The sequence below is a fragment of the Nocardiopsis synnemataformans genome (assembly GCF_965343085.1).
GTDB lineage: Bacteria > Actinomycetota > Actinomycetes > Streptosporangiales > Streptosporangiaceae > Nocardiopsis > Nocardiopsis alborubida.
On the sequence record NZ_CBDRFA010000047.1, the window covers coordinates 1 to 57,671 of the forward strand.

Below are 57,671 nucleotides of genomic sequence, written 5' to 3' on the forward strand. Positions count from 1 at the left end.
TCCAGATCCTCGTGCGTCGCGAACTCCACGACGATCCTGCCCTTGCGTTTGCCCATGTTGACCTTCACCGTGGTGTCCAGCCGGTCGGAGAGGCGGGACGCCCACTCCTCGACCTGGGGAGGGTTGGCGGTCCGGGTGGGGGCGCGGCGGACCTTCTCCTCCTCGGGCTCCTCCCGCAGGGCGACCATCTCCTCCAGGGAGCGGACCGAGATGCCCTCCTCCACCACCCGGGCGGCCAGCCGGTCCTGGAGGTCGGGGTCCTCGACCTTCAGCAGCGTCCGCGCGTGCCCGGCGCTGAGCACGCCCGCGGCCACGCGCGTCTGCACCTTCGGCGGGAGGGTGAGCAGCCGCAGGGTGTTGGTGATGTGCGAGCGGGACCGGCCGATCCGCTGGGCCAGCTCCCCGTGGGTGGCGCCGAAGTCGTCCAGCAGCTGCTTGTAGGCGGCCGCCTCCTCCAGGGGGGTGAGCTCCTGCCGGTGCAGGTTCTCCAGGAGCGCGTCGCGGAGCAGCTCGTCGTCGTCGGTGCTCCGAACGATGGCGGGGACGCGGGTGAGCCCCGCCTCCTTGCTGGCCCGCATCCGGCGCTCGCCCATGATGAGCTCGTACCGGTGGCCGCCCTCACCCTCCAGCTTGCGCACGACGATGGGCTGGAGCAGGCCGACCTCGCTGATCGAGTCCCGCAGCTCCTCCAGGGCCTGGTCGTCGAAGTACTTCCGCGGCTGCCGGGGGTTGGGGATGATCGAGCTGAGCTCGACCTCCTCCAGATACGTCCCGTCGGGCAGGGCTTCCACCCGTGGCTCGACGGGCTGTGTCTCCTCCTCGGAGACGGGGGCAGGGGCAGGGGCCGCCGGCCCCTGCGGGATGAGTGCCCCCAGTCCCTTGCCCAGTCCGCGCCGCTGCTGGCTCACCGGCACCTCCACACTCCTCTTCCGCTTGTCAGACCTTGGCCCTGTGGGCGATCTCCCGGGCGGCTTCCAGGTAGGCCACCGCGCCGGTGGAAGCCGGGTCGTAGGTCATCACCGACTGGCCGTAACTGGGTGCCTCGGACACCCGGACGCTCCGGGGGATCAGCGTCTCCAGGACGGTGTCCTTGAAGTGCGAGCGCACCTCGTCGGCCACCTGCTGGGAGAGCCGGGTCCGGCCGTCGTACATCGTCAGCAGGATGGTGCTGACCGCCAGCCCCGGGTTCAGGTGGGACTGGACGAGCTCCACGTTGCGCAGCAGCTGACCCAGACCCTCCAGGGCGTAGTACTCGCACTGGATCGGGATCATGACCTCGTCGCACGCCACCATCGCGTTGACCGTCAACAGGCCGAGCGAGGGCGGGCAGTCGATGAGGATGTAGTCCAGGTCCGAGGTGTCGTAGGCGGCGAAGGCCCGCTTGAGCCGGGCCTCGCGCGCGACGAGCGAGACCAGTTCGATCTCGGCGCCCGCCAGGTCGATGGTCGCGGGGGCGCACCACAGGTTGGGGATGTCCGGGACCGGCTGGGCGAGCTTGCGGATCTCCTCGTCCTCCACCAGGCAGTGGTAGATGGACCGGGTCTGGTTGTCGCGCTCCATGCTGAGGGCGGTGGACGCGTTGCCCTGCGGGTCGAGGTCCACCACGAGGACGCGTTGTCCGTGCATCGCCAGGGCGGCCGCGATGTTGACCGTCGTGGTGGTCTTGCCGACGCCGCCCTTCTGGTTGGCCACACTGATCACCCGGCAGTCCTTGGGCCGGGGCCAGATGTCGTCGGGTCCGCGAACCGCCCTGGCCTCGTGGGCCGCACGGGCGAGCGGAGTGTCGGGAACCCCGGACGGTGTTTCACGTGAAACATCGAGCAGGTCTCCGTAGGAGGATGTTTCACGTGAAACACCGGGGTTGTCGGATGGGTTCACGAAGGAGTTCACCTCTTCCGTCCGCGCTTCTTCTTGCCGCCGCGCGCCTTCGACGCCGGCGGACCACCGGTCACCGTGACGCGAACGACCGTGGTAGCGGGATCGACTTTACCCCGCCCCACCCTGATCACATCGCTAACGCTGGGCCGCAGTTTTGAAACGTCTTTCTCCGCGGCGGCCAGTTCGGCCTCCGCCTGCTCCCCCTTGAGCGCCAGCAGGCTGCCGCCCTCACGCAGGAGGGGCAGGGACCACCCGGCGAGTCGGCTCAGGGGGGCGACCGCGCGGGCGGTGACGAAGTCGGTGTGGACCTCTCCGTGCGCCTCCTCGGCGCGACCGCGCCGCACCTCCACGTTGGGCAGCTCCAGGAGTTCCACGGCCTCGTTGAGGAAGACCGTCCGGCGCAGCAGCGGCTCCAGCAGCACCATGCGGATGTCGGGTCGCAGCAGGCCGAGCACCAGGCCGGGCAGCCCGGCGCCCGAGCCGACGTCCACCACCTCCGCGCCCTCGGGAAGCAGCTCCTCCACGACGGCGCAGTTGATGAGGTGCCGCTCCCACAGGCGGGGAACCTCGCGCGGGCCGATCAGCCCCCGGCGTACCCCGTCGTCGGCGAGCAGTTCGGCGTAGCGCCGCGCCGTCGGCAGGGAGGTGCCGAAGACCGCCTCCGCCTCCGCCGGGGGAGCGGGGAGCGCGGCGCCGGGCTCCTCAGTGCCCGAGGTCATCGGTCACCACCTGTGAACTCGTCCATCATCACTTCCATGTCGGTTCGCCACGGCGTCCGCGCACACGGCGGGACCGGTGGGCGAAGGGGGACGCGCAGCGGCGCGGAGAAAAAGGGATCCACCCTGAATCCTACGCGCGGGAGGACACCGCGGTTTCACGTGAAACATCCGCGGTCCCCGCTTCTGCCTTCCCCCTCGGCGGTCCGGCCACACATGGCGAGAAGTCGACAGAGCCACATGCCGACACAGGAAGAGGCCAACACAGGAAAAGGGGGTGGCGATGTTTCACGTGAAACATCGCCACCCCCTCCGGGGTGTCCGTACCTAGGAGGCGGGCTGCACCACCACGTAGCGGTTGGGCTCCTCGCCCTCCGACTCGCTGTGCAGACCGGCTGCGGCCACCGCGTCGTGCACGACCTTGCGCTCGAACGGGGTCATCGGCTCCAGCGGCTGGGTCTCGCCGGTCTCCTTGACCTTGTTGGCGGCGTCCGTCCCGACCTGGAAGAGCACCTTGCGGCGGTCCTCGCGGTACCCGCCGATGTCCAGCATCAGGCGGCTGCGCTCACCGGTGGCCCGGTGCACCGCCAGCCGGGTGAGCTCCTGGAGGGCCTCCAGGACCTCGCCCCGCTCCCCGATCAGTTCGTCGAGGGTGGCTCCGACGACGGAGACCATCGCGCGGTCGCCCTCGACGTCCATGTCGATGTCGCCGTCGAAGTCCGCGATGTCGAGGAGTCCCTCGATGTAGTCCGCCGCGATGTCGCCCTCGTTCTCCAGGGCCTCGACATCGATTCCGGCCTCAGGCGCCTCAGCCACCGCTACGCCACCGCTCTCTTCCTCGCTACTTGCCACAGCGATCCCGTCTCCTCATCCCTCACGCCCTGGCCGCCGTACGCCTCAGGGGCAGTGTCGCCTGCGCACTCGAACGCCTTATCGGCCGGGAGCCGCAGAACCTAGCTCGGACCACCACCGGCCCGCTTGGAACGCGACTGCTTCTTCGGCTGCTTGCGTTCGATCTTAGGCTGTTCCTTCGGCTCAGGAGCGGATTCCGCCGCCTTCTTTCGGCTGAGCATGCCCTTGGCGGAACCGTTGGCGGACGCACCGCTCTTGGCCTTGGCCTCGTCCTGGCCGGGGACCGGCTGCTTGCGGTAGAGGAAGTGCTGCTGCCCCATGGTCCAGACGTTGGAGGTGACCCAGTAGACCAGCACACCCACGGGCATCATGAGACCGAAGAGCCCGAACAGGGGCGCCATGTACATCATGATCTTCTGGGTCTGCATCATGGGGTTGTCGGGCATCTGGGAGACGCTGCGCTTCATGCTCTGGCGCATGGTGAGGAACGTCGTCGTACCCATGATCACGCAGGCGATGGCGATGATGACCTTGGCCATGATCGGGTCGGTCGCACCGAGCGCGGTGAGCTCCGCGGGGGAGCTGTTGAACTGGGCCGCGACGGGCGCCTCGAAGATGAGCGCCGCACGCGCGCTCTCCACCAGCTCCGGGGTGAAGTTGTACTGGGGGTTGCCCTCGGCGACGCTGCGCAGCACGCTGAAGAGCGCGAAGAAGACCGGCATCTGCAGGAGGAGCGGCAGGCAACCCATGATCGGGTTGGTACCGCTCTCCTGGTAGAGCTTCATGGACTCCCGCTGCAAGCGCTCCTTGTCGTGCTTGTAGCGCTCGCGGAGCTTCAGGATCTTGGGCTGGATGTCCTGCATCTTGCGCTGCGTGTTCATCTGCTTGACGAACAGCGGCACCAGAAGGAGCCGCATGAGCACGGTGAGCAGGACGATCGACAGGCCCCAGGCCCAGCCGCTGTCCGTGTCGAGGCCGATGAAGGTCAGGCCCTCGTGGATCCTGACCAGGATCCAACCGACGATGTTGTAAAGCCAGTCCAGCACCGGCCAACTCCTATGTGATTCGCTTCAGCTACTGGTCCCCGGGAGGGGTTCCGGTGTGGCCGGCTCCACCCGCAGACTCCTCGGACTCCCCGTTCCGGCGCCCCCTGGGCGGCGGAACCGGATCAAGCCCCCCCGGGTTGAAGGGGTGGCAACGGGCGATACGCCGGGTTCCCAGCCACAACCCGTACAGGGCTCCGTGCACGCGCAGCGCCTCGACGGCGTACGCGCTGCACGAGGGGTAGAAACGGCAGACCGGGGGGAAGAGCGGGCTGATGAAGCGCTGGTAACCCCGGATGGGCAGGATCAACACGCGCGCGAACACCGTCGGTCTGTGCTCGGTCATCGGCCCCACCGCTCTCCGCCCTCGTCCGGGCGTCGGTTCCCTGCTGTCTCGCGTACCGCGGGATCCGCCTCCGGGGACCGAGGTCGGCCACGGCCGGACCGGCGGCGCGACGACGTCCCGCGGGGGCGCATCGCCGCGGCGATCGCGCTGTCGAGTTGGGCGGCCAGGTCCTCGTGCCGCGCGGTGGCGGCGGCGGGCCGGGCACGCACTACAAGCAGGCTACCGTTTGGCAGAACAGCCAACCGAGACCGCATCAGGTGGCGCAGTCTGCGCTGCACGCGCTTGCGCACCACCGCTCCCCCGACCGCCTTGCTGACCACGAATCCGACCCGCGGGGGGGCGGCGTCCGCGACACCGGAGGGCGGGGGGAGGTAGACGGCGCCCAGGCAGTCCCTGGACGCGCGCCGTCCCGAACGCATGACGGAGCCGAACTCGGCGCTGTGGCGCATCCGGTTCCTCGGCGAGAGCATCGGCTTCCTTCGTGCTTCGGTACTTCTCCCACGACAAAGGGACCGGCCGGCGAGAAGGCCGGACGGTCCCGAAGGGCTTGGTGCTGGGCGTGGCCTAGTGGCTCACGGTCAGCGCCGCGCGCCCCTTACGACGGCGCGAGGCGATGATGGCGCGACCGGCGCGCGTACGCATGCGCAGCCGGAAGCCGTGGACCTTCGCGCGACGCCGGTTGTTCGGCTGGTACGTACGCTTGCTCACTACTGGCTCCAGGGGCGTGTCAGGATAAGTACTACGACGGACCCCCAGGATATGCGGGGCCTACGGGTGCATGAGCCGCGGCCGCGCCTCCGTGCTGACACGGGCGCAGGCAGATCATCGGCATAAGCATAAAGAAGATACGACCTGGTCCGGCCGGGGTCAAATCGGGCCTGTGGACGGCGGGGACGCACGTCCCCGCGGGACCTCTCCCACGTCCTCCCGAGGGCTCTCCCTCCTCCCCCGTCCCGCGCATGTGCGGGCGGCGGGTTCGCGTCCGACCTGCTCGCACCCCCTCGCCTCGCTCCCCTGTGGATCTCCTGTGGACAACTCGTTGTCCACAGGCGTGTGAGACTTCCACACCCTCCGACCCCTGTGGATAACCTCAACCTGTGGATAACTCACCCCTCGCGCCGGGCAGTCCTCCCCCACTGCCGGGAACAGCCTTCTTACACACCTTCTGAGCTGCACATTGTGGATAACCCTGCGCCGCACGCGGAGATCTGCCATCCTGTGGACAAGCCTGTGGAAAACCTGTGGACAACGTCCTGAAGCTGTGGATACCGGGGATGCGGCCATGGACGCGCCGCTCTGTGGGCAGTGAAGTTATCCACAGGCACATACCCGCCCAAACAAGCCGATTTCGCCCCCGGGTCCGACCCGGCACCGCCGCGGGAGGAGGACAATGGGAAGTCGCTCCCTGCGACCCCAGGTCCCCGCGAGCGCCCATCCGACCGACGCGCCACTGGCTCCGCCGTGGCCACCACGTCCCCTCCTGCCCCCCACTTCGCACCGCACAGACCCGTACCGAAGGGACAGCACCCATGGCAGGTCGTCTTGGCTGACGCGCAGGTCAACCTCGCAGTGGTCTGGTCCAGCGTCCTGGACGGGATCGACAACGACTCCCTTCCCGCGCACCAGCGCGCATGGCTGCCGCAGACCCGTCCGCTGGGCCTGATCGAGGACACCGCGCTCATCGCGGCGCCCAACGAGTTCACCAAGAAGGTGCTGGAGACACGCCTGTACCCGGCGATCAGCAAGGCGCTCTCCGCCCACCTGGGCCGGGAGATCCGGGTCGCGGTGACGGTCGACCCCACCGCGGTGCCGACCCCGCCGCCCACCCCTGCGCCCCCGGCCTCCCCGGGGCCGCAGGGCCCGCGGAGCGTGGAGGGGCACACCGCCCCCGCCTTCTCCCCCGTCGTACCGGGCACCGCCCCGGGGCTGACGGGACCGGGGCCGACCGAGCCGCGGGCTCTCCCGGCAACGCCCGCGGACGCCCAGCGGGCCGTGCCCGGCTCCCGGGGACAGCACGCGCGCCCGGCCGCCGGGGAGGCCGAGCCGTCCACCCCGTGGCCCTCGGCCCCGCCGTCGGCGCCGGACCAGGCCGACCTGCTGGGCCCCACGCCCCCGGCGGTCCCCTCGCCCACCGACGAGGAGCCGCACACGGTCCGCGACGCGCCCGCGCCCTGGGTCCAGCAGACCTTCGCCTCCCCCCAGGAGACGCCCACCGCGCCCCCGCTGTGGGAACAGCCCTCGGCCCTGGAGCGGCCGCGGGAGCACGCGCGGTGGCAGCAGCAGGCCTGGGCGGACCCGGAGTGGGACCGGCCCAACCGCTGGGAGACCCCGCGGGAGGAGGCCCCCGCGCCCGCCCCGGGGCCGGAGGCGGCCGAGGAGACCCCGCCCGCTCCGGAGGCCGTGGAGGCCCCCGTGGAGGACGAGGCCCCGCCAAGGACCCTCTCCTCTCCCCCGGGACGCTCGCAGGAGGTCCCACCGGGCGAGCACGCGCGCCTGAACCCGAAGTACACCTTCGACACCTTCGTCATCGGCTCCAGCAACCGCTTCGCGCACGCGGCGTCGGTGGCGGCCGCCGAGGCTCCGGCCAAGGCCTACAACCCGCTGTTCATCCACGGCGGCTCCGGACTGGGCAAGACCCACCTGCTGCACGCCATCGGGCACTACACGCACCGCCTCTACGAGGGTTCGCGGGTGCGGTACGTCAGCTCGGAGGAGTTCACCAACGAGTTCATCAACTCGATCCGGGACGGCAAGGCGGACGGGTTCCGCCGCCGGTACCGCGACATCGACGTGCTCCTGGTGGACGACATCCAGTTCCTGGAGAACAAGGAGCAGACGCAGGAGGAGTTCTTCCACACCTTCAACACGCTGCACAACTCCGACAAGCAGATCGTCATCTCCAGCGACCGGCCGCCCAAGCAGCTGACCACGCTGGAGGACCGGATGCGCAGCCGGTTCGAGTGGGGCCTGCTCACCGACGTCCAGCCTCCCGAACTGGAGACCCGGATCGCCATCCTGCGCAAGAAGGCCGCGCAGGAGGGGCTGGCGGCCCCGCCCGAGGTGCTGGAGTTCATCGCGAGCAAGATCTCCACCAACATCCGGGAGCTGGAGGGCGCGCTGATCCGCGTGACCGCCTTCGCCAGCCTGAACCGGCAGTCGGTGGACCTGGACCTGACCAGCCAGGTGCTGCGGGACCTGGTGCCCAGCACCGAGGTCCCCGAGGTCACGGCGGGGGCGATCATGTCCCAGACGGCCGCCTACTTCGGCCTGACGGTCGAGGACCTGTGCGGGACCTCGCGCTCCCGGGTGCTGGTGACCGCCCGGCAGATCGCCATGTACCTGTGCCGGGAGCTGACCGAGCTGTCCCTGCCCAAGATCGGGCAGCAGTTCGGCCGCGACCACACCACGGTCATGCACGCCGAGCGCAAGGTCCGCGGGCTGATGGCCGAGCGCCGGTCCATCTACAACCAGGTGCACGAGCTCACCAGCCGGATCAAGGACCAGCCCTCGCTGACCTGATCCACGGACTGTGCACGAGCCGCAGGGCGGCCTCCGGGACGGGGGCCGCCCCGCGGCGTGCGGCCCGCGCTCCGCGGCGGTGTGTCGGCCTGTGGACACGGCCACCTGTCGACACGTCCACAAGGCGGCACAGTCACAAAGCGGCACAGTCACGAGGCGACACACGTTATCCACAGGGCTCCGCCACGCCTCCGGCCGAGTTATCCACAGGCTTGTGCGTACGAACGCCCGCCTCTGGAGGGTTTCGCCGCCTCTGCCGACGTCCGGGGCGGTTCGTGCCCGGCACGCCCTGTTCTCCCTGTTTCCCGGGCGTTCCGTGACCGCTGTTGCCCTTCCCACACCTGGTCGGACGTGCTCGTGCCGGTGTTCGGCGCGCAGAACAGGGAGCACCCCTGTGGACAAACCTGTGCACAGACCCTTTGTCCGTGTTCGGGGGATCTGTGGAGGGGCTCAGAAAAAAATTTTGGCGTTCTCTCGCCCAAGTTATCCACAGGAGGGGGGCCAAATCTGTGGACAACCCTGTGGACAACCTGTGGAAAAGTGCGCCGAGCCTGTGGGTAACCACCCCTGTCCCTGTGGACACGGCGGTGGGTCATCCGATGACTGAACCACCGATCCTTGTGGAGAACCTGGGGAAAACCTGTGGACGAAGCTGTGGACAGAGTGTGGAAAACCTGGGGACGGCTTCGTCCGTCCACAGGCGGGCCAAGTTACCCACAGGGTTACCCACAGGGCCTGTGGACAAAAATTCGCGTGTTGACCTGCGAAAACAAGGGTTATCCACACTATCCACAGGCCCTACTACTACTGCGCACCTTCATTAACCAAGATGTGGCTTCACAACCGCTCCGCGGAAAATCTGTGGACAACTCTCCGAGACCGGCGCGACGACAGCCCGGCGCTGGGCTGTCAGCGGCAGCGGGTGAATCCGGGTAACGTGTGGTCTCGCCCCTGTCCTCCGCCGCCCGGATCCGAGCGGTGACCCCATACGGGATCCGAGGCAGCTCCCGGCGCCATCGGCGCGGCCTCCACAACCCTGTGGACGGAGCCCTCGGCAGACCCACAGATCCACGAGCTGCAACGTTGAGGCTTCGACCGGCACCCCCGGTCGTGCGGAAAGTGAGTCGGAAAGTGAAGTTCCGGGTCGAACGCGACGTACTGGCCGAGGCAGTCGCCTGGACCGCGCGCACACTCCCGACGCGCCCCTCGGTCCCGGTGCTCGTCGGCATCCTGCTGGAGGCCGGTGAGTTCGACGGCCGCCAGCAGCTGCGCCTGTCCGGCTTCGACTACGAGGTCTCCACCCAGGCCGCGGTGGACGTCGACGTCGAGGAGCCGGGCACGGTGCTGGTCACCGGCAAGCTCCTGGCCGAGATCACCCGCAACCTCCCCGCACAGCCTGTGGAGATCTCCACCGACGGTCCCAAGGTCGTCGTCACCGGCGGCAGCGCGAAGTTCACCCTGACCACCATGCCGGTGGAGGACTACCCCACGCTCCCGGAGATGCCCGGTGTGAGCGGGACCGTCGGCAGCGACGCCTTCGCCGCCGCGGTCAGCCAGGTGGCCGTGGCCGCCGGGCGCGACGACACCCTGCCGATGCTCACCGGCGTGCGCGTCGAGATCGAGGGCGAGAAGATCACGCTCGCCTCCACCGACCGCTACCGCCTGGCCGTGCGCGAGCTCACCTGGAAGCCGGAGAACCCCGACCTGTCCGCGGTCGCGCTGGTCCCGGCCAAGACCCTCCACGACACCGCCAAGTCGCTCACCTCGGGCGCCGAGGTCTCGATCGCCCTCTCGGACGGCGGCTCCGGCGAGGGCATGATCGGCTTCGAGGGCGGCGGCCGCCGCACCACGACCCGCCTGCTCGACGGCGAGTTCCCCAAGTACCGGGCGCTGTTGCCGGACACCTTCAACTCGGTGGCCGAGGTCAGCCGCTCCGAGTTCGTCGAGGCGGTCAAGCGCGTCTCGCTGGTCGCCGAGCGCAACACCCCGCTGCGGCTGTCCTTCAGCCAGGGCCAGCTGGTCCTGGAGGCGGGCACCGGCGAGGAGGCGCAGGCGGTCGAGGCCCTGGAGGCCGACCTGGACGGCGACGACATCCAGATCGCCTTCAACTCCGGGTTCCTCCTGGACGGGCTCGGCGCCATCGGCACCGACGTCGCCCGCCTGAACTTCACCACCTCGACCAAGCCGTCGATCCTGACCGGCAAGCCCGCGGAGGAGGGTTCCTCCCCCGAGTACCGCTACCTGATCATGCCGGTGCGTCAGCCGGGCTGATCCGCGGCCGGTTCGATTGACTGGCACCTGCCGGATCCGGTCCGCGACCCGGGCCGGACGGCGTCCATCCACAGGCGGCGAAGGGGAGCAGAGCACCATGCAGCTCGGAATGATCGGTCTCGGCAAGATGGGCGGCAACATGGCCGCCCGGCTGCGGGAGAAGGGCCACGAGGTCGTCGGGTACGACGTCGCCTCGCCGGAGCGCGACGTCGACACCCTGGCCGGACTGGTCGAACGCCTGGCCGCCCCCCGGGTGGTCTGGGTGATGGTCCCCGCGGGCGACCCCACGGCCGCGACCATCGCCGAACTGGGCGAGCTCATGGACGAGGGCGACCTCGTCATCGAGGGGGGCAACTCCCACTACGCGGACGACCGCGTCCGCGCCAGGGCACTGGCGGAGAAGGGCGTCGGCTACCTCGACGCCGGTGTGAGCGGCGGTGTCTGGGGCCGCCAGAACGGCTACGGCATCATGGTCGGCGGCCCGGCCGAGGACGTCGAGAAGGCCCGCCCGGTCTTCGACGCCCTCGTGCCCGACGAGGGCGTGGGCTTCGTCCACGCCGGAGCGGTCGGCGCCGGACACTTCGTCAAGATGGTCCACAACGGCATCGAGTACGGCATGATGCAGGCCTTCGGCGAGGGCTACGAGCTCATGGTCGCCTCCGGGCTCGTGGACGACGTCCCCGGCACGTTCGAGAGCTGGCGCGAGGGCACCGTGGTGCGCTCCTGGCTGCTGGACCTGCTCTCGCGTGCCCTGGAGGAGGACCCCGAGCTGGCGCGTCTGCGCGGCTACGCCGAGGACTCCGGCGAGGGCCGCTGGACCGTCCAGGCCGCCGTGGACCTCGCGGTCCCGGCCCCGGCGATCACCTCCTCCCTCTACGCGCGGTTCGCCTCCCGCCAGGACGACAGCCCGGCCATGAAGGTCGTGGCGGCCCTGCGCAACCAGTTCGGCGGGCACGCCGTGCACCGGGCCGAGACCTCGGACGACATCGACGTCTGAGGAGTCGTCAAGCCCCGCACCCCGACCCGGGGACGCAGCCCGCGGGCCGTCCCCGGGAGCACCCTTCCCCCGACCGCCGCCGCCCCAGGAGGAAGGCCGGATGTACGTATCCCACCTGCAACTGGCCGACTTCCGGTCCTACCGTGAGGTCCTCGTCGAGATGGGCCCCGGTGTGAGCGTGTTCGTCGGCGCCAACGGCCAGGGCAAGACCAACCTGGTCGAGGCGATCGGCTACGTGGCCACCCTCGGAAGCCACCGGGTCTCCTCCGACACCCCGCTGGTCCGCCAGGGCGCTCCCCGCGCGATCGTCCGGGCCAAGGTGGTGCGCGACGAGCGGTCCATGGTGGTGGACCTGGAGCTCAACCCCGGCAGGGCCAACCGAGCCCGGATCAACCAGGCGCCCGCGGGCCGCCCGCGCGAGGTCCTGGGGATCCTGCGCACCGTGCTCTTCGCCCCGGAGGACCTGGCCCTGGTCAAGGGCGACCCCGGCGAGCGGCGCCGGTTCCTGGACGATCTGCTGGTGGCGCGCGCGCCCCGGATGGCGGGCGTGCGCTCGGACTACGACCGGGTGCTCAAGCAGCGCAACGCCCTGCTCAGGTCGGCCTCCGGCCGGATGTTCCGCCAGCGCTCGGCGCCCGACCTGAGCACGCTGGAGGTGTGGGACTCCCACCTGGCGGAGACGGGTGCGGAGCTGCTGGCGGCGCGGCTGGAGCTGGTGGAGGAGCTGCGCCCGAGGATCGCCGAGGCCTACGCGGGACTGACCGACTCCGGGGGCCCGGCCGTCCCCGACTACCGCAGCGGCGCGGTCCCCGAGGGGGCCGAGGCGCCGACCGGCCGTCCACAGCTTGTGGAAACCCTGCGCGCGGCCATGGACGAGGCCCGCGACCGTGAGCTCCAGCGCGGGGTCAGCCTGGTGGGCCCGCACCGCGACGACCTGGTCCTGCGGCTGGGCGGGATGCCCGCCAAGGGCTACGCCAGCCAGGGCGAGTCCTGGTCGTACGCGCTCTCACTCAAGCTGGCCGCCTTCGACCTGCTGCGCTCCGACGGCGACGACCCGGTGCTGATCCTGGACGACGTGTTCGCCGAGTTGGACAGCGAGCGCCGCCGCAGGCTGGCCGAGCGCGTCGGCGACGCCGAGCAGGTCCTGGTGACCGCGGCCGTGCCCGAGGACATCCCCAAAGAGCTGGACGGGGCACGGTTCGGCGTGCGCGAGGGAGGCGTCGCGGGTGAGTGAGCGTTATCCACACCCTGTGGACCGGGGTTCGGCTCCCGGAGCGGCCGACCACGGCGGCGGAGGACTCCGTCCACATCCTGTGGGCGACGCGCGGCGGCCGCCCGAGCCGGGACCTTCGGCTCCTCCGGCTCCCCCGGCGCCGTCGGGGGCCGACCTGGCACGCCAGGCGCTCGCACGCGCCCGGGCCGAGGCCAAGGACCGCGGCGCGGTGCCCCGGGGGCTCCAGCGCTCGCGCCGGCGTGGCCGGTTGCGGTCACGCAACGAGCCCCAGATGTTCGGCGAGGCCGTGCGCACGTGGCTGATCGAGCACGGCTGGCAGGAGCAGGTGGCCATCGGCGGCGTGTTCGGCCGTTGGGCGGACATCGTGGGCGATTTCAACGCCGAACACCTTCGTCCGGAGAGTTATTCGGACGGGGAACTCGTCGTGGTGGCCGATTCGCCAACCATGGCGGCCCACGCGCGAGCGATGGTGCGCGATCTCATGCGACGTCTCAACGAGGAGCTGGGCGACGGCACGGTCGTCGCCATCAAGGTCCGCGGGCCCGGTTTCCGACGCCGCTGAGGCGCGTCCTCCCGGGCCGTGGCACCGGGGCGCCTGGTTTCTCCCCTTCCACAGCCTGTGGATAACCCCAGGTGAACGCCGTTCCCACAGGTGTTCGGCGCCGCTGGGGGCGGGGTCCGGACGGCATCGGGGCCGCCGGTCGCCGCAGGCGCCACTCAACCGCACCGGGACTTGCGCGCAGCCCCTCCCGCGTGTAGGGAGTCGTCTCCCTCCCTGAACGTTCGTTGTGAGGCGGCACAGGGCCGCCAATGCCACTTTGTCGCACCGTGCGGGGTATCATGGAGACGGTTCTTCAGACGCCTGTAGCCGGTCCCACGCCCCCAGAAGAGGGTGGGCGGACGGCCCCTGTGGCGAACGGTGATCCCCCAGGTGTCGCGGCATGTCGGCCCTCCCGGTCACCGCGTCACGGGTGACCGTCGCCGCTCGGCCGCGGTCGGCAGGCGTCCCCAGCAGGAGGGTGTTCCCACTTGGCCTACGACGCAGGTTCAATCACGGTTCTGGAGGGGCTTGAGGCAGTACGCAAGCGCCCCGGAATGTACATCGGTTCCACCGGGGAGCGGGGCCTGCACCACCTGGTCTACGAGGTGGTCGACAACTCCGTCGACGAGGCCCTGGCGGGTCACGCCGACGCCATCGAGGTGACCCTGCTGGCCGACGGCGGCGTGTGCGTGGCCGACAACGGCCGCGGCATCCCCACCGGCATCCACCCGGTGGAGAAGCGCCCCGCCGTCGAGGTCGTCCTCACCACGCTGCACGCGGGCGGCAAGTTCGACGGCAAGTCCTACGCGGTCTCCGGCGGCCTGCACGGCGTCGGCGTCTCCGTCGTCAACGCGCTGTCCACCGCGTTGGACGTGGAGATCCGCAACGAAGGGCACGTGTGGCGCCAGCGCTACGAGATGACCGCGCCCACGGGTGAGCTCGTCAAGGGCGAGAGCACCGACGAGACCGGCACCCAGATCACCTTCTGGCCGGACGGCGGCATCTTCGAGACGACCACGTTCTCGTTCGAGACGCTCGCCCGCCGTATGCAGGAGATGGCCTTCCTCAACAAGGGACTGTCCATCACCATCCGCGACGAGCGGCCCGAGCACACCGACGGCGGTCCGACGGTCAACACCTTCCACTACGAGGAGGGGCTGTCGGACTACGTCCGCCACATCAACGCCAAGAAGGAGCCGGCGCACGCGTCGATCATCTCCTTCGAGGAGGACGGCGAGGGCATCTCGGTCGAGGTCGCCATGCAGTGGAACCAGTCCTACACCTCGTCCGTGCACACCTTCGCCAACACCATCAACACGGCTGAGGGCGGCACGCACGAGGAGGGGTTCCGTTCCGCGCTGACCACCCTGGTCAACCGGTACGCCCGCGACCAGAAGCTGCTGCGCGAGAAGGACGACAACCTCACCGGCGACGACATCCGCGAGGGCCTGACCGCCATCATCTCGGTCAAGATGGCCGACCCGCAGTTCGAGGGCCAGACCAAGACCAAGCTGGGCAACACCGAGGCCAAGTCCTTCGTCCAGAAGGTCACCAACGAGCACCTGCGCGACTGGTTCGAGCGCAACCCCGGCGAGGCCAAGGACATCGTGTCCAAGGCCAGCCAGGCCGCCCGCGCGCGCGTGGCCGCCCGCCAGGCCCGCGACCTGACCCGCCGCAAGACGCTGCTGGAGACCACCTCCCTCCCGGGCAAGCTGTCGGACTGCCAGTCCACCAACCCGGAGGAGTGCGAGGTCTACATCGTCGAGGGCGACTCGGCCGGTGGCTCCGCCAAGGGTGGTCGAAACCCGCACAACCAGGCCATCCTGCCCATCCGGGGCAAGATCCTGAACGTGGAGAAGTCCCGGATCGACCGCATCCTCAAGAACACGGAGGTCCAGGCGATCATCACCGCCCTGGGCACCGGCATCCACGAGGACTTCGACGCCGAGAAGCTGCGGTACCACAAGGTCATCCTGATGGCCGACGCCGACGTCGACGGCCAGCACATCCGCACGCTGCTGCTCACCCTGCTGTTCCGCTTCATGAAGCCGCTGGTCGAGGCCGGGAACGTGTACCTGGCCGCGCCGCCGCTGTACAAGGTCAAGTGGGACCAGAAGGGCAGCGACGCGAGCTACGCCTTCTCCGACGCCGAGCGGGACCGGGTCATCGAGGCCGGGATCGCCCAGGGCAAGAGGGACCCGCGCCCGCGCGACATGGTGCAGCGCTTCAAGGGTCTGGGCGAGATGAACGCCAACGAGCTGTGGGACACCACGATGGACCCGGACCGCCGCGTCCTGCACCAGGTCAACCTGGAGGACGCGGCCCAGGCCGACGAACTGTTCAGCGTGCTCATGGGTGAGGACGTCGAGTCGCGGCGCGCCTTCATCCAGCGCAACGCCAAGGACGTCCGGTTCCTGGACATCTAGCGCCTCCGGGATATCCAGGGCCTCCCGGAGGACCCGGGTCCCCGTTCCCACCCGTGCTCAAGCAAGCTTCGTAGAAGGGACCGACATCCGTGACGGATGCGAACAACCCCGACGCCCCTGAGGGCGGGGACTCCAGCGTGGAGGCCCCGCCGCGCGTGACCGACCGGATCGAGCCCGTCGACATCCAGGTCGAGATGCAGCGCAGCTACCTCGACTACGCGATGTCGGTCATCGTCGGCCGCGCCCTGCCCGACGTGCGCGACGGCCTCAAGCCGGTCCACCAGCGCGTGCTCTACGCGATGTACGACGGCGGCTACCGGCCCGACCGCGGCTACTTCAAGTGCGCCCGCGTCGTCGGCGACGTCATGGGCAACTACCACCCGCACGGTGACAGCGCCATCTACGACACCCTGGTGCGCCTGGCCCAGTGGTGGTCCATGCGGATGCCGCTGGTCGACCCCAACGGCAACTTCGGCTCGGCGGGCAACGACCCGGCCGCCGCCATGCGCTACACCGAGTGCAAGCTCGCGCCGCTGGCCATGGAGATGCTCCGGGACATCGACAAGGAAACCGTCGACTTCCGGCCCAACTACGACGGCCGCTCCTCCGAGCCCGTCGTGCTGCCCGCCCGCTTCCCGAACCTGCTGGTCAACGGCTCCTCGGGCATCGCGGTCGGTATGGCCACCAACATCCCGCCGCACAACCTGCGCGAGGTCGCCGACGGCGTCAACTGGTACCTCGACAACCCCGAGGCGCAGGACGAGGAGCTGCTCGACCAGCTCATCGCGCGCGTCAAGGGCCCCGACTTCCCGACCCGCGGGCTCATCGTCGGCAAGCGCGGCATCGAGGAGGCGTACCGGACCGGGCGCGGCTCCATCACCATGCGCGCCGTGGTCGAGGTGGAGGAGGACACGCGGGGCCGCCAGACCCTGGTCATCACCGAGCTGCCCTACCAGGTCAACCCGGACAACCTCGCGCTCAAGATCGCCGACCTGGTCAAGGACGGCAAGGTCACCGGCATCGCCGACGTGCGCGACGAGAGCAGCGGCCGCACCGGACAGCGCCTGGTCATCGTGCTCAAGCGCGACGCCGTCGCCAAGGTCGTGCTGAACAACCTCTACAAGCACACCCAGCTCCAGGAGACCTTCGGCGCGAACATGCTCGCGCTGGTCGACGGGGTGCCGCGCACCCTGCGCCTGGACCAGATGATCCGGCACTGGGTCAAGCACCAGGTCGAGGTCATCGTCCGCCGGACCCGGTACCTGCTGCGCAAGGCCGAGGAGCGGGCGCACATCCTGCGCGCCCTGCTGCGGGCCATGGACCGCATCGACGAGGTCATCAGCCTCATCCGGGCCAGCGCCTCCGCGGACCAGGCCCGTACCGGCCTGATGGACCTGCTGGAGATCGACGACATCCAGGCCCGCGCCATCCTCGACATGCAGCTGCGCAAGCTGGCCGCCCTGGAGCGCAACGCGCTGACGGCCGAGTACGACGAGCTCATGGCGCAGATCGCCGACTACAACGACATCCTCGAATCGGACACGCGCCAGCGGAGCATCATCCGCGAGGAGCTCGGCGAGATCGTGGAGAAGTACGGCGACGAGCGGCGCACGCACATCATCCCCTTCGAGGGCGACATGCGCATGGAGGACTTCATCGCCGAGGAGGACGTGGTCGTCACGATCTCCCGCGGTGGATACGCCAAGCGCACGCGCATCGACAACTACCGCGCCCAGAAGCGCGGCGGCAAGGGTGTGCGCGGGGCCCAGCTCAAGCAGGACGACATCGTCCAGCACTTCTTCGTCACCACCACCCACAACTGGATCCTGTGCTTCACCAACCAGGGCCGGGTGTACCGCACGAAGGCCTACGAGCTGCCCGAGGCCGCCCGCGACGCGCGCGGCCAGCACGTGGCGAACCTGCTCCCGTTCCAGCCGGGCGAGGAGATCGCGCAGATCATGGCGCTGCGCGACTACGAGGCCGCCCCGTACCTGGTGCTCGCCACCCGCGAGGGCCTGGTCAAGAAGTCCCGCCTGGAGGACTTCGACTCGGCGCGTGCGGCGGGCATCATCGCGATCAACCTGCGCGAGGACGACGAGCTGATCGCCGCCCGGCTGGTCTTCCCCGACGACGACCTGCTGCTGATCTCCAGCGACGCCCAGGCGATCCGGTTCCCGGCCTCCGACGAGTCGCTGCGCCCCATGGGCCGCGCCACCAGCGGCGTGATCGGCATGCGGTTCCTGGAGGACGACTACCTGCTGAGCATGGACGTCATCCGGCCCGGCGACGGCTCCACGGACGTCCTGGTCACCACCGAGAACGGCTACGCCAAGCGCACCCCGTCCGACCAGTACCCGGTGCAGAACCGCGGCGGCAAGGGCGTGCTGACGGCCAAGGTGGTGGAGGCCCGCGGCAAGCTGGTCGGCGCCCTGATGGTCGACCCCGAGGTGGACGAGGTCTTCGCGATCACCTCCGTGGGCGGTGTCATCCGCACCGGCGCCGACGAGGTCAAGCGGTCCGGCCGCACGACCATGGGCGTCCGGCTGATGAACCTGGACAAGGGCAACAAGATCGTGGCCGTGGCGCGCAACGCCGAGGCCGCCGAGGAGGAGGCCGTCGAGACGGCCGATGCCGCGGAGGAGGCAGTCGACACGGCCGAGAACGTGAACGCGAACGGCGAAGGCAACCCGGAGGCCTAGACTTCGCGTTAGGCCCCATATGGACCGCGGGGTTCGTTTTGTGCGAACCCCGCGGACACCCTGGTCGCGCCAATCACCCGTTCTCAAGGAAAGTCCAGCGGTAACGTTTCTATGTCTGACAACCAGCGGAACACCACCACGAACGAAACCGACCCGGACACGGCGGAGACCGCCGGGGGCGGGGACGTGGAGACGACCGAGAAGGACACGGCAGAAGCGGGGGCCGCCGTGACCACCGAGGTCGACGACAAGGCCGACCCGGCACAGGACACCGGGGAGGCCGACACGGCCGAGGAGTCCGGCGAGGAGTCGGGGAGGAAGTCCGGCGACGAGGACGGGGGCTCCGCCGACAAGGCGGACACCGCGTCCGAGGCCGCCGCCGGAACGGCCGAGCCCGTGGCGGAGGACCGCGCCGAAGCGGGGGGAACGCCAGTGTCCGAATCGAAGACCTCGGTGCCTGAGGGCCCGAGCGCCGTGAAGGCGAGCCTGTCCAGCCGCAAGGCACACCTGTCGGTCTCCCGCGTGGAGCCGTGGTCGGTGATGAAGTTCAGCTTCGTCGTCTCCCTGGTGTGCTTCATCATCCTGTTCGTGGCGATCGCGGTGATCTACGCGACGCTGTCGATGCTGGGTGTCTTCGACGAGCTGACCAACATGCTCACGGCGCTCCTGGAGGGTGACGGGACCGAGGACGAGCTCGGCCTCGACCCGGCCTCCTGGTTCTCGCCGGGCCGCGTCCTGGGGTACACCGGCGTGGTTGGCGCGCTGAACATCGTGCTGATCACCGCCCTGTCCACGGTGGGCGCCATGCTGTACAACCTCGTCGCCGACCTGGTCGGCGGCGTCGACGTGACGCTGTCCGAGGCCGAGTAGCACCGCCGTGAGGGCCCGGTCCCCGCTGGGGCCGGGCCCTCACGCGTTGGTCCCGAGCACTTCCGCACCCGGGTAAAATGGGAGGTGGAAAGGGACGCGTGAGCCGCGTCCCACCTCGCGTCCGCCCCGGATCACCGGTTCGCCCCGGCCCCACCGATGCGGTAGAGTTCCACACGCAGCAAGGGCGTATAGCTCAGTCGGTTAGAGCGCATCCCTGATAAGGATGAGGCCCCAGGTTCAAGTCCTGGTACGCCCACCCAGTTTCATCTGGTCAGAGCCTTGCTTCTCCACTCGGAGAGCAGGGCTCCTCCTGTTTTGACCGTCATCTGACCGTGGAACCCCACGGCATCCCCTGTCCGAGCCTGCGCTCCCCCGGCACTGGGCGGTACCGACAGGACGCCAAGTCGACAACAGATCGAATCGCTATGTCGACTCGACTCTAGCCGACGCTCCCCGGCGGGAAGAGGCACGCCCAACAGTTCCAGGAGCTCCGCGGTGGCCACCCGGCAGGTTCCGCCACAGCGGAGCAGCCGACAGGGGAACCGGCCGCTTCTGGCGAGTTGTACGCCGTCGTCCTCCCCATGCGCGGGGTGCGTGCGGCCGTCATCAGATCGACGGCGGCTGGTAGGTCGTACAGCTCATGGATCGTGAAAGCACCGCCGTGGGTGCGGGAGGTGACCACCCCCGTCGACATGTACACCGTGGTCCTGGTCGGCAGTTCGGACAGCCGCACCGTGGCCGGGAGGTTCGTCACCCCGCGCGGCTGCACCTGGCGCAGTGCCGCGAAGACCGTGCCGTAGCCCTGCCCGGAAACGCCGTCTCCGTTACTCTGAGAGCTCCGCCCTCGGGCGGCCACAGCCTGCAACACCGTTGGAGGAGAGGCGTCATGGCCACTGCACCCCCCGCCCGCACCACCGACCTGCGCGACGAGATCGCCACCGCGCTCTCCATCGGACGCGAACTCGGCCCGGAGTTCGACGCCGAGGTCGCCGACTCGCTGGCCACGCGCGTGGAATCGGAGACCGCACCGAAGCGCGAGGGGGAGCATGAGCGGTCCGGCTCCGCCACTCGCAGCGCACGGACGCTCAAGGTCGCCGGGTGGGGCACGCTTGGTATCGTCGCCGCCGCCTGGGCGGCCGAGTCCGCCCCTCCCGCCCCCGCGGAAATGGCGTGGGCAGTCCTCGCCGTGGTCGCGATCGTGCTGCACGTGCTGCGGACCTGGCGGACCTGACCCGCCACCCAGCGTGGGCCCCCTTGCGCAATGCACGCCCACCCGCCGAGCCGTCGGGGGTTGGTGCCCCATTCCCGCCTGGGAAACCCACGCGGGTGGGCTGCGGCTATGGGGCGCAACTCGCTCCGCGAGCGCTTCGCGCACCCCAGCCCCGCCGCCGCACTTCTGTGGCGGCGGCTTGCCGGTGGTTCCCTCCTTCTGGGCTTGCCGGACCCAGCTCTGGACGTGCTGGGGCAGGATCTCGTTCATGCGCATCCTGCCGAACTCGGGCACGAAGCGTTTGTGGACTGTGTAGGTGGCGTTCTGGCGGGTGGACTCCTCCATGACGTGGTCGGGCAGCCAGGTTTCGAGGACGAAGTCAGCGAAGCGCTGGCGTCCGTGCCTGGCGCTGGTGACGCGGCCCTCGGCGACCTTGGCCTTTCCTGGTACGCCCACACACGAAAAGGCTCCCCGCGGGGGGCCTTTTTTCGTGCCCGTGCGCCACGCGTGCGTCAGCGCCCGACGCGCGGTCCTGCCCCGCCGCGCGACGTGTCGACAACGGGACGAGTCGACGTGTCGACTCGTGCACCTGTCGACTCGTGGACCTGTCGATCCCCGAGGCCGTCAGCCGCACGTGCTGACCCTCCCGGCGAGCGCGGCGTTGAGCTCGCACACCATGTCCTCGGGGTGCGGGTCGGTCGAGCCCGGGCGGATCTGCGTGTCCACGTGGTCCCGCAGCACCTCGCTCACGTACGGGTAGTAGGGGGTGCGCGGCCGCAGCAGCCCCTCGCCGACGGCGTCGCGCAACTCCTCCCAGTACCGCACGTCCCTGGCCTCGGCGTCGCTCAGCCGGTAGCCGTTGCCGCGAGCGGGGAGCAGACCCGCCTCCCGGAACTCCGTCTGGACGTCCTGCCCGGTCATGGCCGCGACCAGGCTCCAGGCCTCGTCCCGGTGCGGTGACTCCCCGGTGACCGCCAGGCTGTTGCCGCCGAGCACGGCCGCGGGCAGCCGGAGCACCCCGAAGGCGGGGTCGCCGCCCTCGGTCTCCCCCGCCCAGCCGACCCAGCGCAGACCCTCCCGGAGCGTCTCTGCGCTCTCGGAGTCGGCCTGGAGCTGGGGCACGACGCGGGGCCAGTGGCGCATGAACACCACCTCACCGCCGCGGAACCGGTTCAGGCTCTCGGTCTCGGTCTCCTCCAGGGCCGCGCGCGGGATGACGCCCCCGGCCTCGGGGTCCAGCCCCGTCTCCAGCACCTCCAGGCCCTGGAACTCCCCGCTCGCACCGGCGGACGTGACACAGTCCCCCTCCGCCTCACCGCCCTCCACCCCGTCCGCCCCGTGGAAGGTTCCCCGGCTGTCCGCCTCCAGACCGGGGTGCCCGCCGAGCACGAACTCCAGGGCGTTGACTGTCAGGCCCTCGTAGTCGGCGAACTGGCCCGTGTACCCGTGGTCCAGGCCGTGCTCGTCGCGCACCTCGCCCGCGAGGCCGAGAAGCCCGCGCCAGCCGTCCTCCTCGATCCGGGCGGTGACCTCCTCGGGGCCGACCAGGTCAGCGCGGTAGTAGAGCAGGCCCACGTCCATGTGGAACGGCACCGCCCGCGCCCGGCCCTCATAGCACACCGCGTCCCGGGCGCGGCCCAGGAAGCCGTTCCACGCCAGCGGACCGTCGCCCCGGGTGTCCACCTCCGCCAGCCAGCTCCGTTCGTGGAACTCCGGCACCCACTGGTTGTCGAGGAGGAGGACGTCGTAGGCGGCGGGGTCGGCCTGCATCGCCACGACCATCTGCGAGCGCTGCTCGTCCGCCCGGGGGGAGAGCCACCGGACGTCGACCTCCCATCCCTCGTTCTCCGCCTCCCAGCGCTCGATGAGCCGCGTGTACACACCGCCTCCGCCCGCGTCCCCCGTGGCGGTGACGTCCACGGGAAGGGCGACGCGCAGGACCCGCTCGTCCCGCTCGTCCCGCTCGCCTCGCGCGTCACAGGCGGCGGAGCCCAGCAGCAGGAGCGACAGGACCGCGCACGTGACCGGCCGCGGGCGGGCCCTCACGGGGTCGCCGCCCTGGTCCCGGCCACGATGCCGTAGACGACCTGTTCGAGTTCGTCGGCGCGCGGGTGGTGGCACTCGGCCCCCGCGCCCGCCAGCCGACTGAGCAGCGCGTCTCCACCACATCCCTCGTTGCCCACGGACACCACGTGCACCCGCACGCGCTCGTCGAGGCCCTCCAGCACAGCGGCCACGTCGTCCGCCCGCGCGCCGCCGCGCGGCTCGGGGAGGGCGACGCCGTCGGTGAGGACGACGAGCGCGCAGGCACCGGGCTCCCCCAGCCGGTCGGCGCAGGACCCCAGCTCCTCGGCGCCGTCGCGGATCGCGTCGGCCAGCGGGGTGGCCGGGAACTCGGCGGTCAGCGCGTCGATCTTCTCGTACGCCAGCTCCTCCCGGCGCGCGTCCATGCCCGGTTCCGGGGGCAGGACGCGCTCCTGGCCGGTGACGTCGTTGCCCGGCCCGCCCTCGGGAAAGGTCCAGACCCCCACGGTGTCCTGCTCCCCCAGGAGGCCGACGGCGGTCCGCGCCAGCCGCTGCGCGGTCGCCAGCCGGGTGCCGCCCGTGCCGGGGCCGCTCATGGAGTCGGAGCGGTCGACGACGAGCAGGACCTCGACCGGGGCGCGGGAGCGTTCCTGCTGCCGGAGGCTGGACTCCAACCGTTCCCGCCACTCCTCGTCGTCCCGGGCCGAGTCGAGGTGTCTGACCTCCATGAGGGACCGCTCCGCCTCCCCGCCGATCATGTCGCCCTCCACCGTCCGGTAGCCGTGGAAGGCCCTCGTGGCCCGGGGCCGCCGCATCCAGTCCTCGAACTCCGCCACCTCCCGTTCGACCCCGTCGTCGCCGCCCCAGTCCAGCCGTACGAACGGGTGGTCCAGGCCCGGCGTCTCGGAGAAGTAGACCGGGACCAGGGGCACGTCCGGTTCCTCTCCAGTCGGTCCGCATCCGGGGCCGAGCTGTCCGCCGGTGTTGTAGGCGTTGACCGCGTACTCGGTGCTGAACACCCCGACGGAGGCGGGGTCCGCGTCCCCGCCGCGCAGCGCGCACAGCAGGCCGAGGTTGCCCTCGGCGTCGAGCCCGGCCGAGGTCGCGCGTGCCTCCGCGACCTGGATCTCCTCGGCGCCCCCGTCCCCGTAGGCGGAGTACAGGGTCTCGGTCTGGATCAGCGCCGAGACCGACGCCTCCGGTGAGGGACGGGCGAGGAGGAACCCGGCCTCCGCCGCCGCGGCCGTGCAGACGACGAGGTTCGAACGCGTTCCGCTCGGGTCGGTCCCGGAACAGGCGGGGATCTCGCTCGCGGACTCGGGCAGCCCCAGGACCACGGGCGTGAGCCTGGTGGCGGGCTCCTCCCCGAGCTCCAGTCCGGGTGCGTCACCCGGGTCCCCGACCAGCAGGGTGATGTCCGCTCTGGAGTCCGGCAGCCAGACGTGCGGACGCGGTCCCGCGCGCAGGTCGCTCCACCCCTCGCGCAGTAGCTCGCGGGTCCGTGCGGATCCACCCGCCGTGGTGACGCTGACGCGTACGGGCACGCAGCCGGTCCTCTCGTCCCGGCCGCCGAGGTAGGCGGAGAAGTCGTCGGCGGCCCGCTGAACGACGGCGTGCTGGTCCGGGGTGGTGAGCACAGTGAGCTCGGTGGGCGGGGCGCACTGGAGGCTCAGCCCCAGGTGGCCGTTGGCCCGCAACCAGTACATCCCGGTGGGGGCGAGGGTGAGCAGTGCGACGGCGGCGACGGCGAGGGGCCAGACCGGCCGCCCGGTGCCACGGCGCCCCCTCCCCGTCATCGCCGTGACACGGCTTCTCCGAACGGGGACGGCCGCCTCCCTCCTCCGCGTGCCGTGCCCGCCCCGTTCCCGGACGGCACCCGCGAGCGTGTGCGGAAGCCTGCGCAGGGAGGAGAGCCGCGCGCGGACGAAACGCTTGGCGGTGTTGCGTACCGCGCGCAGAAGGTCCACCGGGACGAGCCACGGCCCCACGCCCGTGTCCTCCTTGACCAGGCGCCTGAAGTTCCTGTCGCGGGCGAACCGTGTGGCACGGCGGGCGATCAGGTCCCCGTTGCGCCGGTCGTGGTCCACGATGACGCCCACCAGCCGTTCCCTGACGAACACGGCGGTGCCGGAGGACCCCTTCCACGACACGTCGTTGCCGTACTCCCGCTGGACGTCGAGCCGGAGGTCCTTCCTGACCATGCCGTCCCACGGGCTGAGGGTGCCCCGCAGGTCCTTCAGGTCCCGGTCCCCGTCGTTCGCCGCGAGGTCGGGGTAGCCGAGCGAGCGGTACGGCTGCGGTTCGTCCGCCGAGAGCTTTCCCCAGCGCACGGAGGGGTGGGGCCGCGGCTCCTCCAGCAGCAGCAGGGCGACGTCCGTCCTCCGGTCCGACCAGACGACGGAGCACCGCAGGAAACCGCTCGGCGGGTCGGCGCCCAGGCGCACGTCGACACGCTCGTGGCCGTCGAGCACATGGGCCGCGGTGAGGACGAGAGAGGGCCCGACGAGGTAGCCGGTCCCTCCCCTGGAGGCGCCCCCGCTCCTGACGACGCGGACGTCCGCGACATACCTCGGGTCCATCAGTCCAGGTCCCTGCGGTCCTCCCAGACCGCTCCGCTCTCGGAGGCGATCGCGACGTTCTCCCCGTCCGCCCCGGTCAGGGCGAGCTTCAGCGTGATCCTGTGCGTGTTCTTGCGGCCGACCTTCCCGTCAGCCCCGAGGGAGACCACGCCGAAGCTCACTCCGGCCTTCCCCGCTCCCTCCCCGTGCGCCTCCAGGAGGAGTTCGACCTCGGCCTCGACGATCTCGATGCCGATTCCGTGCTCCTCCTTCTCCTTCTGCGCCGCGGTGAGTTCATCGCGTAGTTCCTTGATGGCCTGGGCCAGTCCGATGGTGGACACCTGATGACTCCCTGGGGGTGTTTCGTCGTGGGGACGGCGGGAACAGGGCCGTGTTCTACGTCACAGGACGGGTGTGACGGCCAGTTTTCCACGCCGGTCCGTCGTTAACAGGGTGTTTTCCGCTGTACCTCACTGTTCTCGGACGGAGCGCGCGACTTCCCCCTGTTCACGGCCCCTCTCCGTCCGGAAGCCGACTCGGCGCCATGTCGACTCGTCGACCCGCCGACATGTCGTCCGCCAGACACCGGGCCGTGGCTGGTCACGGGACGCGAGCCACTGACGGTGCCATCCTTCTGACCGACCGTTCGGTCAGGACATGGCTTTCGAGCTGCGAAAAGTGGGCCCCAGTGTAGAAAGTGCCTTGAGTCACATGGCATGGTGTCCTGGGGCTCAGTCCGGTGTCGGACATGTCCTTCCTGTCGCTTGTGCGCCTGGAGGGACGGGTGATTGTCACCGTGACTGCCGGGACCAGGAGCCCACGAGCGGAATCCGACCTTCGGTCGGTAGAGAACATACGGAGCACCAATGGCAACTTCCGACTCGACGGCCCCAGGGCCGGGCGGCGCGATCGAGACCAGGGAGCGGCGGCGCGTCCTCGCCGGGACCATGGTCGGTACCACCATCGAGTGGTACGACTTCTTCATCTACGCGCAGGCCGCCGGCCTCGTGCTCGCACCCCTGTTCCTGTCGCCGCTGACCGAGGCCAGTCCAGGGCTGGCCCAGGTCCTGTCCTTCGCGACCATCGGCATCTCCTTCCTCTTCCGGCCGCTCGGCGCGATCGTCGCGGGCGCCCTCGGCGACAGGTTCGGCCGCAAGCGCGTGCTCGTGGCGACCCTGGTCATGATGGGGCTCGCCACCTGCCTGATCGGCCTGCTGCCCACCTACGCCCAGATCGGCGTGGCCGCGCCCGTCCTGCTGATCATCCTGCGCATCCTCCAGGGCTTCTCCGCGGGCGGCGAGTGGGGCGGCGCGGCGCTGATGTCGGTGGAGCACGCGCCGGTCAACAAGCGCGGCTTCTTCGGCGCCTACCCGCAGATCGGGGTCCCCTGCGGCATGATCCTGGCGACCTTCGTCGTCTGGGTGATCACCGCCGCCATCGGCCCGGAGGCGTTCCTGGAATGGGGCTGGCGCATCCCCTTCCTCCTGTCCTTCCTGCTGATCATCATCGGCCACCTCATCCGCAAGTCCGTGGAGGAGTCCCCGGTCTTCAAGCTCATGCAGGCGCGCAAGGCCGAGACCTCCGCCCCGCTGGGCCGCCTGTTCCGCAACCACACCCGGGAGGTCGTCCTCTCCGCGCTGATCTTCGTCGCCAACAACGCCGCCGGGTACCTCGTCATCGCCTACCTGGCGACCTACGCCTCCCGGCCGGTCGAGGAGTTCGGCCTCGGTATGGACCGCGGGCCCGTGCTCCTGGCGACCACCCTCGCCTCGTTCGGCTGGCTCGTCTCCACGCTCTACGGCGGCATCCTGAGCGACAGGCTCGGCCGGGTGCGGACCTTCCAGCTCGGCTACCTGCTGCTGGCCGCCTGGTCCGTGCCGATGTGGTTCATGGTCGACACCGGCAACATCTACCTGTACTTCGCGGGCGTCTTCGTCTTCACGCTCACCCTGGGTCTGAGCTACGGCCCCCAGTCGGCGCTGTACGCGGAGATGTTCCCGGCCGAGGTCCGCTACTCCGGCGTGTCCATCGGCTACGCCCTCGGTGCGATCCTCGGTGGCGCGTTCGCGCCCACGATCGCCGAGCTGCTGCTCACCGAGACCGGAGCCTCGTGGTCGATCGGCGTCTACATCGTCGTGGCCTGCGCGGTCTCCTTCCTCGGGGTCTCCCTGGTGAAGGAGCCCAAGGGCGTCGACCTCTACGCGGGCGGCACCGAGCCGACCACGGCCACGAGGTGAAAGGCGACGGGGCGGCGGACCGGTCCGCCGCCCCGCCGCCCCGTCCCCCGTCCCCTGTCTTCTGTCTCCTTGTCGTCCAGCCGCCCTGTCGCCCCGGGGCGACAGATCACCGGCCTCGCGACTCCGCGCGCTGGCGCGCCGGGCCCCGGCGGTCCCAGTCCAGTTCGTAGGCGGTGTTGACCAGGGCGATGTGGGACAGCGCCTGGGGGAAGTTCCCGACCAGCCGCCGCGCGTCCGTGTCGTACTCCTCCGCCAGCAGCCCCACGTCGTTGCGCAGACTCAGCAGGTGCTCGAAGATCCCCCGGCCCTCGTCCACGCGGCCCTGCATGACGAGGTTGTCCACCAGCCAGAACGTGCAGGGCAGGAACACGCCCTCACCGGGGGGCAGACCGTCCACGTGCCGGGTCCCCTCGTCCATGGAGTAGCGCTGGACCAGGCCGCCGTCGCACAGTTCCCGCTGGATCGCGTCCACCGTCCCCCGCATGCGCTCGTCGGTGGCCGGGAGGAAGCCGACGGTGCTCGCCATCAGGAGCGATGCGTCCAGGGACGTGGAACCGTAGTACTGGGTGAGGGTCCGCCGACCGGGGTCGTACCCGTGCTCGCACACGTCCCGGAAGATCTCTTCGCGCAGGCGCTTCCAGTCGTCCACCGGGCCCTCCAGCCCGAACCTCTCGACCGCGCTGACGGCACGGTCCGCCGCGGTCCACGCCATGATCTTGGAGTGCGTGAAGTGCCGCCGGGGTCCGCGCATCTCCCAGATCCCGTTGTCGGGGTCCTGCCAGTGCGACTCCAGGAAGTCCATCAGGTGCCGCTGGAGCTGCCAGGCCGGTTCCCGCGGCGGGATCCCGTGCTCCCTGGCCTGGTGGAAGACGTCCATCACCTCGCCGTAGACGTCGAGCTGCCACTGCTGGGCCGCCTCGTTGCCGATTCTGACGGGACGGGCGCCCTCGTACCCGGACAGCCAGTCCAGCTCCAGTTCGGGCAGCCTGCGCTCCCCCTCGACCCCGTACATGATCCGCATCTGCGCGGGTTCACCGGCCACCGCCCGCAGCAGCCACTCGCGCCAGTTGGCCGCCTCCCGTTTGTACCCCGACTCCAACAGCGAGAGCAGCGTCAGCGTCGCGTCGCGTATCCAGCAGTAGCGGTAGTCCCAGTTGCGCACGCCGCCCAGCTGCTCGGGCAGCGAGGTGGTGGCCGCGGCGACCATACCCCCGCCGGGCGCGTGCGTCAGAGCCTTGAGGGTGATGAGCGACCGGACCACCGCGTCGCGGTACTCGCCCTGGTAGGTGCACCTGGACGCCCACTCCCGCCACACCCCCTCCGTGTGCTCGATGAGCGCGCCCACGTGGGGCGGGTCCGGCTCGGGGGCACGCACCGGCGTCCAGACGAGGGAGAAGTCCACACTGTCCCCCGCGGAGACCGTGAACTCCGCGACCGGCCTGGACGGGGCCAGGACGTCGAACTCCACGTCGGAGTCCAGACAGCAGCTGTCCGGACCGGCGACCATGTGCAGCCGCCGCCCCTCCTTGCGCACCCACGGGACTATCGACCCGTAGTCGAAGCGAGGCACGGCCTCGGTCCGCATGCGCACGCGGCCCTCCAGGCCCTCGACCCGGCGCACCATGCCGGTGCCGTGCGCGCCGATGGGCATGCAGTCCACGACCCGCACCGTCCCGTCCGCGCACCGGAACTCGGTCTCCAGCACCAGGCTGTCGGAGCGGTACCGCCGCGCCGAGACCCGGTGCTCCCCGGCCGGGGCCATGGTCCAGCGCCCGTTGCCCTCGTCGCCCAGCAGGGCGGCGAAGCAGGCGCCGGAGTCGAACCTGGGCAGGCACAGCCAGTCCACGCTCCCGTCCCTGCCGACCAGCGCCGACGTCTGCATGTCACCCAGAAACGCGTAGTCCTCGATGGGCAGAGCCACACCCCGCCTCCCTTCCGTTCACGACCGGATGCCTACGTCCCCCCGCCTCACGTCAGCGGCCTCCTCGCCCTCCTCCCGGCAGGAACTCCTGCGCCTTGGACCTGACACCCTGCCTGACCACGGACCACGCGTCGGGATCGCCCTTGGCCAGGGCCTTGGCCACGCTCTCCATCTGGTCCAGCGTCGCGTGCGGCGGGATCGGCGGGACGGCGGGGTCGGTGACGAACTCGACCACGCAGGGCCGGTCCGCCGCCAGCGCCCGCTGCCAGGCGTCGCGCACGTCGGAGGGGTCCTCCACCTTGATCCCCATCAGCCCGATGCTCTCGGCGAACCCGGCGTAGGGGAAGTCGGGGATCCGCTGCGAGGGGAGGAACTGCGGTGCGCCGCCCATCGCGCGCAGCTCCCAGGTCACCTGGTTGAGGTCGCGGTTGTTGAGGACGGCGACGACGACCCGCGGGTCCTCCCACTCCCTCCAGTAGTGGCCGATGGTGATCAGTTCGTTGATGCCGCTCATCTGCATGGCGCCGTCCCCGACGAGCGCGACCACCGGCCTGTCGGGGTGGGCGAACTTCGCCCCCGTGGCGTAGGGGACGCCGGGGCACATCGTGGCCAGCGTGCCCGACAGCGTCCCGCGCATGCCCTCGCGGAACACCAGGTGCCGCGCGTACCAGTTGGCCGCCGAACCGGAGTCCGAGGTCACCATCACGTCGTCGGGCAGCAGCGGGGACAGTTCGTGGAAGACGCGTTCGGGGTTGACCGGGTCGGCGTCCACGTGGGCGCGCCGTTCGAGGACCTGCCTCCACCGCGCGACGTCGTCCTCGATCTTCTCCCGCCAGGAGCGGTCGGTCTTGCGCTCCACGAGCGACAGCAGCATCCGCAGCGTCTCCGCGGAGTCGCCGACCAGGTTGCACTCGAACGGGTAGCGCATGCCGACCATGGTCGGGTCGATGTCGATCTGGACGGCGCGCGCCTGGCCGAACTCGGGCAGGAACTGGCTGTACGGGAAGCTGGAGCCCACCACGAGCAGGGTGTCGCAGTCCCGCATCAGCTCGTAGGAGGGCCGGGTGCCGAGCAGCCCGATCGACCCGGTCACGAAGGGCAGGTCGTCGGGGAGGACGTCCTTGCCCAGCAGCGCCTTGGCCACCCCGGCGCCCAGCGCGTCGGCCATCTCGACGACCTCGTCCGCCGCTCCCCTGGCTCCCTGCCCGACCAGCATGGCGACGCGCTCGCCGGAGTTGAGGATCTCGGCGGCCTCGGCCAGTCCCTCCGGGGACGGCGTGGACCGCGGGGAGGGGAGCCCCAGGCTGGAGGGCACCATCTTGAACTCGTGCTCGGGCGGCGAGTACTCCAGGTCCTGCACGTCGGCGGGGATGATGACCGCCGTGACCGTGCGCCTGCTCGCGGCGGTCCGCATCGCCCGGTCCAGTACGTTGGGCAGCTGCTCGGGGACGGTCACCATCTGGAGGTAGTCGCTGGCCACGTCCTTGTACAGCGACATCAGGTCGACCTCCTGCTGGTAGGAGCCGCCCATCGCGCTGCGCGCGGTCTGGCCGAGGATCGCCACCACCGGGACGTGGTCGAGCTTGGCGTCGTAGAGGCCGTTCAGCAGGTGGATGGCCCCGGGACCCGAGGTGGCCGCGCACACCCCCACCCGGCCGGAGAACTTGGCGTACCCGGTGGCCTCGAAGGCCGCCAGCTCCTCGTGCCGTGACTGGATGAAGCGGGGCCGGTCGCCAGCTCGATCCCATGCGGCGAGCAGGCCGTTGATGCCGTCGCCCGCGTAGGAGAAGACGCGGTCGACCCCCCACTCGCGCAGACGCTTCAGTACGTGGTCGGACACCAGTTCCGCCATGACCGCTTCCCTCCCGGGTTCGACGCCGTCGGTCGGCACCGCCCCCGCGGCACCGCGCCCGCTGCGCGCGGAGGCGTTGACCCGGCGGCTCGCGGCCCCCGGACCGCCACGGGAGTGCCTCGCTGGCGCGACTACCCCGACTCCCGCGTCCGCACTCACCGCGCGGACCGCGCGGTCCACCCGTCCCGCTGCCACGGTCGCGGGTCGGCCACCGTTGCCACGGTCGCGACCTGGTCACCGCTGCCCCGCACCGCGGGCCGGACGTTTGCCCGTCCGCGGGGTCGGTCAGTGGTGTGTGGCGGCCGCGGGCGGCGGTCGCCACCGCCGCGTCGCCGCCCACGAGGAAGAGTGACCTGTGTCACATCGGGTAATGATTCACCATCAGCCCCTTGCGTCACGAGGGCACAAGAAACGGACGCAACCACGGTGGAGGTAACCATGTCCAACCGGACATCGGCCCAGGGCGTGACCAGAGTTCCCGGAAAGCCGATCCGTATCGCCGCGCTCGTCTACGGCATCGTCTTCCTGCTGGTGGGCGTGATGGGCTTCATCCCCGGCCTGACCACCAACTACGACCAGATGCAGTTCGCCGGGCACCACTCCGAGGCCTTCCTGCTGGGCCTCTTCCAGGTGTCGATCCTGCACAACCTGCTCCACCTGGTCCTCGGCGTGGCCGGGGTGGCGATGGCGCGCACCGCCGGTCTGGCGCGGATCTACCTCATCGTCGGCGGTCTGGCCTACCTGGTGCTGTGGGTCTACGGGCTTCTGGTCGAGTCCGGCGACCCGACGAACATCGTGCCGCTCAACGACGCCGACAACTGGCTGCACCTGGTGCTGTGGCTGAGCATGATCGCGCTCGCGATCGTCCTCGCGCCCTCCCGCCGACGCGGTGCCAGGGGCTAGCGCCCGAACGGACCCGCCCGCACAGGGTCCGCACGCGACCGGCCCCGGTCCCCGAACGGGGACCGGGGCCGGTCGCGTGCGGGTCAGCGCCGGTCGAGCCACTCGTAGGCGGCGCTGGTGGCGCAGGCGTAGACCGTGTGGTGCAGCAGGTCCACCGCCACCTCCTCGGCGCCCCACTTCCAGGCCGGGGGCGCCGTGCCCGTGGCCGGGAGGGCGACCTGCTCACCGCCCCACACCGGAGCCAGACGCGCGGCCGCCGCGGCGGTGCCGTGCAGCCCGGCGGCGCCCAGCAGCCCGCGGACCGCCCCCCACGAGGTCCCGTATCCCCAGTGCACCGCGGTGTTGAACCGCTGCTCGCCCGAGGAGCCCTCCGGGCGCACCCCGAGCACCTTCCCGGCGGCGTCGGCGGGCGAGCTGCTGCCTCCCCTGCCGCGCAGTCTGGCCTCGGCGGTGCTGGAGACCGTCATCGCCGCCGTACCGGCCACCCCCGCCAGCAGTCCCCTGCCGACGGCGGACGAGGTGTGCGCGAGGGCCCGTGCCAGTCGTTCCCTCACGCCCGCCTCAGCGCTCCACCACGTGCCGCTTGTTGGGCACGCAGTGGGTCATCGTCAGCCCCGACACGTCGCGGGGGCCGTTCTTGCCCAGGTTGGCCATGCGCCGGCGCTCACCCTCGTCCAGGCTCTGGCTCCGCAGCGGTTCCAGGTGCGCCACGTCGCCCGGAGTGATGCCCAGCCCCTCGCCGACGCGCAGCCCCAGGTCGTCGTCGACCATGAGGAAGTGCCAGACCATCCGCTCCTGGATCGGCCGGTCGCACTGGGAGAGCTGCCCGGTGAAGTTGCGCACCAGGTCGTCGCGCTCCCAGTCCTCCATCAGCGTGTACCGCTGCCCCGCCTGCTGGTAGTCGTTGGTGCGGGAGATGCGCTTGCGGGTGACCCGTCCCCGGATCTCCGGCCCCTGCTCGTCGTGCGTGGGGTACTGGCCCTCACGCAGACCGCCGTTGATGGACGGCTCGTAGTTGACGTGCGGGTTCTCGCCCCCGGAGTCCTGGTGGTAGGCCATCAGACCGTCGCGCTGGTTGGTGCGCACGTTCGCGTTCCTGGCCTGGTTCACCGGCAGCTGGAGGTAGTTGGGCCCCACCCGGTAGCGCTGCGTGTCGCTGTAGGAGAAGGTGCGCCCGACGAGCATCTTGTCGTCGGAGAAGTCCAGGCCGTCCACGAGCACGCCGGTGCCGAAGGAGATCTGCTCGTTCTCCGCGAAGTTGTCCGACACGTTCCGGTCGAGCACGATCCTCCCCACCGCCCTGGGCGGGAAGTCCTGCTCCGGCCAGGTCTTGGTGTCGTCCAACGGGTCGAAGTCGAGTTCGGGGTGCTCCTCGTCGCTCATCATCTGCACGAGCAGCTCCCACTCGGGGTACTCGCCGCGGTCGATGGCCTCGTGCAGGTCCTTGGTCGCGTGCCCGGTCTCCTGCGCCTGGAGGTTGGCGGCGTCGGCCTCGGTCATGCTGCGCACGCCCTGCTTGGGCATCCAGGTGTACTTGACCAGGACGGTCTCGCCCACGTCGTTGACCCACTTGTAGGTGTTGACGCCGAAGCCCTGCTGGTGCCGGTAGTCCGCCGGGATGCCGCGCGGGCTGAACAGGTTGACCAGCATGTGCATGCACTCGGGGGTCTGCGACATGAAGTCGAAGATGCGGTTGGGCTCCTGGCGGAAGGTCACCGGGTCCGGCTTGAGGGCGTGGATCACGTCGGGGAACTTGATGGCGTCGCGGATGAAGAACACCGCCAGGTTGTTGCCCACGAGGTCCCAGTTGCCGTCCTCGGTGTAGAACTTGATCGCGAATCCGCGCGGGTCGCGTGCGCACTCCGAGGAGTCCCTGCCACCGATGACCGTGGAGAAGCGCAGTGCGATGTCGGTCCGCTTCCCCTGGCCCTGGAACAGCTTGGCCCGTGTGTAGCGGCTGATCGGCTCGTCACCCCACGAGCCGTAGGACTCGAAGTAGCCGAACGCGGTCGCCCCGCGCGCGTGCACCACCCGCTCCGGGATGCGCTCCCGGTCGAAGTGGCTGATCTTCTCCAGGAACTGGTAGTTCTCCAGCGTCGCGGGCCCCCGCTCCCCGACCGTGCGCTGGTTCTGGTTGTCGTAGACCAGGTGTCCCTGCCGGTTCGTGAGCACCTCGCGGTCGTCTCCCGGCGCGGACCCCTGGCTGGATACGTCGGTCATGGAACTGGTCCCCCACCACGTCGTCATGATCCCTGTCCAGGTGCCCCCTGCCCACTGCCGCGGCCCCGGACGCGCGGAGGGGGAAGTTCTTACCAACTGGAGGGAGTACCGGGACCCTCCCCCCCCGCCGGGGAAGTCCGGAAAGGGGGTTTCGCCCCTCTCCGACGCCGGTGTTTCACGTGAAACACCGCAGCCCGGACCGCGTCACGGAAACCCCATGGAACCGCCACGGGCGGCGTGTCCTCGCCCGCGCGGACGCCCGTCCGGCACACGGTGGAGATTCGGACCCATGCCCCTCGCGTCCGTGGGTAGCGGGAGACCTGGAGACCATCGACGGGCCCCGGGCCCGGGGCGGAGGCGAGCATGGGCGTACGCACGTGGATCGAGTCGTGGCCGGTGTACCGGCAGTTCACCGGGGACGACCCGACGGGGCGCGGTGCCGCCGCGAAGTCCCGCCGGTCGGAGAACCTCAGGGCGCGCACCGAGGAGGCCGACCGGGTCGTGAAGTCGGTCTGTCCCTACTGCGCGGTGGGGTGCGGACAGAACGTCTACGTCAAGGACGAGAAGGTCGTCCAGATCGAGGGCGATCCGGACTCGCCGATCAGCCGCGGGCGGCTGTGCCCCAAGGGGTCGGCCAGCCTCCAGCTCACCACCGGTTCCGGCCGCGAGGAGAAGGTCCTGTACCGGCGCCCGTACGGTACCGACTGGGAGGAACTCGACCTCGACACCGCCATGCGGATGGTCGCCCACCGCGTGGTCCGCACACGCGAGCGGACCTGGGAGCGGGAGCACGAGGGGCGCCGGGTGAACCGGACGCTGGGGATCGCCAGCCTCGGCGGCGCCACGCTGGACAACGAGGAGAACTACCTCATCAAGAAGCTTCTGACCTCGCTCGGCGTCGTCCAGGTGGAGAACCAGGCCCGCGTGTGCCACAGCTCCACGGTCGCCGGGCTCGGGACGTCCTTCGGCCGCGGCGGGGCGACCATGTTCCTCCAGGACCTCCAGAACTCCGACTGCATCGTCATCGAGGGCTCCAACTTCGCCGAGGCCCACCCGGTCGGCTTCCAGTGGGTCATGGAGGCCAAGGCACGCGGCGCGGTGGTCATCCACGTCGACCCCCGATTCAGCCGCACCAGCGCGCTCGCCGACATGCACGTGCCCATCCGCGCGGGCACCGACATCGCCTTCCTCGGCGCGATCATCAACCACGTCCTCACCGAGGAGAAGTACTTCCTCGACTACGTCCGCACCTTCACCAACGCCGCCACGATCGTCGGCGAGGAGTTCCAGGACACCGAGGACCTGGACGGCCTGTTCTCCGGCTTCTCGGAGGAGGACAAGAGCTACGACGTCACCACCTGGAGCTATGAGGGAGGCGAGGTCGCCGCGGCGGCGGGTGACCGCGACCAGCTGAGTGAGGCGGAGCGGGCCGGGGGCGAGGGCACCAGCCGCTCCGGACGTCCCGAACAGCAGGGGTCGGGCGGCGCGGTGATCAGGAACCCCTCCTCCGAAGACCCGACGCTCACCCACCCCCGCTGCGTGTTCCAGATCCTCAAACGCCACTACGCGCGCTACACGCCCGAGACGGTCGAGGAGGTGTGCGGCATCCCCAAGGAGACCTTCCAGCGAGTGTGCGACCACCTCACCAGCAACTCGGGCCCCGACCGCACCAGCGCCTTCTGCTACGCCGTGGGCTGGACCCAGCACACCGTCGGCTCCCAGTACATCCGGGCCGCCTCCATCCTCCAACTTCTGCTGGGCAACATCGGCCGCCCCGGCGGCGGCATCCAGGCCCTGCGCGGGCACGCCAGCATCCAGGGCTCCAGCGACGTGCCGACCCTGTTCGACCTGCTGCCGGGCTACCTGCCGATGCCGCACGCCCACGAGGAGCAGTCCCTGGAGACCTACGTCCGTGCGGTCGGCCAGCCGCACAAGGGCTTCTGGGCGAACATGGAGTCCTACATGGTCAGCCTGCTCAAGGCCTGGTGGGGCGAGCACGCGACGGCCGACAACGACTACTGCTTCGACCACCTCCCCCGGCTCACCGGGTCCCACAGCCACTACGACACCGTGATGGCCCAGATCGCCGGGGACTGCAAGGGCTACTTCCTCATGGGTGAGAACCCCGCCGTGGGGTCAGCCAACAGCCGGGCCCAGCGCATGGGCATGGCCGAGCTGGACTGGCTGGTCGTGCGCGACTTCTCTCTGATCGAGAGCGCCACCTGGTGGAAGGACGGGCCGGAGATCGAGTCCGGGGAGATGCGGACCGAGGACATCGGCACCGAGGTGTTCTTCTTCCCGGCCGCGGCGCACACCGAGAAGTCGGGCACCTTCACCAACACCAACCGGCTGCTCCAGTGGCACGACCGGGCCGTGAGCCCGAGCGGGGACCAGCGCAGCGACCTGTGGTTCATGTACCACCTGGGCCGGACCATCCGCGGGATCCTCGCCGACTCCGACGACCCCAAGGACCGCCCCGTCCTCGACCTCACCTGGGACTACCCCCTGGAGGAGGACGGCGAGCCCGACGCCGCCGCGGTCCTGCGCGAGATCAACGGCCACGACGCCGAGGGCCGTCCGCTCACCGTCTACACCGAGCTGCGCGACGACGGGTCGACCTCCTGCGGCTGCTGGATCTACTGCGGCGTCTTCAAGGACGGGGTGAACCAGGCGGCGCGCAGGAAACCCCACACCGAGCAGGACTGGATCGCCGGCGAGTGGGCCTGGGCCTGGCCGGACAACCGGCGCGTCCTCTACAACCGCGCGTCCGCCGACGCGGAGGGCCAGCCCTGGAGCCCCCGCAAGAGCCTCGTGTGGTGGGACGCGGACAAAGGCAGCTGGGTCGGGCACGACACACCCGACTTCGAGAACCGCAAGGCGCCCGACTACCGCCCGCCCGAGGGCGCCGAGGGGGTCGAGGCCCTGTCGGGGACGGACGCCTTCATCATGCAGGCCGACGGGCGGGGGTGGCTGTACGCGCCCGCCGGGCTCACCGACGGGCCGATGCCCACGCACTACGAGCCGCAGGACACCCCGTTCGAGAACCCGCTGTACGGGCACCAGCGCAATCCGACGCGCCTGCTGTACCCGCACGAGTACAACCGGTACCACCCCGCCCCCGGCACGCCCGGGGCCGACGTCTTCCCGTACGTGGTGACGACCTACCGGCTCACCGAGCACTTCACCGCGGGCGGGATGAGCAGGTGGACGCCCTACCTGGCCGAGCTCCAGCCCGAGTTCTTCTGCGAGGTCGGCCCCGAGCTGGCCGAGGAGCGCGGGCTGGAACACGGCGGCTGGGCCACCGTCGTCACCGCGCGCAACGCCATCGAGGCCCGGGTCATGGTCACCGACCGGATGGCGCCGCTGAGGGTGCAGGGACGGGTGGTCCACCAGATCGGAATGCCCTACCACTGGGGGCCCAACGGGTACTCGACCGGGGACGCGGTCAACGAGCTGATGCCCATCGCGCTCGACCCCAACGTGCACATCCAGGAGGTCAAGGCGATCACGGCCGACATCCGGCCGGGGCGCAGGCCCCGGGGGGCTGAACGCCTCGACCTGGTGCGCGAGTACCGGGAACGGGCCGGAATCACGGAAGAGACGGGACTGGAGGTGTGAGCGTGTCCGCGGAGAACAACGGGGACGGCAGGCACGAGAGGGTCGGCTTCTTCACCGACACGAGCGTGTGTATCGGTTGCAAGGCCTGCGAGGTCGCCTGCAAGGAGTGGAACATGGTCCCCGAGGACGGCCTGGACTTCACGTCCATGTCGTTCGACAACAGCGGCGGGCTGAGCGCGGACACGTGGCGTCACGTGGCCTTCGTCGAGCAGCGCGAGCCCCTCGGCCACCAGGACCCGGGCGTGGGACGCCCCGGGGCCGTCGACCTGGGCATGCCCTCCTTCGAGCTGCCCGGCGCCGCCACGGGCGCCGACGAGCGCGGTGAGTTCCGCTGGCTGATGTCCTCGGACGTGTGCAAGCACTGCACCAGCGCCGCCTGCCTGGACGTGTGCCCGACCGGCTCCCTGTTCCGTACCGAGTTCGGCACGGTGGTGGTGCAGGAGGACATCTGCAACGGCTGCGGGTACTGCGTTCCGGCCTGCCCCTACGGTGTCATCGACAAGCGGGAGGAGGACGGTCGGGTCTGGAAGTGCACCCTGTGCTACGACCGGCTCGGCGACGGCCTGGAACCCGCCTGCGCCAAGGCCTGCCCCACCGACTCGATCCAGTTCGGCAACCTCGACGAACTGCGTGCGCGCGCGGAGGCGCGGGTGGCCGACCTGCACGAGGCCGGGGTGTCCTCCGCCCGCCTGTACGGCGAGGATCCCGAGAACGGGGTGGACGGCGCGGGCGCGTTCTTCCTGCTGCTGGACGAGCCCGAGGTCTACGGGTTGCCGCCGGACCCGGTGGTGACCACCCGGGACCTGCCGTCGATGTGGCGGCACGCCGGTGTCGCGGCGGCGGCGCTGGTGGTCGGGGCGGCCGCGACGTTCGTGGGGAGGCGCTGATGAGCTCGTCGGACGTGACCAAGGAGGGCATGCGCGGGCAGCGCCCCGGACGGGAGGCCGTCACGGGGGCCGCCGACGTCGTAGGGGAGGAGCAGCGCCGCGAACACGGTGAGGGGCGCCGCAGGAGGAAGGGGCGCGGCGAGCCCACGCGGGTGCCCGACGCCGAGTTCCGCTCCTACTACGGCAGACCGGTCCTCAACCAGATCGTGTGGAAGGCCTCCGACATCGGCGGCTACCTGTTCCTGGGCGGACTCGCCGGGGCCTCGTCGGTGCTCGCCGCCGGTGCCGAGGTGACCGGCCGCCCGGCGCTGGCCCGCCCCCTCAAGTACGCCGCCCTGGGCGCGATCTCCGGTTCGACGGCCGCGCTCATCCACGACCTGGGGCGCCCCGAGCGCTTCCTCAACATGCTGCGGGTGGTCAAGCCGACCTCGCCGATGAGCGTCGGGTCCTGGATCCTCATGGCCTACGGCCCCCTCGCCGGGGTCGCCGCGGTGACCTCCGCCACCGGGTGGTTCCCGCGGATCGGCCGGGCGGCCACCCTGGGCGCCGGTGCGGTGGGGCCGCTGGTGGCCACCTACACGGCGCCGCTGGTGTGCGACACCGCGGTGCCTTCCTGGCACGACGGCTACCGGTACATGCCGTTCGTGTTCGCCTCCTCCGCGGCCTCGGCCGCGGGCGGGATGGGCCTGGTCACCGCGCCCCTGGCGCAGAGCGGCCCCGCGCGCCGCGCCGCCGTGGGCGGGGCCCTGGCCGAGACGGTGCTCTTCGAGGCGATGGAGCGCCGGATGGGACTGTCCGGCGAGCCCTACCGCCGGGGCACGGCGGGCGGGTTCGTCCGCGCCGCCAAGGCGCTCACCCTGGCCGGTGCGGCCGGTGCGGTGTTGGGCCGCCGCAGCCGGGTGGCGTCCGCGGTGAGCGGCGCCGCCCTGCTGGCCGGTTCCGCGTGCACCCGGCTGGGCGTCTTCCACGCGGGCAAGCAGTCCGTGGCCGACCCCAAGTACACGGTGGTGCCGCAGCGCCGCAGGCTGGCCGAGCGGGAGGCGGAACGCAAGGGCGCCGACGCGGCCGCCGTCCCCCGGGCCCGGTCCGCGGAGGAGTGAGTGGCGGCCGTCCTCCCCCGCGGCTCGGGCGGGGGAGGACGGCCGCACGGGGCGGTTATGCGGTGGTCGGTGCGGTCGGTGCGGTCGGTGCGGTCGGTGCGGTCGGTGCGGTCGCCTGCTCGGTGATCAGCCCGCGGACCTGGTCGGCGCGGTAGCGGCGGGCGCCGCCCGGGGTGAGGTGTACGCGGAGGCGACCGTGGTCGGCCCACCTATTGACGGTTCTGACATGCACCCTGAACAGGGCCGCCACCTCGCGCGGGGTGAGCAGGGATCCGACCTCGTCGGGCAGTGGCTGGTACTCGGTCACTGAGGGGCCTTTCGGGGGTGTGGGGCCGTGTGCGGGGAACGGGGTGCCCCGCACACGGCCGCTGTCGTGGTCACTCGGCAGGTTCGGTGGGCAGGTGTTCGAGGGGCGAACGCCATACGACGGGGTGCTGTCGGTACACGTCCCACCCGGTACGGCAGACGCGCATCTGGGCGCCCTTCCGCGCGCCGTACACCTCCTGGCGCTCCCAGGTCGATCCCAGGTACCTCACCCGCGCGCCGTGGGCGCGTGCCCACACGCGCAGACCGGTCATGGTCGGTACCTCGTGGAGTTCGAGCACGGTTCTCATCGCTGCCGCGCCTCCTCGGCCCCGCGCAGTTCGGCGGCGGCCCGAAGGGCGGTGCGGGCCAGGTGCTCCAGAGCCGCGATGCGTTCGGCCCGCTGGTACGGGCGCATCCACCCGGGGGTGAGGTCGACGTGGCAGGCGGCGATCACCAGGGAGTGGATCGGTCCGGCCCCGGCGGCCTCGTGGACCACGCGGATGTCGGCGGCCGTCAGGTCGGTGATCGTGACGGCGGTCGTGGCTGTCATCGCGACGCCTCCGGTGCGGACGCGGACGCCGGGACCGCGAGGAGCGGGCGGCACCCGCGGATGCGGTGGCGTCGGGAGGAGTTCACGCCCTCACCCCCGTGAAGACCTGCCACCGGCGGACCGCGTCGGCCAGATCGGACAGGTCGGTCAGTCCGGGCAGGTCGGCGTGCGGTCGGCCCCCGGAGGGCCGCTGGGAGGTGGTCTGGAGGACACCGGATCCGGCGCGGGTACGGTCGTCCCGCTTCTCGGACCGCTCCTGCTCCCACGCCCGGTAGTAGGGGCGGACCAGGTGGCGGTCGGGGCGCGGCGGCAGCGGCGGGTGCGCCGGGTCGGTGGAGGTCTCCCCGGCCGGGGGTGCGGACGTGCGCCGCGACCGGTACGCGGCCGGGGGCTGGGAGGTGCGGGGGCGCGTGAGCGGACGGGCGGCGCGCGCGTGCCGCCCGTGGGGCGGCGGGATCACCAGGGACTAGAGGTACATGAGACGGGTTGCCAGGTATCGCACGGGGCGACCTCCTGAGGTCGGGTGCCGGATGGGAGGTCCGGCCGGGAGTTAGAATCACCTCTATCATCGAAAGTAAAATTTCGATTCTCAAGTACGTGTCCGAAAATCGACTCCTAATCATTTAAGTCCGATAAGCGAAGGCTGGGGCGCTCGGTGATGGGCGGCGATAGGATCGGCGCGTCTGGCGAGGAGGACAACGTGGCAGGTCGTACGGCAGGTCCCACGATCAGCAGGAGGCAGCTTTCAGGTGTGCTCCGGCGTCTTCGTCGTGAGCAGGAGAAGACCCTGGAGCAGGTCGCGGACCGGGTCGAGTGGTCGACTGCGAAGGTGTCCAACTTCGAGACCGGCAGGACTGCCCGTCCCTCGGTGACCGATGTCAGCGCGCTCCTCCGTGTTTACGGAGTGTCGGTTGACAGCCCTGAGGGCGAGGCGATCCTCGCCCTGGTGCGCCAGTCACGGCAGAAGAACAGGTGGAGCGGTTTCGGAGATGTTCTCACCGGTGAGTACGCCGCGCTGGAGGAGGAAGCCTCCCGCATATCCACCTACGAACCGATCGTCATCCCGGGCTTGGCCCAGACCGAGGGCTACACGCGCCTCCACATGCAGTCCGCCTCTGTGCCCCGTGTCAAGGCCGACATCGAACGCGTGGTGGCCGCACGCCGCCAGAGGCAAGAGATCCTCTTCAGCCAGGGTGCTCCTGAGCTGTGGATGATCATCGATGAGAACGCGATCCGCCGGATGTCGGCGGATCCGAAGATGATGCGTGAACAGATCGAGCATCTGATCGCGGTGTCGGATGACCTCTCCAACGGCGTCACCCTGCAGGTGATGCCCACGAGTTCGTCGTTCCGGTCAGGCCTTGTCGGGCCGTTCGTCATCCTTGAGTACGACGACCCCGACGTGGCTCCGTTCGTGTTCCTGGAGACGGACACTGACGGCCTCTACCTCGAAAGAGACGAGGAGGTCGACCGGTACCGGCGCCTCTTCGAGCAGGCCCAGTCCATCGCGTTGGGCGCCCATGATTCCGTGGAGCTGTTGCGCGGTCTCGCTCCCTAGAAAGAAGTGAATCCCATGCGTCTGGCCCCTGTTTCCGCAGAGCGGCTCACCTTCCGTAAGAGCAGCTACAGCACTCCGCAGAACTGTGTGGAGGTCGCCGACGTGCCAGGCGGTGACGCCGTTGTCCGCGACTCCCAGAACCCTCATCTCGGGCATTTCGTGGTGTCGGGGCCCGAGTGGACCACGTTCCTGGACTCCGTGAAGCACCGCGGTCTGTGAACGGGGAAGGCCCCCGACGCCGATAACGCGTCGGGGACCTTGTCTAACTCCCAGAATGAGCCTACAGTCCACCACGGCCACCGGCCAGAGTCCGGACGTTTCCGGGCAGAACCAGACAGGCCCGGGCCCGAACACCCGGCGGAAGTCGGCGGTTCGGTGGCGCCTCCCCCCCCCGCCGGTCAGGCGTCGCGGACCTGGTCCGGGCGGCTGACCACCGGGGGCTCCACCGACCAGGGGAAGTTGATCCACCGGTCGGTGTGCCTCCACACGTACTCGCACTTGACCAGGGAATGCGGCTTCTCGTAGATGACCGCGCTGCGGACCTCGGCGACGTGCTCGGCGCAGAAGTCGTGGACGAGCTTGAGGGTCCTGCCGGTGTCCGCGACGTCGTCGGCGACCAGGACCCTCTTGCTGCCGAGGTCCACCACGTTGGGCACCGGGGGGAGCATGACGGGCATGTCGAGCGTGGTGCCGACCCCGGTGTAGAACTCCACGTTCATCACGTGCAGGTTCTTCACGTCCAGCGCGTATCCCAGCCCACCCGCCACGAAGAGGCCGCCGCGCGCGATGGAGAGGATCATGTCGGGCTCGAACCCGTCGTCGGCGATCGCGTGGGCCAGGTCGCGGATCGCGGTGCCGAAGAGCCCGTAGTCCAGGTTCTCGCGCTCGTCGCTCACGAGGTCCCCTCTTTCCCGGTGGTGTGGTGTGTGGCGCGGCTCGGTACCGCCCCAGGCTAACCACCGCCGCGTCGCTTCGTGCCCGCACGGAGACGGAGCGCGGTGGTGCGGGCCACTTGTCCACGCCGGATGGTGTTCTGGGTCACACGATTGGATGTTCGGCCAGTTTTCCGAGCTGAATCCTCGACGTTTTCTTGAGTTTTGCGTGGTTGTGGCGAACAGATGGCAATAAACAGCACCATGTGTCTGAACACTTCTCCCTGACACAGGAGGCTGGCGCCATGGCTGATGACCGGGACCTTCTCCCCTCCGAGCAGCCGGTCCGGTTGCTCGACGAGACCGGAAGCCCGGTGGACGGGGCCGCCCTGCCGTTCCCGGACCGGGAACGGCTGCTCGCCGCGTACACCTCCCTGGTGATCGGTCGCCGCGTCAACGACCAGGCCAGCGCCCTCGTGCGGCAGGGCCGCCTGGCCGTGTACCCCTCCTCGCACGGGCAGGAGGCCTGCCAGACGGGCGCGGCCCTGGCCCTGGCGGAGGGCGACTGGCTGTTCCCGACCTACCGCGACACCGCGGCGGTGGTCGCGCGCGGGGTGGACCCGGTGGAGGTGCTCACCCTGCTCAAGGGCGACTGGCACTCGGGCTACGACCCCTACGCGCACCGCGTGGCCCCGCAGGCCACACCGCTGGCCACCCAGCTCCTGCACGCGGTGGGCGTCGCGCACGCCGCACGCCTGCGCGGTGAGGACACCGTGGTCATGGCGATGTGCGGCGACGGCGCCACCAGCGAGGGCGACTTCCACGAGGCGCTGAACTTCGCGGCGGTGTTCCGGGCCCCGGTGGTGTTCTTCGTGCAGAACAACGAGTACGCCATCTCCGTCCCCCTGGCACGCCAGACCGCCGCGCCCTCGCTGGCCCACAAGGGCGTCGGCTACGGCGTGGCCGCGGAGCGGGTGGACGGCAACGACACCCCCGCGGTGCTCGCCGTGCTGGACCGGGCCGTGGCCGCCGCGCGGGCGGGCGAGGGCCCCCAGTTGGTGGAGGCGCACACCTACCGCATGCAGGCGCACACCAACGCCGACGACGCCACCCGGTACCGCAGCCAGGAGGAGGTCGACCCCTGGAAGGCCCGCGACCCCCTGCTGCGCATGGAGGCCCACCTCACCAGGAAGCGCGTCCTCACCAAGGCTCGCAAGGCGCGGATCGCCGAGGAGGCGGAGGCCGTGGCCACCGCCATGCGCGAGGGCATCGCCAGGGACACCGACCCCGAGCCCGCCGAGCTGTTCGCGCACGTGTTCGCCACCCCCACACCGCAGTTGGACGAGCAGGCCGCCTTCCTGGCCGACGAACTGAGCAGAGAGGGCAACTGACATGGCGACCGACCCCACCAAGCTCTCCATGGCCCAGGCCCTCAATCGGGCCCTGCGCGACGCCATGGCCGAGGACCCGGCGGTGTACGTCTTCGGCGAGGACGTCGGCCCTCTCGGCGGCGTCTTCCGCATCACCGACGGCCTCACCGCCGAGTTCGGGGAGAACCGCTGCTTCGACACCCCGCTCGCCGAGTCCGGGATCGTGGGCATGGCCGTCGGCATGGCGATGAACGGCATGCGCCCCGTGGTGGAGATGCAGTTCGACGCGTTCGCCTACCCGGCCTTCGAGCAGATCGTCAGCCACGTGGCCAAGACGCGCAACCGCACCCGCGGCCGGGTCGGGCTGCCCATGGTCATCCGCGTCCCCTACGCGGGCGGGATCGGCGGCGTCGAGCACCACTGCGACTCCTCCGAGGCCTACTACGCCCACACGCCCGGCCTGACCGTGGTCACCCCGTCCACGCCCGCCGACGCCTACTTCCTGCTGCGCGAGGCGATCGCCTCCGACGACCCGGTCGTGTTCATGGAGCCCAAGAAGCTCTACTGGGGCAAGGACGAGGTCGACCTGTCCGCGCCCGAGCCGCCCATCGGCCGCGCCGTGGTGCGCCGCCCCGGCACCGACGCCACCCTCATCGCCTACGGCCCCTCGGTGCCCACCGCGCTGGAGGCGGCCGAGGCCGCCGCCCAGGAGGGCCGCAGCCTCCAGGTGGTGGACGTGCGCTCCCTCGTCCCCTTCGACGACGCCACCGTGTGCGAGGCGGTTCGCTCCACCGGGCGCGCCGTCGTGGTCGCCGAGGCCAGCGGGTACGCCAGCGTCGCCTCGGAGATCGTCGCGCGGGTGACCGAGCGCTGCTTCCACTCCCTGGCCGCGCCGGTGCGCCGCGTCACCGGCTTCGACATCCCCTTCCCGCCGCCGAAGCTGGAGCGTTTCCAGCTCCCGGGCGTGGACCGGATCCTGGACGCCGTCGACGACCTTCAGTGGGAGGACCAGTGACGACGCAGACCTTCGACCTCCCCGACCTGGGCGAGGGACTCACCGAGGCCGAGGTGGTGCGCTGGCTCGTGTCCGTCGGCGACACCGTGGCCGTGGACCAGCCGATCGTGGAGGTGGAGACCGCCAAGTCGATCGTGGAGGTCCCCTCCCCCTTCGCGGGCACCGTCAGTGAGCTGCACGGCGAGGAGGGCCGGGTCATGGAGGTCGGGCGCCCCCTGATCAGCGTGACCGACGGTTCCGGGAGCGAGGCCGCGTCCGCCGCCGGGGCCGCCACCGCGACCGCGTCCGGGTCCGACGCCGCGCCGGTGTCGGCGGAGGGGGAGCGCTACCGCGAGGAGGAGCGCGCCGGAACGGGTTCGGGCAACGTGCTGATCGGCTACGGAACGCCGGAGGCCGCGGCTTCAGGGCGCCGTCGGCGTCCGCGTGAGCGCCCGCCCGCGGGACCGGTCCAGCCTGCCGTCCCCACCGCAGCTGGCCCGGCCCGGCCTGCCGTACCGGCCCCCGCCGCTCCCACCGCCACGCGTCCGCCGCTGGTCACCTCACCCCTGGTGAGGCAGATGGCCCGCGAGGCGGGGCTGCGGATCTCCGAGGTTCCCGGAAGCGGCCCTGGCGGACTCATCACCCGGCGCGACGTGCGCGAGGCCATCGAGGCCGCGCAGGTTCCGGCCGCTGACCCCGCCGCCGCTCCCACCGGACCTGCCGCTGACCCCGCCGCTCCCGCCGCCGGGCCGGAACCCGTCGCGACCGGCGCCGTGGACGCCCGCACGGGACTGGCCGAGTCCCGGCGCGTGGCCATGAGCGGGTTCCGCCGCAGCGTGGCGGCGTCGCTGTCCCGCAGCCGCAGCGAGATCCCCGAGGCGACCGTCTGGGTGGACGTGGACGCGACCGAGCTGGTCCGCCTCCGGCGGTCCGACCCGTCCGGGCCCGGCCTGATGTCCTACGTGGCGCGGTTCGTGGTCGCGGGCCTGCGCGCCCACCCCGAGCTCAACGGCAGGGTGGACACCGAGCGCGGGGAGCTGGTCCAGTACGACGGGGTCAACCTGGGCCTGGCGGTGCAGACCGACCGTGGCCTGGTCGCCCCGGCCGTGCTGGGCGCGCACCGGCTCACCACGACCGAGCTGGACGGTGAGATCCGGCGGCTCACCGCCGCCGCCCGGGAGGGCAAGGCCTCCCCGGCCGAGATGGCTGGCGGCACCTTCACCCTCAACAACTACGGGTCGCTGCGGGTGGACGGCAGCGCCGCCATCATCAACCACCCGCAGGCGGCGATCCTCGGCCTCGGCCGGATCATGGACCGCCCGTGGGTGGTGGACGGCGAGCTGACCGTCCGCAAGATCACGCAGCTGTCGTTCGCCTTCGACCACCGCGTGTGCGACGGCGGGGCCGCCGCGGGCTTCATGCGCGTGGTCGCCGACGCCATGGAGAACCCGGCCGCGGCCATCGCCCGCCTGTAGGCCGGGACGGAGCGGGCGCCCCGGGGACTCGTTGTCCCGGGGCGCCTCCGGCCGTTCTGGAGTCCACTGGGCGGTGTTCGCTCGGCACGGTCTAGGCTCGGGCGTCATGACCGTGGGAACTGTCGACCAGTGGGTCGTCAACGCCGCCGAACCGCACATCCTCGCCCGCTTCTGGGCCTTCGTGCTGGGCGGTGAGTCGGTATTGCGGGACGACGGATGGGCGTACGTGGAAGGCGCGGGGGGCGCCCACCGGTTGTCCTTCCAGCCCGATCCCAAGCCGAAGACCGGGCGCAACCGCATCCACCTGGACGTACGGGTGGACGACATCGCCGCCGCCACCGACGCGGTCGTGACCAGGGGAGCCAGCCGGAGGGGCGTTCCGGTCACCGATGAGCAGGGATCCTTCCAGGTACTGTTCGACCCCGAGGGCAACGAGTTCTGCCTGGTGGAGCCTGCCGCCCGTTGACGGCGGAGGTGCCTACCTCGCCGTGATCCGCTCCATCAGGCCCGCCACCAGGGCGACCTGGCGCGGTGTCCCGCCGACCAGGACGTGCTCGTCGCGCGAGTGCGGCCCGGCGCCCACCGCGCCCAGCCCGTCGAGCACCGGGCGGCCCAGCGCGGAGACGAAGTTGGCGTCGCTGGCCCCGCCCACCGAGACCTCCTCCAGGGAGGCGCCCAGCTCCCCGGCCACCTCCCGCAGCAGGCCGAACGCCTCCTCCGAGGGCGGGTTGGGGTTCATCGGCGGACGGTTCCACCCGCCCGTGACCTCGACCGCCACGCGCGGGTCGGCGGCGGCGAGCGCGGCCAGCCCGGTGTCCACGCGGGCCATCTCGGCGGGGTCCTGCACCCGCACGTCCACCCCGCAGCGGGCGTGTCCGGCGACGACGTTGTACCCGGTCCCCCCGGAGACCCGGCCCACGTTCACCGTGGTGCCCAGCTCCGGTGCGGACAGGGCGGTGAGCGCGGGCACGACCTGGGCCAGGGCGTGCACGGCGCTCGCCCCCGCGGCGGGGTCCAGGCCCGCGTGGGACTCCACGCCGCGCACGTCCACGTCGAAGATCCCCATGCCCTTGCGCCGGGTCTTGGGCATGCCCTCCCGGCTGGGCTCGAGGACCAGGGTCAGGTCCACGCCCTCGCTGGCCCGCTCGATGTGCGGGCGCGACGCGGGGCTGCCGATCTCCTCGTCCCCGGTGAGCAGCATCCGCACGGCGGGCCGGGGCAGGTCCAGCTCGCGCAGGAGCCGCAGCGCCCAGGCGCTCTGCACGATCCCGGCCTTCATGTCGAAGCAGCCGGGGCCGCTGAACCGGTCGCCGTCGACCGTGACCGGCCACCCGGCCAGGGTTCCGGCGGGCCAGACGGTGTCGTAGTGGCTGACGAAGAGCACGGTCCCCGCCCCGGTTCCGGGATAGGACACCTCCAGCACGTCGCCGAAGGAACCGCCGTCGTAGCGGACCCGGGTCTCGGGAGCGCCCAGCCGCCGGACCAGCCACTCCTCGATGCCGTCCAGCCCGGCGGACAGCAGGTCCCGGTCGCCGCTGGGGGTCTCCAGCTCCACGAGGGCGCGCAGGTCGTCGATCATGCTGGGCAGGGCGCGCTCGGCCGCGTCCGCCAGCCTCGCGGTCACCGTCTGGCTCATGTGTCACTCTCTTCGTTGCGGTGGGCAGGGGATCCCGCTCGCGGCGGGAAAGGCGCGGTCAGCGCACCGGAACACCCGGTCCCAGCGGGATGCCGAGCGCCCACCAGCCCAGGAACAGCAGGGTCCAGCCGATCAGGACGGTGAGGCACAGCGGCAGCGTGAGGGAGATCAGCGTGCCGATGCCCGCGTCCCGGCGGTAGCGCTGGAGGAAGCCCAGCGCCATGACGAAGTACGGGCTCATCGGGCTGATGACGTTGGTGCTGGAGTCGGCGATGCGGTAGACGGCCTGGGTCGTCTCGGGAGGCACGTCCAGGAGCATGAACATGGGCACGAAGACCGGCGCGATCAGGGTCCACTGCGCGGAACCGCTGGTGATGAGCAGGTTCAGCGCGGCGGCGAACACGATCATGCCGAGGAAGAGCAGTACGGGGTGGACCCCGGCCGAGTCCAGCAGCGCGGCGCCGCGGATCGCCACGATCTCGCCGATCCCGGTCCAGCGGAAGTAGGCGAGGAACTGCGAGGCGGCGAAGAACAGCACGACCACCGGCGCCAGGTCGCGCACCCCCGCGGTCATCGCCTCGGGGACGTCCCGCGCGGAGGCCACGGTGCCCGTGGCGCGCCCGTACACGATTCCGGCGAGCAGGAACAGGACGCCCAGCACGTAGGCGACACCGGTGATGATCGGCGAGCCGAGGACCGTCCCGTCCTCCCCGCGCAGGGGCGAGGCCGGGGGCACGAGCGCCGCCGCGAGGACCGCCACGGCCGCCAGCACGGTGAGCCCGGCGTTGCGCAGCCCCCGGAGCTCGGTGTCGGAGAGGGTCATGGAGCCCAGCTCCCGCGCCTCCCGGTCCCCCTCGCCGTCGCCGTCCTCGGTCAGGCCCTCGGAGCGCCTGCTCAGCAGGAACTCGGTGACGAGGGTGATCAGGGCGGCGAGCACGACGGCGGAGACGGCACCGAAGAAGTAGTTGTCCAGCGCCGTGACCGTGTAGCCGGGGTCGATGATCGCGGCGGCCTCGGTGCTCAGGGCGGACAGGAGCGCGTCGGTGGGCGTGATGAGCAGGGACGCGTTGTACCCGGCGGAGACGGAGCCGAAGGCCACGACCAGGCCGAGGACGGGACTGCGGCCCGCGGCCTTGAAGAGCAGGGCGCCCAGCGGGATGAGCACGACGTAGGCGGCGTCGGAGGCGACGCTGCCGGTGACGCCGGTCAGCGCGACGGCGAAGGTCAGCCACCGGGCCGGGACCCTGGTGACGCTGCCGCGCAGCATCGCGTTGAGCAGGCCGCTGCGCTCGGCGACCGAGACCCCGAGCATGACGACGATGATGATCGCCAGTGGTGGGAAGGTCGCGAAGTTGTCGATCGCGTCGCCGACGATGGTCTGCACGCCCTCGGGTGAGAGCAGGCTGCGGACCGCGATGCGCTCGCCGTCCACCGGAGAGACGGCGAAGACGCCCAGCGCGTTGAGCAGGGCGCTGAGCGCGATGACGATCCCGGCCATGATCGTGAACAGCCAGAACGGGTGGGGCAGCTTGTTGCCCACCCGTTCGATCACCTGGAGGGAGCCCAGGAGCAGCCGCATCGGCAGCCTGGGGCGTGTGGAATCGGTCGTGGTCACCCGTGCTCCCTGACGTCCGGGCGGGCTGGCGCCCCTCCCGTGCTGCGTTGACCAGTACATTGCATGTGCGGTGGATGGATATGTCAACCACCAGCGATAAAGTGGTGGAATCATTCATCAGAGACGGCATGTGTGGTGACTGTGGTCTTCTCGGAAGCGGACGCGGTGCTGGACGAACTCGACATGGACCTGGTCGCCGCCCTCCAGCTGGCGCCCAGGTCGCCGGTCAGCGCTCTGGCCGAGGCCGTGGGGAGTTCGGCGAGCACCGTGGGGCGGCGGCTCCAGCGCCTCCAGTCCGAGCGCTCCGTGCGCGTGGTCGGCCAGGTGGACTGGCCGCTGCTCTCCGACGCCCATCCGCACCACGTGTGGATCACCACCGCCCCCGGCAGCTCGCGGCGGGTGGCCCGCCGCCTGGCGGAGCGGCCGGAGACGCAGTTCGCGGCCGTGACCAGCGGCGGGTCCGACGTCTACTGCGTCGTCCACCCCTTCCGCCGCGACCGGGCGGCGGACCTGCTCGCCCACGGGATCCCCTCGGTGGAGGGAGTGGCGGCCACGCGGTCCGACCTGGTCCTACGGGCGGTGAGCCGGGCCGACTCCTGGCGGTTGGACCGGCTCGACCCCGCGCGGACCCGGGCACTGGACCCCTACACCGACGCGGGGGAGAACGAGGCGGCGGAGGAGCCCCGCAGCCCGCTGAGCGTGCAGGAGGCGCTCGTGGTGCGGATGCTGCACCGCGACGCGCGTGCCGGTTCGGGAGAGGTCGCCCGCGCGCTCGGGGTCAGCCAGTCCACGGCCTACCGCCTCGTCCAGTCCGTGCTGGAGCGCCGCATGGTGCGCCCCCGGGTGGAGGTGGAGCCCGCCCTGCTGGGCATGGGCGTGGAGGCGGTGCTGGCCCTGGAGGTCAGCCCCCGTGAGATCGGCGGCGTCGCCGACGCGCTGGGGGCGCACCCCTCCGCGCGCTACGTCTCGGTGGTGGCCGGGACCTCGTCCGTGATCCACCACGCGGTGTTCCGCGACGAGGCCGAACTCGCCGACTTCCTCTCCGCGGACCTGGGGCGCCTCTCGGGCATCACGGGCCTGCGGGTCTCGGTGGTGCTGGACGTGCTGCGCCGCTACTGGACGGCGCGCGAGGGCGTGCGGCTCGGGCCGCCTGGCCCGTCGGCGCTGCTGGACGGGGAGCCGCCCGCCGGGGAGTGAGTGGCTCCCCCGGCCACGCCACAGTCGGGGGCATCGCCTGTCGGTGAAGTCGACATGTCCGTTCGCCGCCGTGCCTACTTGACGACGTGTCTACTTACCGACATGCCTGTTTGACGATGTTCCTTCTTACGGATGCGTCCGTTCGCCTGTGTGGCGACGTACCTACTCCTCCCCGCCCTTGGCCACCAGCGTGAGCACGTCGTAGGTGGCCACGGCCTCGCCGTCCTGGTCGGTGACCAGGGCGTCCCAGCGCACCTCGCCGTAGTCGGCGTTCGTGCGCGGGGTGATCTGCTTGGCGGTCAGCGTCACCCGGATCGTGGCGTCCTCCTTCACCGGGGTGAGGAAGCGCAGGTTGTCCACGCCGAAGTTGGCGAGCACCGGGCCCGGTGCCGGGTCCACGAACAGGCCCGCCGCCAGCGACACCACCAGGTAGCCATGTGCCACGATCCCGCCGAACAGCGGGTTGGCGGCGGCGGCCTCCTCGTCGGTGTGCGCGTAGAACGTGTCACCGGTGAACTCGGCGAAGTGGTCGATGTCGGCCCGGGTGACGGTGCGCTCCGCCGACCGGATCGTGTCGCCGATCCGCAGCCGCGACAGGTCCTTGCGGAACGGGTGCACGTCGCCCACGGTCCGCTCGGAGCCGGTGGTCCAGTGGCCGGTGATCGCGGTGACCATGTCCGGCGGGGCCTGCACGGCGGTGCGCTGCATGTGGTGCTTGACCCCGCGCACGCCGCCCATCTCCTCGCCGCCGCCCGCGCGGCCGGGCCCGCCGTGCACCAGCACGGGCAGCGGGGAGCCGTGGCCGGTGGACTCCTTGGCGTCGTCGCGGTTGAGCACCAGGATGCGCCCGTGCCAGGGCGCCAGCCCGAGGACGACCTCGCGCGCCACGTCCGGGTCGCGGGTGACGAGCGAGCCCACCAGGCTGCCGCTGCCCCGGGCGGCGAGCTCGACGGCCTCGGCGACGCCGTCGTAGGCGATCACGGTGCTGACGGGGCCGAAGGCCTCCACCTCGTGCGGCTCCCGGGCGCCGGGTTCGGCGCGCAGCAGGACCGGGGACATGAACGCGCCCGACTCGTCGTCGGCCCCGTTGACCTCCACGCTCTCCGGGTCGCCGTAGACGACCGCGCTGGTGGCGCGCAGGGCCTTGACCGCCTTGCGGACCTCTTCGCGCTGGTCGAGCGAGACCAGGGCGCCCATCCGCGTGTCCGGGTCGTCGGCCGCGCCGACCACCACCTTGGCCAGGCGGTCGGTCAGGGCCCTGGTGACGGCCTCCGCCATCGCCCCGGGCACGATGACGCGGCGGATGGCGGTGCACTTCTGCCCGGCCTTGACCGTCATCTCGGTGACGACCTGCTTGACGTACAGGTCGAACTCGGGGTCCTCCTCGGTCACGTCCGGGCCGAGGATCGAGCAGTTGAGGGAGTCGGCCTCCACGTTGAGCTGCACGCCGCCGCTGACCACGTTGGGGTGGTTGCGCAGGATGGCGCCGGTGGCGGCGGAGCCGGTGAAGCCCACGACGTCCTGCGGGCCCAGGGCGTCGAGCAGGCCCCGGTGGCTGCCGACGAGGAGTTGGAGGGAGCCCTCGGGCAGCAGGCCCGACTCGACCATGCGCCGCACGACCGCGACGGTGAGGTAGGCGGTCTGCCCGGCGGGTTTGACGATGCTGGGCATCCCCGCGAGGAAGGCGGGAGCGAGCTTCTCCAGCATGCCCCACACCGGGAAGTTGAAGGCGTTGATCTGCACGGCCACGCCCGGGCGGGACGTGTACACGTGCTGGCCCACGAACGTGCCCTGCCTGCCGAGCGGCTCCAGGGGCCCGTCCAGGATGACGGTGGAGTTGGGCAGCTCGCGGCGGCCCTTGCTGGAGAAGCTGAAGAGCGTGCCGAAACCGCCGTCCACGTCCACGGCGGTGTCCCGCCTGGTCGCTCCGGTCCGGTGGGAGAGGGCGTAGAACTCCTCCTTGTACTCCGTCAGGTACTTGGCGACCTCCTTGAGGATGTTCGCGCGCTGGTGGAAGGTGAGCGCGCGTAGCGCCGGGCCGCCGACGGTCCGCGCGTGGTCGACCATCCCCGCGACGTCGGGGCCGTTGGACGAGATCCGGGCGACGGTCTCCCCGGTGTTCGCGTCGGCCAGGGGCGCGCCCTCGTCCGCGGGGGTGAACCATGCTCCCCGCGCGTAGCTCTGGAGTGTTTCGGGCACCGGACGGTCCTCTCCTCGGGCTGTGCTCTCTGACGAACAGTATTACAGACCGATCGGTCAGTAAATAGCCCCAGGAAAGCCGCGCCGCTTCCCACCTGCTCTTTTCCTGCTTGTCCACAGGTCGGGTCCACAGGTCGGGTCCACAGGTTCGGGTGGGGATCGGCACGTCCCCTGGCGCGTCCGCGCGAGAACCGCAGTTCCCGCGCGCGGAAACCGGGGCCGACGCTGTAACACGGAGGCCCCACCAGACAGAAGTGGGGTGAGACCGCACGGAAGGAAGCCGATGAGCAGTGAGGACACGGACACGGACACGGAGGAACCCGCGAAGAGCGAGTTCACCCGGTTCTTCGAGCGGTACCACGGCGACGTGTACCGCTACGCCGTGCGCCGCCTGGGCGCGGACTGCGCGGACGACGTCGCGGCCGAGACCTTCGGCGTCGCCTGGCGCAGGTACGACCGCCTGCCCAAGGACCAGCCCCTGCCCTGGCTCTACGGGGTGGCGCGCAACGTCATCCGGACCCGGCTGCGCAGTGAACGGCGTCGCGGCGAGGTGCTCAGCGCCGAGGCCGACGCCGGTGTCCCCGGAACGGCCGACACCGTCCGCCAGGTGGAGGAGCGCGACACCGCGCTGCGCGCCCTGGACCGGCTCAGCGCCACCGACCGCGAACTGGTGATGCTCCTGGCCTGGGAGGGCCTGGAGCTGACCGAGGCGGCCCGGGTCCTGGGCTGCACCACGGCCACCGCGCGCGTGCGCCTGCACCGGGCCCGCCGCCGGATCGAGCGCTTCCTGGACTCCTCGTCCCCGGCGGACCGGGACGCGTCCCCAGCACGTCCGGCGACGCCGGGCACCCCGCACGTCCGAGTTCCCGTGGAGGAGAAGTGAACCGTAACCCCGCCAGCCGTGGCTCGCGCGGCGACACCGACGCCGTGCGGAGGATGCTCGCCGCGCACGACCCCGCGGCCTCCGCCCGCCCCGACCCCGCGGCCCGTAACCTCGCCCGGATCGAGGCGGTCGCCTCGGGCGACCGCCACCGGGTCCGCGGCCTGACCCCCCGGCGCTTCGCCCCGCGCCTGGCGCTGGGTGCCGCCGCCGCGTTCACCGCCGTGGCCGTGCTCGGGTCCCTGGGCTGGAACGCCGTCCAGCCCGCGTACGCCGGTCCGCCCCCCACCCCGCTGGAGGTTCCCCTGGCCACCGACCTGTCCGCGGGCCGTGAGCGCCTCCTCGCCCTGGCCGAGGCCGCCGAGGGGCAGCCCCCGCCGCCCGCCGGCGGCGACGTCGCCTACGTGCGCACCGCGGAGTGGACGTTCACCTACTCCCAGAACGCCGACACCGGCGAGGCGGGCTGGGGGATCGCCCCGACGAACGAGCAGGTCTGGCGCACCCCGCACGAGTCCGGGCGCAGCGTCTCCACACCGAGCCTCCCAGAGCACGAGGGCGGCGACCCCGGCCCGCTCCGGTGGCTCTTCGAACAAGGGCCCGAGGAGTCCGAGTGGGGCGGCGGCGAGGGCGGGAACGGCATGTTCTTCACCTTGGAGCCCGGCAGCCTGTCCACCGACCCGGACCAGCTCGCGGAGCAGCTCCTGGCGGTCGGCGGCCAGGCCTCCGGAGCCACGCGGGACCCCTCCCCCGGGGTCGGGCTCGTGTACGCCCTCCAGCTGGTGTACGAGGAGGCCCCCGTCTCCCCCGAGGTGCAGGCCGCCGCGCTGCGCGCGCTCGCCGGACAGGAGGACGTGCTGTACGCGGGCACTGCCCGGGACAGGGAGGGGCGCGAGGGCGAGCTGTTCCTGGTCGAGGAGGACGCGGGGGACGGTCACGTCCTGGAGCGCAGGATCATGTTCGACGCCGGCACGGGCGTGCCGCTCTACCACGAGACGGTCGCCGTGGAGTCACCCGGGGAGGAGGGGCTGCCGAGGGTGAACAACTACACCGTGCTGGTGGAGTCCGCCTGGGTGGCGGAGGTGGGGGACACCCCCTGACCCCCCGGGGTCACCCCACTGACCTGTGGGTTCGCCCCCTGACGACGGGGTCGGTACCGGACGCGGTGCGGCCGGTACCGACCCGGAGCCAGCCGTGAACCGTCCCGGAGTCAGCCGCAAACCGGGGCGGAGCGCGCCGAAACCACACATCGCTTTGTCGACATTCGGGCTGACATGGCGACGAGTCCGCAAATGGACGTGTCGACACGCGGCCGGGCGACCGCGCCCGGCCGCCCCTACCTGGTGAGCGCCAGAACCTCGGCGCCAGGCAGGTCGGCGAGCAGCTTGCCGGGCACCAGCAGCTTGGAGCGGCGCACCCCGCTGCCCACCACGACCTCGGCCTCGGCGGCGACCGCCTCGTCCACCAGGACCGGCCACCCCTCCGGCAGGCCGAGCGGGGTGATGCCGCCGTACTCCATCCCGGTCAGCCCGGTGGCGTCGTCCATCGGCGCGAACGAGATCTTGCGGGCGCCGAGACGGCGGCGGACGATCCCGTTGACGTCGGCGCGCTGGGTGGCCAGCACCATGCACGCCGCGTAGGACACCTCGCCGCCGCGCCTGGCCGCGACCACCACGCAGTTCGCGCTGGTCTCCAGGGGCATCCCGTACCGTTCGCAGAACTGCGCCGTGTCCGCGAGCTCCGGGTCGATCGGCGCCACCCGCGCGTCCCCGCGGCCGCGCACCGCGGCCAGGACCGGGTCGGCCAGCAGCTCCGGGTGCTCGTCCGCACGTACCCAGTTCAGTCCACCGGACATGGCACACCTCGATGTCGTCGTGAAGGTCGTTCGGAGGAGGTCCTCCGACAAGGGGACACCGCCAGGCTAGGGCGTGTTCGGTGCATGCTGCCCGTCACGCGGCAGGGTGTGCGCTCGCCGAGCCTGCCCTAACGGCCGTCTCGGTGGCGCCCGGCGATCCGCAGCGCCAGTTCGGCCAGGTCCCCGGCCCGGTAGCCGGGCCACCCGTGCACCGCCTCCAGGTACTCCCCCGGGATCGCGCTCGCGCCCCAACGGGCGCCGAGCAGCGCTCCGGCGATCGCGGCCACGGTGTCGGTGTCGTTGCCCGCACGCACGGCGGCCATCAGCGCGGGGGCGAACCCGCCCGGCTCGCGCACCACGGCCGACCACGCCGCCTGGAGGGCGGCGACCACGAACCCGTTGTTGTCGAAGGCGTGCGGCGGACGTTCCTCTGCCTCGGCCAGCCACGCCGCCCATGCTCCGCGCCGCTCGGGCGGCAGCAGCTCCAGACCCGCGCGCACGCCCGCCAGGTCGCCGTGCGCGACCGCGTGCCGGACCCCCTCGCACCACAGCACGCAGGCCTCGGAGGCCAGCGGGTCGCCGTGGGTGAGGCGGCTGTAGCGGTCGGCGGCCGCGGCCAGGCCCCTCGGGTCGTCGGGGTAGGCCAGGGCCAGCGGCCCCGTGCGCATGAGCGACCCGTTGCCCGCGCTCGACACCCCCTCGGCGAAGCGGTCCGCCGCCGCCCGCTCCATCACCTCGGCCACCTCCGGCCGCCGGTACGCGTGCCCGGCGCGGCCCATCACCCACGCCGTCTGGTTGCCGATGTCGGTGGCGCCCTCGTCCCTCCACCGCAGGAAGGCGTCCGCGGTGTGCCGCAGTGCCTCCGCCGACAGCGGGTCGCCGTGCTCGCACAGGGCCTCGGCGATGCACACGGCCATCTGGGTGTCGTCGGAGTACTCGCCCGGGGCGTAGGGACCCAGCCCGCCGCCGACCATCTCGGGGATCCGGTCCCGCGCGAGCGGCGGCCCGAACTCGTAGGGCACGCCCAGGGCGTCGCCGCACGCGGCGCCGAGTAGGACGCCCGCCGCGCGGTCCTCGCGGGTTCCGGGGGAGGGGAGGTTCACAGTGGCCTCACAACGTTTCGGTACCAGGGGTGCTGCGAGTCGACCCTACTGTCCGGCGCGTGTCCGCATCCGGCTCGGGAGCGTGGGGTGCGGGATGGTGCGGGGACATAGAATCCGTCCCATGGAGACCCCCACTCCCGA

50 protein-coding genes, 1 tRNA gene and 1 pseudogene (1 of these 52 running past the window's edge) are annotated in these 57,671 nt (G+C 71.1%); 26 read left to right on the top strand and 26 right to left on the bottom strand.

Annotated elements, in window-relative coordinates:
• The 8 genes from ACSIH6_RS24530 to rpmH form a co-directional block, all read right to left on the bottom strand.
• The coding region (locus ACSIH6_RS24530; RefSeq protein ID WP_435110668.1) for a ParB/RepB/Spo0J family partition protein at positions 1–908 on the bottom strand (908 nt) is incomplete at its 3' end.
• Positions 909–936: 28 nt separating this feature from the next.
• Complete coding sequence (locus tag ACSIH6_RS24535; protein WP_435110669.1) at positions 937–1,701, bottom strand: ParA family protein; 765 nt, start codon at positions 1,699–1,701, stop codon at positions 937–939.
• A gap of 185 nt (positions 1,702–1,886) precedes the next feature.
• The gene (gene rsmG / locus ACSIH6_RS24540) at positions 1,887–2,597 is read right to left on the bottom strand and encodes a 16S rRNA (guanine(527)-N(7))-methyltransferase RsmG (protein WP_017562921.1); all 711 of its coding nucleotides are present in this window, start codon (positions 2,595–2,597) and stop codon (positions 1,887–1,889) included.
• Between the two features lie 324 nt (positions 2,598–2,921).
• Complete coding sequence (locus tag ACSIH6_RS24545; RefSeq protein ID WP_017562922.1) at positions 2,922–3,410, bottom strand: Jag family protein; 489 nt, start codon at positions 3,408–3,410, stop codon at positions 2,922–2,924.
• A 137-nt stretch (positions 3,411–3,547) separates the two neighbouring features.
• Positions 3,548–4,492: a membrane protein insertase YidC gene (yidC, locus tag ACSIH6_RS24550; RefSeq protein ID WP_435110671.1), complete on the bottom strand. Its 945-nt coding sequence runs from the start codon at positions 4,490–4,492 to the stop codon at positions 3,548–3,550.
• Between the two features lie 28 nt (positions 4,493–4,520).
• Positions 4,521–4,835, bottom strand: a complete 315-nt coding sequence (yidD, locus tag ACSIH6_RS24555) for a membrane protein insertion efficiency factor YidD (protein ID WP_026114436.1) — start codon at positions 4,833–4,835, stop codon at positions 4,521–4,523.
• A complete protein-coding gene (gene rnpA / locus ACSIH6_RS24560; RefSeq protein ID WP_082768380.1) occupies positions 4,832–5,305 on the bottom strand; it encodes a ribonuclease P protein component in 474 nt (157 codons plus the stop codon). Before rnpA ends, yidD begins: the two co-directional genes overlap by 4 nt.
• A 94-nt stretch (positions 5,306–5,399) precedes the next feature.
• Complete coding sequence (gene rpmH, locus ACSIH6_RS24565; RefSeq protein ID WP_013155858.1) at positions 5,400–5,543, bottom strand: 50S ribosomal protein L34; 144 nt, start codon at positions 5,541–5,543, stop codon at positions 5,400–5,402.
• A gap of 861 nt (positions 5,544–6,404) precedes the next feature.
• Here rpmH and dnaA point away from each other — a divergent pair.
• From dnaA to ACSIH6_RS24620, 11 genes are all read left to right on the top strand, one after another.
• On the top strand, positions 6,405–8,354 hold the full coding sequence (gene dnaA, locus ACSIH6_RS24570) for a chromosomal replication initiator protein DnaA (RefSeq protein WP_435110714.1): 1,950 nt from the start codon (positions 6,405–6,407) through the stop codon (positions 8,352–8,354).
• Positions 8,355–9,485: 1,131 nt separating this feature from the next.
• On the top strand, positions 9,486–10,625 hold the full coding sequence (dnaN, locus tag ACSIH6_RS24575; protein WP_150250863.1) for a DNA polymerase III subunit beta: 1,140 nt from the start codon (positions 9,486–9,488) through the stop codon (positions 10,623–10,625).
• A 16-nt stretch (positions 10,626–10,641) separates the two neighbouring features.
• Entirely contained in the window at positions 10,642–11,622 is a 981-nt protein-coding gene (gnd, locus tag ACSIH6_RS24580) for a phosphogluconate dehydrogenase (NAD(+)-dependent, decarboxylating) (RefSeq protein WP_435110672.1), read from the top strand.
• 100 nt (positions 11,623–11,722) lie between these two features.
• Complete coding sequence (gene recF / locus ACSIH6_RS24585; protein WP_435110673.1) at positions 11,723–12,856, top strand: DNA replication/repair protein RecF; 1,134 nt, start codon at positions 11,723–11,725, stop codon at positions 12,854–12,856.
• A gap of 79 nt (positions 12,857–12,935) precedes the next feature.
• The gene (locus ACSIH6_RS24590) at positions 12,936–13,418 is read left to right on the top strand and encodes a DciA family protein (RefSeq protein WP_435110715.1); all 483 of its coding nucleotides are present in this window, start codon (positions 12,936–12,938) and stop codon (positions 13,416–13,418) included.
• Between the two features lie 467 nt (positions 13,419–13,885).
• A complete protein-coding gene (gyrB, locus tag ACSIH6_RS24595; protein WP_435110674.1) occupies positions 13,886–15,823 on the top strand; it encodes a DNA topoisomerase (ATP-hydrolyzing) subunit B in 1,938 nt (645 codons plus the stop codon).
• Between the two features lie 89 nt (positions 15,824–15,912).
• A complete protein-coding gene (gyrA, locus tag ACSIH6_RS24600) occupies positions 15,913–18,522 on the top strand; it encodes a DNA gyrase subunit A (RefSeq protein ID WP_435110675.1) in 2,610 nt (869 codons plus the stop codon).
• A gap of 111 nt (positions 18,523–18,633) precedes the next feature.
• Positions 18,634–19,392 (top strand): DUF3566 domain-containing protein, encoded by a 759-nt coding sequence (locus ACSIH6_RS24605; protein WP_435110676.1) that lies wholly within the window; start codon positions 18,634–18,636, stop codon positions 19,390–19,392.
• A 182-nt stretch (positions 19,393–19,574) separates the two neighbouring features.
• Positions 19,575–19,648 (top strand) — tRNA-Ile (locus ACSIH6_RS24610).
• Positions 19,649–20,066: 418 nt separating this feature from the next.
• Positions 20,067–20,192 carry a hypothetical protein gene (locus tag ACSIH6_RS24615; RefSeq protein ID WP_435110677.1) on the top strand — a complete coding sequence of 42 codons (126 nt, stop codon included), beginning with the start codon at positions 20,067–20,069 and terminating at the stop codon, positions 20,190–20,192.
• Between the two features lie 86 nt (positions 20,193–20,278).
• Positions 20,279–20,623, top strand: coding sequence for a hypothetical protein (locus ACSIH6_RS24620; protein ID WP_435110678.1), 345 nt, complete (start codon positions 20,279–20,281; stop codon positions 20,621–20,623).
• 222 nt (positions 20,624–20,845) lie between these two features.
• Here the strand turns inward: ACSIH6_RS24620 and ACSIH6_RS24625 are convergent.
• The 4 genes and pseudogenes from ACSIH6_RS24625 to ACSIH6_RS24640 all read right to left on the bottom strand — a co-directional run.
• Positions 20,846–21,058 (bottom strand): annotated as a pseudogene (locus ACSIH6_RS24625) (tyrosine-type recombinase/integrase); the annotation flags it as partial.
• Between the two features lie 168 nt (positions 21,059–21,226).
• On the bottom strand, positions 21,227–22,648 hold the full coding sequence (locus tag ACSIH6_RS24630) for an extracellular solute-binding protein (RefSeq protein WP_435110679.1): 1,422 nt from the start codon (positions 22,646–22,648) through the stop codon (positions 21,227–21,229).
• The gene (locus ACSIH6_RS24635) at positions 22,645–25,206 is read right to left on the bottom strand and encodes a trypsin-like peptidase domain-containing protein (protein WP_435110680.1); all 2,562 of its coding nucleotides are present in this window, start codon (positions 25,204–25,206) and stop codon (positions 22,645–22,647) included. The genes ACSIH6_RS24630 and ACSIH6_RS24635 overlap by 4 nt, the downstream gene beginning before the upstream one ends.
• A complete protein-coding gene (locus tag ACSIH6_RS24640; RefSeq protein ID WP_435110681.1) occupies positions 25,206–25,526 on the bottom strand; it encodes a trypco2 family protein in 321 nt (106 codons plus the stop codon). Before ACSIH6_RS24640 ends, ACSIH6_RS24635 begins: the two co-directional genes overlap by 1 nt.
• A 525-nt stretch (positions 25,527–26,051) precedes the next feature.
• Here ACSIH6_RS24640 and ACSIH6_RS24645 point away from each other — a divergent pair.
• A complete protein-coding gene (locus ACSIH6_RS24645; RefSeq protein WP_435110682.1) occupies positions 26,052–27,422 on the top strand; it encodes an MFS transporter in 1,371 nt (456 codons plus the stop codon).
• Positions 27,423–27,528: 106 nt separating this feature from the next.
• Here ACSIH6_RS24645 and ACSIH6_RS24650 read toward each other — a convergent pair whose 3' ends face one another.
• Together ACSIH6_RS24650 and ACSIH6_RS24655 are read right to left on the bottom strand one after the other, a co-directional pair.
• On the bottom strand, positions 27,529–29,343 hold the full coding sequence (locus ACSIH6_RS24650; RefSeq protein WP_435110683.1) for a glycoside hydrolase family 15 protein: 1,815 nt from the start codon (positions 29,341–29,343) through the stop codon (positions 27,529–27,531).
• Between the two features lie 52 nt (positions 29,344–29,395).
• Complete coding sequence (locus ACSIH6_RS24655; RefSeq protein ID WP_435110684.1) at positions 29,396–31,195, bottom strand: thiamine pyrophosphate-requiring protein; 1,800 nt, start codon at positions 31,193–31,195, stop codon at positions 29,396–29,398.
• Between the two features lie 438 nt (positions 31,196–31,633).
• Here ACSIH6_RS24655 and ACSIH6_RS24660 point away from each other — a divergent pair, with 438 nt between their 5' ends.
• On the top strand, positions 31,634–32,098 hold the full coding sequence (locus ACSIH6_RS24660; protein ID WP_435110685.1) for a DUF4383 domain-containing protein: 465 nt from the start codon (positions 31,634–31,636) through the stop codon (positions 32,096–32,098).
• Positions 32,099–32,181: 83 nt separating this feature from the next.
• Here the strand turns inward: ACSIH6_RS24660 and ACSIH6_RS24665 are convergent, their stop codons facing one another.
• A complete protein-coding gene (locus tag ACSIH6_RS24665) occupies positions 32,182–32,652 on the bottom strand; it encodes a hypothetical protein (RefSeq protein WP_435110686.1) in 471 nt (156 codons plus the stop codon).
• A 7-nt stretch (positions 32,653–32,659) separates the two neighbouring features.
• Positions 32,660–34,318 carry a catalase gene (locus ACSIH6_RS24670; protein WP_435110687.1) on the bottom strand — a complete coding sequence of 553 codons (1,659 nt, stop codon included), beginning with the start codon at positions 34,316–34,318 and terminating at the stop codon, positions 32,660–32,662.
• A 363-nt stretch (positions 34,319–34,681) separates the two neighbouring features.
• Between ACSIH6_RS24670 and fdh the strand changes: the two genes are divergently transcribed.
• Genes fdh through nrfD form a run of 3 tightly spaced genes read left to right on the top strand, consistent with a single transcriptional unit; the run spans position 34,682 to position 39,923 of the window.
• Positions 34,682–37,936 carry a formate dehydrogenase gene (gene fdh / locus ACSIH6_RS24675; protein WP_435110688.1) on the top strand — a complete coding sequence of 1,085 codons (3,255 nt, stop codon included), beginning with the start codon at positions 34,682–34,684 and terminating at the stop codon, positions 37,934–37,936.
• Positions 37,933–38,823, top strand: coding sequence for a 4Fe-4S dicluster domain-containing protein (locus ACSIH6_RS24680; RefSeq protein WP_435110689.1), 891 nt, complete (start codon positions 37,933–37,935; stop codon positions 38,821–38,823). Before fdh ends, ACSIH6_RS24680 begins: the two co-directional genes overlap by 4 nt.
• Positions 38,823–39,923: an NrfD/PsrC family molybdoenzyme membrane anchor subunit gene (gene nrfD, locus ACSIH6_RS24685; RefSeq protein WP_435110690.1), complete on the top strand. Its 1,101-nt coding sequence runs from the start codon at positions 38,823–38,825 to the stop codon at positions 39,921–39,923. The genes ACSIH6_RS24680 and nrfD overlap by 1 nt, the downstream gene beginning before the upstream one ends.
• 55 nt (positions 39,924–39,978) lie before the next feature.
• On the opposite strand, the gene ACSIH6_RS24690 is transcribed toward nrfD, so the two are convergent.
• From ACSIH6_RS24690 to ACSIH6_RS24705, 4 genes are all read right to left on the bottom strand, one after another.
• Entirely contained in the window at positions 39,979–40,230 is a 252-nt protein-coding gene (locus ACSIH6_RS24690) for a helix-turn-helix domain-containing protein (protein ID WP_435110691.1), read from the bottom strand.
• 70 nt (positions 40,231–40,300) lie between these two features.
• Complete coding sequence (locus ACSIH6_RS24695) at positions 40,301–40,537, bottom strand: hypothetical protein (RefSeq protein WP_435110692.1); 237 nt, start codon at positions 40,535–40,537, stop codon at positions 40,301–40,303.
• Entirely contained in the window at positions 40,534–40,779 is a 246-nt protein-coding gene (locus ACSIH6_RS24700) for a hypothetical protein (RefSeq protein WP_435110693.1), read from the bottom strand. Before ACSIH6_RS24700 ends, ACSIH6_RS24695 begins: the two co-directional genes overlap by 4 nt.
• A gap of 82 nt (positions 40,780–40,861) precedes the next feature.
• Entirely contained in the window at positions 40,862–41,239 is a 378-nt protein-coding gene (locus tag ACSIH6_RS24705) for a hypothetical protein (RefSeq protein WP_435110694.1), read from the bottom strand.
• Between the two features lie 240 nt (positions 41,240–41,479).
• Between ACSIH6_RS24705 and ACSIH6_RS24710 the strand changes: the two genes are divergently transcribed.
• Positions 41,480–42,337 carry a helix-turn-helix domain-containing protein gene (locus ACSIH6_RS24710; protein ID WP_435110695.1) on the top strand — a complete coding sequence of 286 codons (858 nt, stop codon included), beginning with the start codon at positions 41,480–41,482 and terminating at the stop codon, positions 42,335–42,337.
• 15 nt (positions 42,338–42,352) lie between these two features.
• Positions 42,353–42,556 (top strand): DUF397 domain-containing protein, encoded by a 204-nt coding sequence (locus ACSIH6_RS24715; RefSeq protein ID WP_435110696.1) that lies wholly within the window; start codon positions 42,353–42,355, stop codon positions 42,554–42,556.
• 179 nt (positions 42,557–42,735) lie between these two features.
• Here the strand turns inward: ACSIH6_RS24715 and ACSIH6_RS24720 are convergent, their stop codons facing one another.
• Positions 42,736–43,233 carry a phosphoribosyltransferase gene (locus tag ACSIH6_RS24720; RefSeq protein WP_435110697.1) on the bottom strand — a complete coding sequence of 166 codons (498 nt, stop codon included), beginning with the start codon at positions 43,231–43,233 and terminating at the stop codon, positions 42,736–42,738.
• 281 nt (positions 43,234–43,514) lie between these two features.
• Here ACSIH6_RS24720 and pdhA point away from each other — a divergent pair, with 281 nt between their 5' ends.
• The 4 genes from pdhA to ACSIH6_RS24740 all read left to right on the top strand — a co-directional run bounded on the left by pdhA (position 43,515) and on the right by ACSIH6_RS24740 (position 47,514).
• Complete coding sequence (gene pdhA, locus ACSIH6_RS24725) at positions 43,515–44,600, top strand: pyruvate dehydrogenase (acetyl-transferring) E1 component subunit alpha (protein WP_435110698.1); 1,086 nt, start codon at positions 43,515–43,517, stop codon at positions 44,598–44,600.
• A 1-nt stretch (position 44,601) separates the two neighbouring features.
• On the top strand, positions 44,602–45,594 hold the full coding sequence (locus ACSIH6_RS24730) for an alpha-ketoacid dehydrogenase subunit beta (protein ID WP_435110699.1): 993 nt from the start codon (positions 44,602–44,604) through the stop codon (positions 45,592–45,594).
• Positions 45,591–47,048 (top strand): dihydrolipoamide acetyltransferase family protein, encoded by a 1,458-nt coding sequence (locus ACSIH6_RS24735; protein ID WP_435110700.1) that lies wholly within the window; start codon positions 45,591–45,593, stop codon positions 47,046–47,048. The genes ACSIH6_RS24730 and ACSIH6_RS24735 overlap by 4 nt, the downstream gene beginning before the upstream one ends.
• Before the next feature lie 106 nt (positions 47,049–47,154).
• Complete coding sequence (locus ACSIH6_RS24740) at positions 47,155–47,514, top strand: VOC family protein (RefSeq protein ID WP_435110701.1); 360 nt, start codon at positions 47,155–47,157, stop codon at positions 47,512–47,514.
• A 12-nt stretch (positions 47,515–47,526) separates the two neighbouring features.
• On the opposite strand, the gene ACSIH6_RS24745 is transcribed toward ACSIH6_RS24740, so the two are convergent.
• A complete protein-coding gene (locus ACSIH6_RS24745; protein WP_435110702.1) occupies positions 47,527–48,684 on the bottom strand; it encodes a M20 family metallopeptidase in 1,158 nt (385 codons plus the stop codon).
• Positions 48,685–48,742: 58 nt separating this feature from the next.
• Positions 48,743–50,263, bottom strand: a complete 1,521-nt coding sequence (locus tag ACSIH6_RS24750; protein WP_435110716.1) for an AbgT family transporter — start codon at positions 50,261–50,263, stop codon at positions 48,743–48,745.
• 201 nt (positions 50,264–50,464) lie between these two features.
• Between ACSIH6_RS24750 and ACSIH6_RS24755 the strand changes: the two genes are divergently transcribed.
• Positions 50,465–51,496: an Lrp/AsnC family transcriptional regulator gene (locus ACSIH6_RS24755; RefSeq protein WP_435110717.1), complete on the top strand. Its 1,032-nt coding sequence runs from the start codon at positions 50,465–50,467 to the stop codon at positions 51,494–51,496.
• Positions 51,497–51,658: 162 nt separating this feature from the next.
• Here the strand turns inward: ACSIH6_RS24755 and paaZ are convergent, their stop codons facing one another.
• Positions 51,659–53,695, bottom strand: coding sequence for a phenylacetic acid degradation bifunctional protein PaaZ (gene paaZ, locus ACSIH6_RS24760; protein ID WP_435110703.1), 2,037 nt, complete (start codon positions 53,693–53,695; stop codon positions 51,659–51,661).
• A gap of 283 nt (positions 53,696–53,978) precedes the next feature.
• Here paaZ and ACSIH6_RS24765 point away from each other — a divergent pair, with 283 nt between their 5' ends.
• Complete coding sequence (locus ACSIH6_RS24765; protein WP_435110704.1) at positions 53,979–54,578, top strand: RNA polymerase sigma factor; 600 nt, start codon at positions 53,979–53,981, stop codon at positions 54,576–54,578.
• Positions 54,575–55,672, top strand: a complete 1,098-nt coding sequence (locus ACSIH6_RS24770) for a CU044_5270 family protein (protein WP_435110705.1) — start codon at positions 54,575–54,577, stop codon at positions 55,670–55,672. The genes ACSIH6_RS24765 and ACSIH6_RS24770 overlap by 4 nt, the downstream gene beginning before the upstream one ends.
• Before the next feature lie 236 nt (positions 55,673–55,908).
• On the opposite strand, the gene ACSIH6_RS24775 is transcribed toward ACSIH6_RS24770, so the two are convergent.
• Together ACSIH6_RS24775 and ACSIH6_RS24780 are read right to left on the bottom strand one after the other, a co-directional pair.
• Positions 55,909–56,427 (bottom strand): YbaK/EbsC family protein, encoded by a 519-nt coding sequence (locus ACSIH6_RS24775; protein WP_435110706.1) that lies wholly within the window; start codon positions 56,425–56,427, stop codon positions 55,909–55,911.
• A 128-nt stretch (positions 56,428–56,555) separates the two neighbouring features.
• Positions 56,556–57,530: an ADP-ribosylglycohydrolase family protein gene (locus ACSIH6_RS24780; RefSeq protein ID WP_435110707.1), complete on the bottom strand. Its 975-nt coding sequence runs from the start codon at positions 57,528–57,530 to the stop codon at positions 56,556–56,558.
• Positions 57,531–57,651: 121 nt separating this feature from the next.
• Between ACSIH6_RS24780 and ACSIH6_RS24785 the strand changes: the two genes are divergently transcribed.
• Positions 57,652–57,671: the 5' end (the start) of a PASTA domain-containing protein gene (locus tag ACSIH6_RS24785; RefSeq protein WP_435110708.1), read on the top strand. The gene runs 1,846 nt beyond the window's last position; only the first 20 of its 1,866 coding nucleotides appear in the window; the start codon lies at positions 57,652–57,654; its stop codon lies beyond the right edge, outside the window.

Excerpts from the sequence above, each read along its gene's own strand:
- rsmG (WP_017562921.1), bottom strand. The coding sequence starts at position 2,597 with ATGACCTCGGGCACTGAGGAGCCCGGCGCCGCGCTCCCCGCTCCCCCG.
- yidD (WP_026114436.1), bottom strand. The coding sequence starts at position 4,835 with ATGACCGAGCACAGACCGACGGTGTTCGCGCGCGTGTTGATCCTGCCC.
- rnpA (WP_082768380.1), bottom strand. The coding sequence starts at position 5,305 with ATGCTCTCGCCGAGGAACCGGATGCGCCACAGCGCCGAGTTCGGCTCC.
- recF (WP_435110673.1), top strand. The coding sequence starts at position 11,723 with ATGTACGTATCCCACCTGCAACTGGCCGACTTCCGGTCCTACCGTGAG.
- ACSIH6_RS24605 (WP_435110676.1), top strand. The coding sequence starts at position 18,634 with ATGTCTGACAACCAGCGGAACACCACCACGAACGAAACCGACCCGGAC.
- ACSIH6_RS24620 (WP_435110678.1), top strand. The coding sequence starts at position 20,279 with ATGGCCACTGCACCCCCCGCCCGCACCACCGACCTGCGCGACGAGATC.
- ACSIH6_RS24635 (WP_435110680.1), bottom strand. The coding sequence starts at position 25,206 with ATGGACCCGAGGTATGTCGCGGACGTCCGCGTCGTCAGGAGCGGGGGC.
- ACSIH6_RS24645 (WP_435110682.1), top strand. The coding sequence starts at position 26,052 with ATGGCAACTTCCGACTCGACGGCCCCAGGGCCGGGCGGCGCGATCGAG.
- ACSIH6_RS24655 (WP_435110684.1), bottom strand. The coding sequence starts at position 31,195 with ATGGCGGAACTGGTGTCCGACCACGTACTGAAGCGTCTGCGCGAGTGG.
- ACSIH6_RS24660 (WP_435110685.1), top strand. The coding sequence starts at position 31,634 with ATGTCCAACCGGACATCGGCCCAGGGCGTGACCAGAGTTCCCGGAAAG.
- ACSIH6_RS24670 (WP_435110687.1), bottom strand. The coding sequence starts at position 34,318 with ATGACCGACGTATCCAGCCAGGGGTCCGCGCCGGGAGACGACCGCGAG.
- fdh (WP_435110688.1), top strand. The coding sequence starts at position 34,682 with ATGGGCGTACGCACGTGGATCGAGTCGTGGCCGGTGTACCGGCAGTTC.
- nrfD (WP_435110690.1), top strand. The coding sequence starts at position 38,823 with ATGAGCTCGTCGGACGTGACCAAGGAGGGCATGCGCGGGCAGCGCCCC.
- ACSIH6_RS24695 (WP_435110692.1), bottom strand. The coding sequence starts at position 40,537 with ATGAGAACCGTGCTCGAACTCCACGAGGTACCGACCATGACCGGTCTG.
- ACSIH6_RS24700 (WP_435110693.1), bottom strand. The coding sequence starts at position 40,779 with ATGACAGCCACGACCGCCGTCACGATCACCGACCTGACGGCCGCCGAC.
- ACSIH6_RS24715 (WP_435110696.1), top strand. The coding sequence starts at position 42,353 with ATGCGTCTGGCCCCTGTTTCCGCAGAGCGGCTCACCTTCCGTAAGAGC.
- pdhA (WP_435110698.1), top strand. The coding sequence starts at position 43,515 with ATGGCTGATGACCGGGACCTTCTCCCCTCCGAGCAGCCGGTCCGGTTG.
- ACSIH6_RS24730 (WP_435110699.1), top strand. The coding sequence starts at position 44,602 with ATGGCGACCGACCCCACCAAGCTCTCCATGGCCCAGGCCCTCAATCGG.
- ACSIH6_RS24740 (WP_435110701.1), top strand. The coding sequence starts at position 47,155 with ATGACCGTGGGAACTGTCGACCAGTGGGTCGTCAACGCCGCCGAACCG.
- ACSIH6_RS24745 (WP_435110702.1), bottom strand. The coding sequence starts at position 48,684 with ATGAGCCAGACGGTGACCGCGAGGCTGGCGGACGCGGCCGAGCGCGCC.
- ACSIH6_RS24750 (WP_435110716.1), bottom strand. The coding sequence starts at position 50,263 with ATGCGGCTGCTCCTGGGCTCCCTCCAGGTGATCGAACGGGTGGGCAAC.
- ACSIH6_RS24765 (WP_435110704.1), top strand. The coding sequence starts at position 53,979 with ATGAGCAGTGAGGACACGGACACGGACACGGAGGAACCCGCGAAGAGC.
- ACSIH6_RS24775 (WP_435110706.1), bottom strand. The coding sequence starts at position 56,427 with ATGTCCGGTGGACTGAACTGGGTACGTGCGGACGAGCACCCGGAGCTG.